The organism is Streptomyces sp. NPDC003635, assembly GCF_053587635.1.
Map to the genome: position 1 here is coordinate 111,742 of NZ_JBSFOK010000004.1, position 55,202 is coordinate 166,943.

54 protein-coding genes (2 of these 54 only partly in view) are annotated in these 55,202 nt (G+C 71.0%); 27 read left to right on the forward strand and 27 right to left on the reverse strand.

Features of this window, described 5'->3' with window-relative positions; all coding sequences use genetic code 11:
• Positions 1-757, forward strand: the end of a protein-coding gene (locus ACWDRW_RS05800) for a glycosyltransferase (protein WP_451720671.1). 1,568 nt of this gene lie to the left of the window's left edge; 757 of the gene's 2,325 nt are visible here — the last part of the coding sequence; its start codon lies beyond the left edge, outside the window; it ends in the stop codon at positions 755-757.
• A gap of 51 nt (positions 758-808) precedes the next feature.
• Here the strand turns inward: ACWDRW_RS05800 and ACWDRW_RS05805 are convergent, their stop codons facing one another.
• The 3 genes from ACWDRW_RS05805 to ACWDRW_RS05815 all read right to left on the reverse strand — a co-directional run bounded on the left by ACWDRW_RS05805 (position 809) and on the right by ACWDRW_RS05815 (position 4,256).
• Positions 809-1,795, reverse strand: a complete 987-nt coding sequence (locus ACWDRW_RS05805) for a hypothetical protein (RefSeq protein WP_451720674.1) — start codon at positions 1,793-1,795, stop codon at positions 809-811.
• 140 nt (positions 1,796-1,935) lie between these two features.
• Positions 1,936-3,270 (reverse strand): alpha-2,8-polysialyltransferase family protein, encoded by a 1,335-nt coding sequence (locus tag ACWDRW_RS05810; protein ID WP_451720677.1) that lies wholly within the window; start codon positions 3,268-3,270, stop codon positions 1,936-1,938.
• Entirely contained in the window at positions 3,270-4,256 is a 987-nt protein-coding gene (locus ACWDRW_RS05815) for a glycosyltransferase family 2 protein (RefSeq protein WP_451720680.1), read from the reverse strand. Before ACWDRW_RS05815 ends, ACWDRW_RS05810 begins: the two co-directional genes overlap by 1 nt.
• A gap of 198 nt (positions 4,257-4,454) precedes the next feature.
• Here ACWDRW_RS05815 and ACWDRW_RS05820 point away from each other — a divergent pair, with 198 nt between their 5' ends.
• The 4 genes from ACWDRW_RS05820 to ACWDRW_RS05835 are packed head-to-tail and all read left to right on the forward strand — an operon-like array spanning position 4,455 to position 9,128.
• Entirely contained in the window at positions 4,455-5,789 is a 1,335-nt protein-coding gene (locus tag ACWDRW_RS05820) for a DUF6716 putative glycosyltransferase (protein WP_451720683.1), read from the forward strand.
• 35 nt (positions 5,790-5,824) lie between these two features.
• The gene (locus ACWDRW_RS05825) at positions 5,825-7,054 is read left to right on the forward strand and encodes a cytidylyltransferase domain-containing protein (protein ID WP_451720686.1); all 1,230 of its coding nucleotides are present in this window, start codon (positions 5,825-5,827) and stop codon (positions 7,052-7,054) included.
• Between the two features lie 14 nt (positions 7,055-7,068).
• A complete protein-coding gene (locus ACWDRW_RS05830) occupies positions 7,069-8,010 on the forward strand; it encodes an N-acetylneuraminate synthase family protein (RefSeq protein WP_451720689.1) in 942 nt (313 codons plus the stop codon).
• A gap of 47 nt (positions 8,011-8,057) precedes the next feature.
• Complete coding sequence (locus ACWDRW_RS05835; RefSeq protein WP_451720692.1) at positions 8,058-9,128, forward strand: hypothetical protein; 1,071 nt, start codon at positions 8,058-8,060, stop codon at positions 9,126-9,128.
• Here ACWDRW_RS05835 and ACWDRW_RS05840 read toward each other — a convergent pair.
• Complete coding sequence (locus ACWDRW_RS05840) at positions 9,125-9,793, reverse strand: class I SAM-dependent methyltransferase (RefSeq protein ID WP_451720694.1); 669 nt, start codon at positions 9,791-9,793, stop codon at positions 9,125-9,127. The genes ACWDRW_RS05835 and ACWDRW_RS05840 overlap by 4 nt on opposite strands.
• Positions 9,794-9,893: 100 nt before the next feature.
• On the opposite strand from ACWDRW_RS05840, the gene ACWDRW_RS05845 reads away from it, so the two are divergent.
• From ACWDRW_RS05845 to ACWDRW_RS05885, 9 genes are all read left to right on the forward strand, one after another.
• Positions 9,894-11,441: a PH domain-containing protein gene (locus ACWDRW_RS05845; RefSeq protein WP_451720696.1), complete on the forward strand. Its 1,548-nt coding sequence runs from the start codon at positions 9,894-9,896 to the stop codon at positions 11,439-11,441.
• A gap of 218 nt (positions 11,442-11,659) precedes the next feature.
• Positions 11,660-12,883: a M20 family metallopeptidase gene (locus tag ACWDRW_RS05850; protein ID WP_451720938.1), complete on the forward strand. Its 1,224-nt coding sequence runs from the start codon at positions 11,660-11,662 to the stop codon at positions 12,881-12,883.
• Between the two features lie 258 nt (positions 12,884-13,141).
• Positions 13,142-14,191, forward strand: a complete 1,050-nt coding sequence (locus ACWDRW_RS05855; RefSeq protein WP_451720698.1) for a BMP family lipoprotein — start codon at positions 13,142-13,144, stop codon at positions 14,189-14,191.
• Between the two features lie 265 nt (positions 14,192-14,456).
• On the forward strand, positions 14,457-15,506 hold the full coding sequence (locus ACWDRW_RS05860) for a BMP family lipoprotein (protein ID WP_451720700.1): 1,050 nt from the start codon (positions 14,457-14,459) through the stop codon (positions 15,504-15,506).
• Positions 15,507-15,714: 208 nt separating this feature from the next.
• Positions 15,715-17,283, forward strand: coding sequence for an ABC transporter ATP-binding protein (locus ACWDRW_RS05865; protein WP_451720702.1), 1,569 nt, complete (start codon positions 15,715-15,717; stop codon positions 17,281-17,283).
• A complete protein-coding gene (locus tag ACWDRW_RS05870; RefSeq protein ID WP_451720704.1) occupies positions 17,283-18,404 on the forward strand; it encodes an ABC transporter permease in 1,122 nt (373 codons plus the stop codon). The genes ACWDRW_RS05865 and ACWDRW_RS05870 overlap by 1 nt, the downstream gene beginning before the upstream one ends.
• On the forward strand, positions 18,401-19,678 hold the full coding sequence (locus ACWDRW_RS05875) for an ABC transporter permease (RefSeq protein ID WP_451720706.1): 1,278 nt from the start codon (positions 18,401-18,403) through the stop codon (positions 19,676-19,678). The genes ACWDRW_RS05870 and ACWDRW_RS05875 overlap by 4 nt, the downstream gene beginning before the upstream one ends.
• Positions 19,675-20,070, forward strand: a complete 396-nt coding sequence (locus ACWDRW_RS05880) for a cytidine deaminase (protein ID WP_451720708.1) — start codon at positions 19,675-19,677, stop codon at positions 20,068-20,070. The genes ACWDRW_RS05875 and ACWDRW_RS05880 overlap by 4 nt, the downstream gene beginning before the upstream one ends.
• A 70-nt stretch (positions 20,071-20,140) precedes the next feature.
• Positions 20,141-21,433 carry a thymidine phosphorylase gene (locus ACWDRW_RS05885; RefSeq protein ID WP_451720710.1) on the forward strand — a complete coding sequence of 431 codons (1,293 nt, stop codon included), beginning with the start codon at positions 20,141-20,143 and terminating at the stop codon, positions 21,431-21,433.
• Between the two features lie 79 nt (positions 21,434-21,512).
• Here ACWDRW_RS05885 and ACWDRW_RS05890 read toward each other — a convergent pair whose 3' ends face one another.
• Complete coding sequence (locus ACWDRW_RS05890) at positions 21,513-22,433, reverse strand: AEC family transporter (RefSeq protein ID WP_451720712.1); 921 nt, start codon at positions 22,431-22,433, stop codon at positions 21,513-21,515.
• Positions 22,434-22,554: 121 nt separating this feature from the next.
• On the opposite strand from ACWDRW_RS05890, the gene ACWDRW_RS05895 reads away from it, so the two are divergent.
• Complete coding sequence (locus ACWDRW_RS05895) at positions 22,555-22,944, forward strand: STAS domain-containing protein (protein ID WP_451720714.1); 390 nt, start codon at positions 22,555-22,557, stop codon at positions 22,942-22,944.
• Here ACWDRW_RS05895 and ACWDRW_RS05900 read toward each other — a convergent pair.
• The gene (locus ACWDRW_RS05900; protein WP_451720716.1) at positions 22,828-23,841 is read right to left on the reverse strand and encodes a sigma-70 family RNA polymerase sigma factor; all 1,014 of its coding nucleotides are present in this window, start codon (positions 23,839-23,841) and stop codon (positions 22,828-22,830) included. The genes ACWDRW_RS05895 and ACWDRW_RS05900 overlap by 117 nt on opposite strands.
• 112 nt (positions 23,842-23,953) lie before the next feature.
• Positions 23,954-25,231, reverse strand: a complete 1,278-nt coding sequence (locus ACWDRW_RS05905; RefSeq protein ID WP_451720718.1) for an MFS transporter — start codon at positions 25,229-25,231, stop codon at positions 23,954-23,956.
• A 62-nt stretch (positions 25,232-25,293) separates the two neighbouring features.
• On the opposite strand from ACWDRW_RS05905, the gene ACWDRW_RS05910 reads away from it, so the two are divergent.
• Positions 25,294-26,247: a LysR substrate-binding domain-containing protein gene (locus tag ACWDRW_RS05910; protein ID WP_451720720.1), complete on the forward strand. Its 954-nt coding sequence runs from the start codon at positions 25,294-25,296 to the stop codon at positions 26,245-26,247.
• A gap of 7 nt (positions 26,248-26,254) precedes the next feature.
• Here the strand turns inward: ACWDRW_RS05910 and ACWDRW_RS05915 are convergent, their stop codons facing one another.
• Positions 26,255-27,010, reverse strand: coding sequence for an alpha/beta hydrolase (locus ACWDRW_RS05915; RefSeq protein WP_451720722.1), 756 nt, complete (start codon positions 27,008-27,010; stop codon positions 26,255-26,257).
• A gap of 113 nt (positions 27,011-27,123) precedes the next feature.
• Here ACWDRW_RS05915 and ACWDRW_RS05920 point away from each other — a divergent pair, with 113 nt between their 5' ends.
• Together ACWDRW_RS05920 and ACWDRW_RS05925 are read left to right on the forward strand one after the other, a co-directional pair.
• On the forward strand, positions 27,124-28,281 hold the full coding sequence (locus tag ACWDRW_RS05920; RefSeq protein WP_451720724.1) for an adenosine deaminase: 1,158 nt from the start codon (positions 27,124-27,126) through the stop codon (positions 28,279-28,281).
• Between the two features lie 138 nt (positions 28,282-28,419).
• Positions 28,420-28,782, forward strand: coding sequence for an ATP-binding protein (locus tag ACWDRW_RS05925; RefSeq protein ID WP_451720726.1), 363 nt, complete (start codon positions 28,420-28,422; stop codon positions 28,780-28,782).
• Positions 28,783-28,855: 73 nt separating this feature from the next.
• On the opposite strand, the gene ACWDRW_RS05930 is transcribed toward ACWDRW_RS05925, so the two are convergent.
• From ACWDRW_RS05930 to afsQ1, 5 genes are all read right to left on the reverse strand, one after another.
• The gene (locus ACWDRW_RS05930; RefSeq protein WP_451720728.1) at positions 28,856-29,056 is read right to left on the reverse strand and encodes a PspC domain-containing protein; all 201 of its coding nucleotides are present in this window, start codon (positions 29,054-29,056) and stop codon (positions 28,856-28,858) included.
• Positions 29,057-29,156: 100 nt separating this feature from the next.
• Positions 29,157-29,702, reverse strand: coding sequence for a VanZ family protein (locus ACWDRW_RS05935; protein ID WP_451720730.1), 546 nt, complete (start codon positions 29,700-29,702; stop codon positions 29,157-29,159).
• A 120-nt stretch (positions 29,703-29,822) separates the two neighbouring features.
• Positions 29,823-30,425 carry a hypothetical protein gene (locus ACWDRW_RS05940; protein ID WP_451720732.1) on the reverse strand — a complete coding sequence of 201 codons (603 nt, stop codon included), beginning with the start codon at positions 30,423-30,425 and terminating at the stop codon, positions 29,823-29,825.
• The gene (locus ACWDRW_RS05945) at positions 30,425-32,011 is read right to left on the reverse strand and encodes an ATP-binding protein (protein ID WP_451720734.1); all 1,587 of its coding nucleotides are present in this window, start codon (positions 32,009-32,011) and stop codon (positions 30,425-30,427) included. Before ACWDRW_RS05945 ends, ACWDRW_RS05940 begins: the two co-directional genes overlap by 1 nt.
• Complete coding sequence (gene afsQ1, locus ACWDRW_RS05950) at positions 32,008-32,685, reverse strand: two-component system response regulator AfsQ1 (protein WP_037886857.1); 678 nt, start codon at positions 32,683-32,685, stop codon at positions 32,008-32,010. Before afsQ1 ends, ACWDRW_RS05945 begins: the two co-directional genes overlap by 4 nt.
• A gap of 231 nt (positions 32,686-32,916) precedes the next feature.
• Here afsQ1 and ACWDRW_RS05955 point away from each other — a divergent pair, with 231 nt between their 5' ends.
• Positions 32,917-33,660: a SigE family RNA polymerase sigma factor gene (locus tag ACWDRW_RS05955; RefSeq protein ID WP_451720736.1), complete on the forward strand. Its 744-nt coding sequence runs from the start codon at positions 32,917-32,919 to the stop codon at positions 33,658-33,660.
• Between the two features lie 162 nt (positions 33,661-33,822).
• On the opposite strand, the gene ACWDRW_RS05960 is transcribed toward ACWDRW_RS05955, so the two are convergent.
• Complete coding sequence (locus ACWDRW_RS05960; protein WP_451720738.1) at positions 33,823-34,458, reverse strand: uridine kinase family protein; 636 nt, start codon at positions 34,456-34,458, stop codon at positions 33,823-33,825.
• A gap of 128 nt (positions 34,459-34,586) precedes the next feature.
• Between ACWDRW_RS05960 and ACWDRW_RS05965 the strand changes: the two genes are divergently transcribed.
• Positions 34,587-34,997: a hypothetical protein gene (locus ACWDRW_RS05965; protein WP_451720740.1), complete on the forward strand. Its 411-nt coding sequence runs from the start codon at positions 34,587-34,589 to the stop codon at positions 34,995-34,997.
• A gap of 87 nt (positions 34,998-35,084) precedes the next feature.
• On the opposite strand, the gene ACWDRW_RS05970 is transcribed toward ACWDRW_RS05965, so the two are convergent.
• The 3 genes from ACWDRW_RS05970 to deoC are packed head-to-tail and all read right to left on the reverse strand — an operon-like array spanning position 35,085 to position 38,458.
• The gene (locus ACWDRW_RS05970; RefSeq protein WP_451720742.1) at positions 35,085-35,996 is read right to left on the reverse strand and encodes an aldehyde dehydrogenase family protein; all 912 of its coding nucleotides are present in this window, start codon (positions 35,994-35,996) and stop codon (positions 35,085-35,087) included.
• On the reverse strand, positions 35,997-37,460 hold the full coding sequence (locus tag ACWDRW_RS05975) for an aldehyde dehydrogenase family protein (protein WP_451720744.1): 1,464 nt from the start codon (positions 37,458-37,460) through the stop codon (positions 35,997-35,999).
• 5 nt (positions 37,461-37,465) lie between these two features.
• On the reverse strand, positions 37,466-38,458 hold the full coding sequence (gene deoC, locus ACWDRW_RS05980; protein ID WP_451720940.1) for a deoxyribose-phosphate aldolase: 993 nt from the start codon (positions 38,456-38,458) through the stop codon (positions 37,466-37,468).
• An 81-nt stretch (positions 38,459-38,539) separates the two neighbouring features.
• Here deoC and ACWDRW_RS05985 point away from each other — a divergent pair, with 81 nt between their 5' ends.
• Both ACWDRW_RS05985 and ACWDRW_RS05990 read left to right on the forward strand, forming a co-directional pair.
• The gene (locus ACWDRW_RS05985; protein WP_451720746.1) at positions 38,540-39,241 is read left to right on the forward strand and encodes a PH domain-containing protein; all 702 of its coding nucleotides are present in this window, start codon (positions 38,540-38,542) and stop codon (positions 39,239-39,241) included.
• Positions 39,242-39,571: 330 nt separating this feature from the next.
• On the forward strand, positions 39,572-41,026 hold the full coding sequence (locus tag ACWDRW_RS05990) for a hypothetical protein (protein WP_451720748.1): 1,455 nt from the start codon (positions 39,572-39,574) through the stop codon (positions 41,024-41,026).
• 432 nt (positions 41,027-41,458) lie between these two features.
• On the opposite strand, the gene ACWDRW_RS05995 is transcribed toward ACWDRW_RS05990, so the two are convergent.
• From ACWDRW_RS05995 to ACWDRW_RS06015, 5 genes are all read right to left on the reverse strand, one after another.
• On the reverse strand, positions 41,459-42,640 hold the full coding sequence (locus ACWDRW_RS05995) for a hypothetical protein (RefSeq protein ID WP_451720750.1): 1,182 nt from the start codon (positions 42,638-42,640) through the stop codon (positions 41,459-41,461).
• A 158-nt stretch (positions 42,641-42,798) separates the two neighbouring features.
• Positions 42,799-44,430 (reverse strand): phospho-sugar mutase, encoded by a 1,632-nt coding sequence (locus ACWDRW_RS06000; RefSeq protein WP_451720752.1) that lies wholly within the window; start codon positions 44,428-44,430, stop codon positions 42,799-42,801.
• A 115-nt stretch (positions 44,431-44,545) separates the two neighbouring features.
• On the reverse strand, positions 44,546-45,370 hold the full coding sequence (locus tag ACWDRW_RS06005; protein WP_451720754.1) for a purine-nucleoside phosphorylase: 825 nt from the start codon (positions 45,368-45,370) through the stop codon (positions 44,546-44,548).
• Positions 45,371-45,473: 103 nt separating this feature from the next.
• Positions 45,474-45,752 (reverse strand): type II toxin-antitoxin system RelE family toxin, encoded by a 279-nt coding sequence (locus tag ACWDRW_RS06010; RefSeq protein WP_451720756.1) that lies wholly within the window; start codon positions 45,750-45,752, stop codon positions 45,474-45,476.
• Between the two features lie 50 nt (positions 45,753-45,802).
• Positions 45,803-46,240, reverse strand: coding sequence for a gamma-glutamylcyclotransferase (locus ACWDRW_RS06015; protein ID WP_451720758.1), 438 nt, complete (start codon positions 46,238-46,240; stop codon positions 45,803-45,805).
• A gap of 97 nt (positions 46,241-46,337) precedes the next feature.
• On the opposite strand from ACWDRW_RS06015, the gene ACWDRW_RS06020 reads away from it, so the two are divergent.
• Both ACWDRW_RS06020 and ACWDRW_RS06025 read left to right on the forward strand, forming a co-directional pair.
• Complete coding sequence (locus ACWDRW_RS06020; RefSeq protein ID WP_451720760.1) at positions 46,338-47,786, forward strand: NAD(P)H-quinone dehydrogenase; 1,449 nt, start codon at positions 46,338-46,340, stop codon at positions 47,784-47,786.
• A gap of 166 nt (positions 47,787-47,952) precedes the next feature.
• Entirely contained in the window at positions 47,953-48,888 is a 936-nt protein-coding gene (locus ACWDRW_RS06025) for a DeoR/GlpR family DNA-binding transcription regulator (RefSeq protein ID WP_451720762.1), read from the forward strand.
• A 105-nt stretch (positions 48,889-48,993) separates the two neighbouring features.
• Here ACWDRW_RS06025 and ACWDRW_RS06030 read toward each other — a convergent pair whose 3' ends face one another.
• On the reverse strand, positions 48,994-49,542 hold the full coding sequence (locus ACWDRW_RS06030; RefSeq protein ID WP_451720942.1) for a TetR/AcrR family transcriptional regulator: 549 nt from the start codon (positions 49,540-49,542) through the stop codon (positions 48,994-48,996).
• Positions 49,543-49,755: 213 nt separating this feature from the next.
• Here ACWDRW_RS06030 and ACWDRW_RS06035 point away from each other — a divergent pair, with 213 nt between their 5' ends.
• Positions 49,756-50,742: a LuxR C-terminal-related transcriptional regulator gene (locus ACWDRW_RS06035; RefSeq protein WP_451720764.1), complete on the forward strand. Its 987-nt coding sequence runs from the start codon at positions 49,756-49,758 to the stop codon at positions 50,740-50,742.
• A 117-nt stretch (positions 50,743-50,859) separates the two neighbouring features.
• The gene (locus ACWDRW_RS06040; RefSeq protein WP_451720766.1) at positions 50,860-51,558 is read left to right on the forward strand and encodes a hypothetical protein; all 699 of its coding nucleotides are present in this window, start codon (positions 50,860-50,862) and stop codon (positions 51,556-51,558) included.
• Positions 51,559-51,649: 91 nt separating this feature from the next.
• Here ACWDRW_RS06040 and ACWDRW_RS06045 read toward each other — a convergent pair whose 3' ends face one another.
• Positions 51,650-53,422, reverse strand: a complete 1,773-nt coding sequence (locus ACWDRW_RS06045; protein ID WP_451720768.1) for an acetyl/propionyl/methylcrotonyl-CoA carboxylase subunit alpha — start codon at positions 53,420-53,422, stop codon at positions 51,650-51,652.
• 392 nt (positions 53,423-53,814) lie between these two features.
• Between ACWDRW_RS06045 and ACWDRW_RS06050 the strand changes: the two genes are divergently transcribed.
• Positions 53,815-54,288: a hypothetical protein gene (locus ACWDRW_RS06050; RefSeq protein WP_451720770.1), complete on the forward strand. Its 474-nt coding sequence runs from the start codon at positions 53,815-53,817 to the stop codon at positions 54,286-54,288.
• Here ACWDRW_RS06050 and ACWDRW_RS06055 read toward each other — a convergent pair.
• The 3 genes from ACWDRW_RS06055 to ACWDRW_RS06065 all read right to left on the reverse strand — a co-directional run.
• Complete coding sequence (locus tag ACWDRW_RS06055; RefSeq protein WP_451720772.1) at positions 54,257-54,877, reverse strand: Maf family protein; 621 nt, start codon at positions 54,875-54,877, stop codon at positions 54,257-54,259. The genes ACWDRW_RS06050 and ACWDRW_RS06055 overlap by 32 nt on opposite strands.
• A gap of 4 nt (positions 54,878-54,881) precedes the next feature.
• Positions 54,882-55,010: a morphogenic membrane protein MmpB gene (gene mmpB / locus ACWDRW_RS06060; protein ID WP_451720774.1), complete on the reverse strand. Its 129-nt coding sequence runs from the start codon at positions 55,008-55,010 to the stop codon at positions 54,882-54,884.
• Between the two features lie 129 nt (positions 55,011-55,139).
• Positions 55,140-55,202, reverse strand: the 3' portion of a protein-coding gene (locus tag ACWDRW_RS06065; RefSeq protein ID WP_451720776.1) for an acyl-CoA carboxylase epsilon subunit. 147 nt of this gene lie beyond the right edge of the window; only the last 63 of its 210 coding nucleotides appear in the window; its start codon lies beyond the right edge, outside the window; the stop codon is at positions 55,140-55,142.

Sequence of the window (55,202 nt, forward strand, 5' to 3'; positions counted from 1 at the left end):
CGGCCAGTCCTACCGCGCGAGCCGGTTCCGTGAGTCGCTGCGGCTCCTGGTGGAGAAGTCCGCGTTCTTCGGCCTGCGCAACCACGGCTCGATCGAGAAGGTGCGCGCCATGATCCCGGCGCACCTGCACGACAAGGTCCGCTTCCAGCCCTGCCCCACGACGGTCACCCGGCAGCTGGTGCCGGGCTGGCAGGACCCGGCGCACCGCGAGGACACCATCCTCGTCAACGCCGCCTACGACCGCGCGGGCCTGCGCTTCGGCCACGACTACGGCTACTTCCTGGCCCAGATGGCCCGGGCCGTCCGGGACCTGGGCGAGCTGGCCGAGGTCAAGTGCGTGGCGCACTCGCTCGACGACGAGAAGATCGCCTTCGATCTCCGCCGCGAGCACGGCATCTCGATGCCGGTCATCCCGATGTACGACTTCGAGAACGACGAGATCCGCGATCTGTACGCGCGCACCAAGCTGGTCATCGGCATGCGCGGCCACGCGGGCATGATCCCGTTCGGCTGCGGCACTCCGATCATCAGCCTGATCTCGCACCCGAAGATGGCGTACTTCCTGCGCGACATCGAGCGGCCCGAGTGGGGAGTCTCGGTCCACGACCGCCACCTGGCCGCCCGCCTGGTGGAGCGCTCGAAGGACCTGCTCCGCGACCACGCGGCGACCGTCGCGGACGTCCACGGCCGCCAGCAGGAGCTGTGGAAGGTCACCGAGGCGAACGCCGCCGACCTCAGGGTCATCCTGGGCGGCTGAGCGAACGTGTGGGGCCCCTCACCGTCACCGGTGCGGGGCCCCACACGCCTTTCAGCGGCCCGCGAGCCTCTTGGCCAGCTTGCCGAACAGCGACGGCGAGGAGCCGCCCCCGTCCTTCTCGTACGCCGACCTGAGCTGCTTGAAGTGGTCGGCGCGGGTCCGGCTCAGGTACTCGTCATCGGTGAGCCTCTTCGCGATGGACCAGGCCTGCTTGTGCCGCCCGTCGTAGTGGGCGACGTACGCCTTCGCCAGCTCCAGCACCGACTTGAAGGGGATCCCGCCGGTGTGGTCGCGGTCGATCCGCTCCTGCACGGCGGAGATCAGCTTCAGCTTCTCGTCGACTGTGAAGGCGTCCTCGGAGATCGTCTTCAGCACGTGCTCGGGGATCGGCCTGGTCACCTCGAAGGCGAGCGTGGAGCGGATCGGCGGGCCGGCTGTCTCGATGTACGGCAGCAGCGCGCCCGTGCTGTAGTGCAGCCACGGCAGCCGGGGGCCGGCGAAGTCCTGGTGCAGGACGACCGATCCGGGCCGCAGCCGGGTCAGGAAGCGCTCGGACACGCACTTGAAGACCCGGGCCGTCTTGGCGATGTCGATGTGCAGGAACTCGATCGGCGTGGTGTCGTGCGGATCCGAGGTCTGCCAGATGTCCCCGGCGTGGATCTCCAGGAAGCCCAGGAAGGGGTCGAGCCGCTCACGGAAGTCGTCCAGGAACGAGGTGTCGCCGTCCGAGGGCTTGGCGCCGGCGGTGAAGAACTTCTCGGAGGCGAAGGTGCCCTTGCCGACGTGGAAGAAGTCGTACGCGTGCAGCCGTCCGGTCTTCTTGTCGAACACGGGGCTGTCGCGCAGCCCGAGCGCGAGCGCGTACGTCGATCCGCCGCCGCCCGAACCCAGTTCGACCAGCCGGTCCTCGCCCGTGAGGCGATGGCGGCCGAGAAGGTAGAGGAAGCGCAGTTCCCAGGAGCTCACCTGGGAGTAGGGGAGATCGTCCGGCAGCTTTACGCCGTCGAGCATGGGGTACAGCCGGCCGAGGTTCGTCATGAGTGCCTCACGGGGTGGGATGGGGCGGCGTTCCGGAATCCTAGAGATTCGAACGCCGCCCACACCATGGATTCATCGGTTTAATCCGACGGTGTGCCACCGTTTCCTCGGCTGTTCCCGGCAGTTCACCGGGTATTGGCTCAGCGGCGGACCGCCTTCTTCAGCGCCCTGGCCCGCCGCACCACCCGGCGCGCGGCGGAGTTGCGCGGCAGGAACGAAAGCCGCTCCGGGATCCCGCCGGGCAGGCCCAGCGAGGTGAGCCGCTTGCGCTTGAAGTAGCGCTGGGTGCGCGGCTTGTAGTGCTCGGAGAGATAGCGCTCGGCGGCGGGACGCAGGCTCGGGTAGATCTGCGGCTGCATGGTGAACCCTATGGCGGCGACCAGCGCGCCCAGGGTCTCGGCCGGGACGGTCTCCTCGCCGTCGCGCCTCTCCAGGTCCGGCAGCACCGCGTCCGCCAGCACCGCGGGGATGCGGTTGCTGTTCTGATACGGGGTGAGCCCGTCCAGGAGCGGCTCGGTGCCGATGCGGGCCACCGGCAGGTCGTAGAAGGCGGCGGCGGTGAACAGCGCGGTGGAGAAGCAGCCGACGACCAGACCCGGGCGGGACTTCTCGAACAGCACCTCGGCGAGCACGGGCGTGTCCAGCACGGTGAGGTCGACGCCGAGCTTCTCGGCCTCGGCCTCCAGGGCGCGGCTGTAGCGGGCCGGCGCCGTCGGGTGGGGCTTGAACACGATCGTGCGGTGCCCGCGTCCCACCGCCCCGCGCAGCATCCGTACGTGCAGCTCCTCCTCCGCCTGCGGGGTGAGGATGTTCAGCGCGGACAGGTACTGGCCGAGCAGCACCGCGGAGTTCTCCGGCAGCACCGGCAGGTCCTCGATCACTCCGGCGAGTTCGCCCATGACCTTGCGGAAGGCCTCGGTCGGCAGCACCTCGGCGGGCACGTCGAACTCGGTGAGCAGCGTCGGGGTCAGGCCCGGCACGAGGTCCAGGTGGAGCAGCCGCCGCACGCGGGTGCCGACCAGCGGGTCGAGCTTGTTGCGCGTGGGGCCGTAGCTCATCAGGCCGTCGGCGTAGACGTGGACGGGGGCGCCGGTGAACATCTGCGCGAGGGCGAGCGCCGGATTGACCTGGATGGACTCCAGGACCAGCTCCACCCTGTCGTCGCCGAGGCCCCACAGCAGTCGCACGTACCGCTCGAACAGCGGAAGGTCGTCCATCCGCGGCGACCAGGCGCCGGGGTGGAAGGGACGGATGGCCTCGTTGAAGGAGACCACCCCGTCGAAGTGGTCGCGCAGCGGTTCGAAGCCCGGCATCTCGTCCACGGCCATCGTAGTCTCGGGGCAGGCGGAGTTGTTGAACACCAGCAGCAGCCGCCGGTCCGCCTGCTCGAAGACCTCCGAGTCCAGCGCGGCGGCCAGGGTGGCGGCGCCGTACAGCGTCGAGACGCAGAAGATCTGGGTGGTCTTTACGGACATCACGCGGCCGCCTTCTGGGTGGTGGCCCGGCGCCGCAGCCGGCGCAGCTTGCTCGCCCGGCGCAGGTCCATGGTTTCGAGCACGTCGCCGAGCGCGTCCTGCGGCATCCGCCGTATGGCCGCCGCGCTCATCGCCCGCAGCTGCTTGGCGACGGAGGGTTCCCACTTGGACTCGTCCGAGAGGTGGTGCGCGATGATCGCGCAGTACGTGCGCACCGCCTTGGGCAGCAGTCGCTCCGCGTCCCGGTCAGCCGCGGTCTCCTCGATGACCTGATCGAAGGCGCGGATGAAGTCCAGTTGACGGACGTCACCGATCTGGGTGAGGGAACCGGCGACGCCCCGGCGGTAGAAGACACCGAGCAGGCTCACCACGGCGAAGGACTCCGCCTCGCGGTGCAGCTTCCAGATCCAGGGCCGGTCCTCGGCCGTGCGCAGTCCGTCGGTGAAGTGCAGCAGGCCCTTGTCCAGCAGCCGGCGGTGATAGGCGCCGGCCCAGGCGTAGGCGTAGTCCACGGTGGTCGTGCGGTCGGCGGGCAGGATCGCCGCGCGCGGGTCGAGGACCTCGCCGCGGCGGCCGTGCGGGACCCGGTGCACGGACCGGGCGCGGGCGTTGGCCTGGACGTGGTCGGTGCGCACGAAGTCGCAGCCCAGCTCCTCGATGGCGGCGACCAGTTCGCCGAAGTAGCCGGGCGCGAGCCAGTCGTCGCCGTCGAGGAAGGTGAGGTACTCCCCGGTTGCCGCGTCCAGGCCGGTGTTGCGGGCGGTGGCGAGTCCTCCGTTCACCTCGTGGCGGATGTAACGCACTTGTGCGACATCCGAGAGTTGCTCGGCCGCCCGTTCGAGAATGGCGGGAGTTTCATCCTTCGAATGGTCGTCCACCAGGATGAACTCGAAGTCGCTCCGGGCGTTCGCCCGAAGGCTTCTGAGGGTGTCCGGGGCGTATTGCTGCACGTTGTAGAACGGCACGATCACGGAAAGCTTTGGCACCTGCAAAAGATTAGTTGGATGCCTGGCAACAGATCTTGCCGGTGTACGTACTTCGGGTGAACTCGGTGTGTCGGAATGGTGCATCCCATGTACTTCCCGGGCTCTGACGAGCCAGTTCGGCTCTCGGTGGTGTGTTGTTAACTCTTCGTTGATTCGCGGTTGGGCTATACCTAGGAAATGGTTCCTAGCGTCTTCCACGTGCCAGCAAGTACAACGAAGCCGCCGCGCATCGCCGTCCTCGCGGACTCCGACACCCGATGGAAATGGGGTGCGCTCACGGCGGGCCGCATCGCCCCGGGCCCGTCCATGGAAGCCGGAGCCGAAGGGGGCACGCAAGTCGCCCCCGCCCTGAGCGGATTCCTGCTGCGCGGCCGGGCCACACCCACGGCCCGCCAGCTCGCGGAAGTCGGCGTGCGGGCCGACTCGTTGCGGGAGGTGACGGCGGTGGAATTCCTGCGCACGATGGCCGATGAGGAGTACGACGTCGTCGTACTGTCGCTCGTCGGCGGTGGCGTGCAGGCGATGCTGCACGGCCTCAAGCGGGTCTGGGAGGGACGCGAGAAGCGTCCCGTCGTCGTCACCGGCTACGTCGGCGTCGTCTACGAGAAGCTCGCCGACGGCCTGCTGCTGCGGCACGGCGCCGACCTCGTCCTCGCCAACTCCCGCCAGGACGCCGAGCGTTTTCGCGCGGTGTACGACGGGGTCGGCGCCGACGCGTCCTCGGTGACGGAAGTGGCCCTGCCGTTCCTCGGCGGAGCGCCCTACGAGGGGGAGCACGACCCGTACCGGGTCGTCTTCGCCGCGCAGCCCTCCGTCCCCGACAGCCGCAAGGACCGTACGTACCTGCTGAACCGCCTGGTCCAGCACGCGCGGCTGCACCCCGAGCGCGAGGTGCTGCTCAAGCTGCGCTCCAAGCCGGGCGAACACACCACGCACATCGAGGAGTTGCCCTACCAGAAGCTGGCGCAGAAGCTGGACCTGCCATCCAACTTCCAGCTGGTGTACGGCCACATGGGCGAGGTGCTGGACCGTACCGACCTGCTGGTCACGGTCAGTTCGACGGCCGCGCTGGAGTCACTCCACCGGCGGATCCCCACCGTCGTGCTCACCGACCTCGGGGTGCGCGAGACGCTCGGCAACCACCACTTCGTCGGCTCCGGCTGCCTCGCCTCCTGGGATCAGCTGGACGAGGGACACCGTCCGGCCCCCGACGAGGAGTGGGTGGCCCGGCAGGGCGTGGCGACCGAAGGGGCGTTCGACGCGGCCCGCGAGCGGATCGCGAAGCTGCTCGCCCAGCCGGGCGGACTGGCCCCGCTGACGCCGTACTACACGCCCGCCACGGCCCCGGGTTACCTCCCGGGCATCCTCGCCCGCCACCACCTCGGCCCCGACGGCAGTCCGCTGCCCGGCGCTCCGGCGCACGATCGTGAGCCGGGCCCGGTTCGGCAGATCGTGCGCCGGGCCGCCCGTGGCGCGTATCGCCACGGCGTCCAGCGCGTTGCACCTGTCATCCGGCGGATGGGGGAGCTGTGAGCCGCCCTACCGACTTCCTGCAAGGAGTTCAGCCCATGTCCAACCCGGAAGCGGGCCCAGGCGCCGAGGTGCGCCGCGTGCTCGCGGTGATCCCCGCTCGCGGTGGCTCCAAGGGCGTCCCCGCCAAGAACCTCGCTCCCGTCGGCGGGGTGCCGCTGGTCGCCCGGGCCGTGCGGGAGTGCCTGGCCACCCGGCTCGTCACCGACGTCGTGGTCTCCACCGACGACCAGGCCATCGCCGCCGCCGCCCGTTCCGCCGGTGCCGAGGTCGTGCTGCGGCCCGCCGCCATCGCCGGGGACACCGCCACCTCCGAGGCGGCCGTGCTGCACGCCATGGACGCCCACGAGGCGCTGCACGGCTCGCCGGTCGACGTGGTGCTGCTCGTGCAGTGCACCAGCCCCTTCGTGATCCGCGAGGACATCGACGGGGTCGCCGCGGCGGTGGTGGAGAACGGCGCCGACACCGCGGTCACCGTGGCCCCCTTCCACGGCTTCGTCTGGCGCGACGCCGAGGAGCCGGCCGCGGGCGGCATCGGCGTCAACCACGACAAGTCCTACCGCCCCCGTCGCCAGGACCGCCCCCAGGACTACCTGGAGACCGGCGCCGCCTACGCGATGGACGCCCCCGGCTTCCGCGAGCACAACCACCGCTTCTTCGGCCGTACGGAACTCGTCCGCACCGACCCCGCCCGGGTCCTGGAGATCGACGACCCGCACGACCTCGCGCGCGCCCGCGCGCTCGCCCCCCTGTTCGACGCGGACCGCCCCGGTTCGCTCCCGACCGGCGCCGACATCGACGCGGTCGTCCTGGACTTCGACGGCACCCAGACCGATGACCGGGTGCTGATCGACTCCGACGGAAAGGAGTTCGTCTCCGTGCACCGCGGAGACGGCCTCGGCATCGCGGCCCTGCGCAAGAGCGGCCTGAAGATGCTGATCCTCTCCACGGAACAGAACCCTGTGGTCGCCGCCCGGGCCCGGAAGCTGCAGATTCCGGTCCTGCACGGCATCGACCGCAAGGACCTCGCACTGAAGCAGTGGTGCGAGGAGCAGGGCATCGCGCCTGAGCGCGTGCTCTACGTCGGCAACGACGTCAACGACCTCCCGTGCTTCGCCGTCGTCGGCTGGCCCGTGGCGGTCGCGAGCGCCCACGACGTCGTGCGCGGCGCCGCACGCGCGGTCACCACCGTTCCGGGTGGCGACGGCGCGATCCGAGAGATCGCCAGCTGGATCCTCGGCCCCTCTCTCGATTCCCTCACCAAGTAAGGACCCCTCCTGCCATGAGCACCAACTCCCGTCTCCGTAGCTTCGGTTCGTCGCGCCTGGCCGGACCCGGCCAGCCCGTGTACATCTGCGGCGAGATCGGCATCAACCACAACGGCGAGCTGGAGAACGCCTTCAAGCTGATCGACGTGGCGGCCGAGGCCGGCTGCGACGCGGTCAAGTTCCAGAAGCGCACCCCGGAGATCTGCACCCCGCGCGACCAGTGGGACATCGAGCGCGACACCCCCTGGGGCCGCATGACCTACATCGACTACCGCCACCGCGTGGAGTTCGGTGAGGACGAGTACCGCCAGATCGACGAGTACTGCAAGAGCCGGAACATCGACTGGTTCGCCTCCCCGTGGGACACCGAGGCGGTCGCCTTCCTGGAGAAGTTCGACGTCCCGGCCCACAAGGTGGCCTCCGCCTCCCTGACCGACGACGAGCTGCTGCGCGCCCTGCGCGCGACCGGCCGCACGGTCATCCTGTCCTCCGGCATGTCGACCCCGAAGCAGATCCGCCACGCGGTCGAGGTCCTGGGCAGCGACAACATCCTGCTCTGCCACGCCACGTCGACGTACCCGGCCAAGGCCGAGGAGCTCAACCTCCGCGTGATCAACACCCTCCAGGACGAGTACCCGAACGTCCCGATCGGCTACTCCGGCCACGAGACGGGCCTGCAGACCACCCTCGCCGCGGTCGCGCTGGGCGCCACCTTCGTCGAGCGTCACATCACCCTCGACCGCGCCATGTGGGGCTCGGACCAGGCCGCCTCGGTGGAGCCGCAGGGCCTCACCCGCCTCGTCCGCGACATCCGCACCATCGAGGCCTCCCTCGGTGACGGCGTCAAGAAGGTCTACGACTCCGAGCTCGGCCCGATGAAGAAGCTGCGCCGCGTGCAGGGCGTCGTCGCCGAGGCGGAGATCGCCGCTGCGGCAGGCGAGCCGCTGACGGTCTGAGTCACCCCCTCCACAGAAATCGCCTACGACGGGACGGTCGTCCGTAGATGAGCCCCCGCGCCGGTTACGCCGGCCCCCGCACTCTCGCGTTCGTCGAGAGTCCGGTACAGCTGCTGAATGTGCTGGAGTGGGCGCATGCCCAGGAGCAGGCGCTCGGCGCGGGGCTCACGCTCGTGGTCCTGTCCCCGATCGACCCGATGACCCGGGGCCAGTTGCGCCGTATGGCGGAGCTGGCCCGGGAAGCGGGGCACGAGGTGCGCTGGGAGGAGGCGCGGGGCGGCGCGGCGGCGCCGTTCCAGACGATCGGGGGCCTCGCGGGCACGCTCCGCAAGGCCTCACGCGTGGTCCTGGGAGACCCCTTCTCCCGCTACGTCCAGCTGTTGCTGACGATCACCCGGGCCCGGGACCTGGTCGTGGTCGACGACGGTACGGCGACGATGGAGTTCGTCGCCCAGCTCGCCCGCGGCGAACGCCTGGTGCGCTGGCACCGCAAGGGCGGCCGCCCGGGCCCCCGGGACCTCATCCTCGCCCCGGCGTCCACGGCGGCCCGCCGCCGGCTGACGCCGGGGGAGAACCGCAGGGTCGAGATCTTCTCCTCCATGCCGATGCAGGAGACCCTGCCGGGCCTGAAGGTGTCCGCGAACGACTTCGCGTGGACCCGCTCCCGCTTCGGCCCGCCCCGCATCAGCAAGGGCGCCGACATGGTGGGCACCTCCCTGGTGGAGACCGGCGTCGTCGACGGCGAGCGCTACCAGGAGGCCGTCCGCACCCTGGCCAAGGCGCACGGCGCGACCCGCTACTTCGCCCACCGCCGGGAGAGCACGGAGAAGCTGCACCGGCTCGCGGTGGAGACCGGGCTGGAAATAGTGCGTCCGGACCTTCCCCTGGAGCTGATCGCGCGCCGCGGCCCGATCGGCAGAACGATCCTGAGCTTCCCCTCCACGGTCGTCCACACCCTCCCGCTCGCCCTGGCCGGCACGGACGTCCGGGTGGCGGTCTGCGACATCGACCCCACCTGGCTCACCGACCACGCCTCACCGCGGGCGCAGGGCTTCCTGTCCGGAGTGACGGGCTCGGCGCGGGACGTGCACCGGCTGGCGGCGGTGACGGCGGTCTAGCCGGGCTTGCGGGCCAGCACGTACGCCCGGGTGTACTTCTCGTCCTCCACGGGCTCCCGCACCACCCGGGCCTGGAGCTGAAGGCCCGCCTCGCGCAGGTGGGCCAGCACCGTCTCGGGGGTGCGCAGGTAGTAGTGCAGCGAGATGTCCTGGCCGAACCGTTCCGTCAGGTGGATGAGCTCGTCACCGCCGTCCGTGAACTGGAACGACAGCATCACATGGCCCCCGGGCGCCAGGACCCGGCAGAACTCCTCGAACGCCGCCGTCAGCTCCTCCGTCGGGACGTGGATGATCGAGTACAGGGCGATGACCCCGCCCAGCGTCTCGTCCGCCAGGTCCAGAGCCGTCATCGTGCCGACGTGGAACCGCAGCCGCGGATGCGCGTCACGGGCCATCGCCACCATGCGCGGCGAGACGTCCACCCCGAAGACCGGGACCCCGAGCGCGTCCAGCCGGGCGGTGACGTACCCGGGACCGCTGCCGAGGTCGGCGACGGGTCTGGTGCCGTGCGCCCGGACCTGCTCGGCGAAGGCGGTGAGCAGGGCCCGCTCCAACGGGCGGTCACCGAGGCCGTCGGGGTGGCGGTCGGTGTACGCGGCGGCTATCGCGTCGTACGACGTCCTGGTGGCCCGGAGGAAGTCCGTGTCAGTCGTGGGTTCCGTCACACGGCCGGAGCCTACCGACGCGAAGGACGGGCGTCGGCAACTTCACCGGCCCGAAAACTGCCGGACGCCGGACAAGCCTCTGCGTCCTGAGCACGTCAGGATGGCGGGCGTGGAAGAAGTCATCCTTCGGTCCCGGTGGCGGCGCGCGCAGTGGGTCGTCGTAGCGATCACGGCGCCCGGCGCCGCTCTCGCCGCCGTGGGCCTCGTCCTGGGCGGTCCGGCCCCGCTGGCCGTCGTGGGCGCCCTGTGCCTCGCGGCCGCAGGCGCCGCGCTGCGCTCCGCGGCCGCCGAGGTCCGCGCCGACGCCCACGGCATCCGTACGCGGACGCTCACGGGCCGCCGGAGCGTGCCGTGGCGGGACGTCGCCGACCTCTGCGTACAGCTGCGGACCCTGCCGCGCGGCGGTGAGTCGCGGCGCGTGATCCTCGTCCCGCGCGCGGGAGGCAGGCGGCTGCTGCCCTTCCCGGCGGCCTGGGACGCGTACGCCCAGGACTTCGCCACCGACCTCGACGCGCTGCGCGCCCTGCACCGCCGGCACGGCAGCCCCGACTCCGAGCGGCTCGCCGTCGTCAGTCACCGCACCGCCGGTGGCCGCCGGGTCTGGCCCCTGGCCGCCTGCGTCCTGCTGCTCGCGGGCGCGGGCCTCGCCGCCGCGCTGGTACCGAGCGCCGACGCGGAGCGCCGGGACTGGGAGGCGGCCCGGCCGTGCGCGGCGACGACCCCCGCCGAGGACATGCGCGGGTGTCTGACGACCTTCCCGGCGGTGATCGAGCGGACCGACGACGACGAGGGCCGGGGAGGCGGCCTGCTGTACTTCACCGAGGACCGACCCCTCGACCGGCTCGCCGTCTCGCGGGAGGCCGCGCAGGAGTTCGAGCCCGGCGACGAGGTCGAGCTGACCGTATGGCGCCGCCAGGTGATGGAGGTCGCCGGAAGTGACCACGTCTGGCGCGAGCACGTCGCGCCACCCGGCGACGTGGCCGTCGTCGCGGCCGGGCTCGCCCTCGCCGCCGGTTACCCCGCCGCCCAACTGCTGATGCGCCGGCGCGGACGTGGCCTCGCCGACGACGAGGTCCTGCCCTCGGCGCTGCCCTTCGCCGCCGTCCTCGTCGGCACCGGGGCGTGGCTGCTGCCCCTGGCCCACCGCCACCCCACGGCCCTCCTCGCGTCGCCCACGGCGATCGCCTGGGCGCTCGCGGGCACCGCCGCCACGCTCGCCCTGGCCGCCTGGGCCTGGCGCGCCACGCGGATCCGCCCCCGGCGGGACACCACCGCCCCCGAGGAGGAGCGGGAGGAAACGGGGGAGGTCTTCCTGCGCGCCCGCTTCCTGGAGTCCACCGACTACAACCCGAACGGCTTCGGCACCCACATCGCCCTCGGCGGCGCCGAGCCGCCCGCGGTGACGCCGGGCCCGGGCCGGTTCGCGGCACGGCCCATCCCGGTACGGCGGCTGACCGTCAAGGAGGTGCGCCGGGTCCGCGGCGCCGACGGCGACGTCGTGCCCCGGAGCTGGCACATCGCCGACCTCGACGACGCCGGCACCCCCGTCCGCCTGGCCGCCGCCCCGGCCGATCTGGCCCGCATCCTGCGCGCCCTGGACGCCGGACGAACGCTCGAGGACGCCTCGACGCCGGGTTCCGAAAGGTGAACAGAACCGACGCGGCTGTCCGGGGCATGGTATGGGTTGGTAAGAGAGCGGATGGGTGCTCATGATCGACTTGCTCGAAAAGTGAGGGAGCATACCCATCCCAGACCGCACCTATGCGTCCGGGGGTCAGTTTTTCTTCCCCTAACGGGCTGAACTTTTGTTGATCGAGGGTCAGTTGGCCACCCGGGCGTCCTACCCTTCAGAGGGTGAAACACATGATGTCCGTACAGTCCGAGGCCGATCTCCAGGGGGAAGCCGGGGAAGCGCTGCTCCCGGGCACGCTGCCCGAGTCGCTGCGCGTCGAACTCGTCGCGTTCCGCCGCGACTTGCACATGCACCCCGAGCTGGGCAACCAGGAGTTCCGCACGACCGCCGCGATCAAGGAACGGCTGGAGCGGGCCGGTCTTCAGCCGCGCGTGCTCGCCGTCGGGACCGGGCTCGTCTGTGACATCGGCAACTGGGACGACGGGCTGCCCGCGCTCGCCCTGCGGGCCGACATCGACGCGCTGCCCATCCCGGACGCCAAGGCGGACTGCCCGTACCGCTCGACCGTGCCCGACCGGGCGCACGCCTGCGGTCACGACGTGCACACCACCGTCGTCCTCGGCGCCGGTCTCGTCCTCGCCGACCTGCACCGCAAGGGCCTGCTGCCGCGCCCGGTGCGGCTGATCTTCCAGCCCGCCGAGGAGGTGCTGCCGGGCGGCGCCGCCGACGCCATCGAGTGCGGGGTGCTGGAGGGCGTCGGCCGGATCGTCGCCGTGCACTGCGACCCCCGGGTCGACGCCGGGCGGATCGGCATCCGCGACGGCGCCATCACCTCCGCCTGCGACCGCCTGGAGATCGCGCTGGACGGCCCCGGCGGCCACACCGCGCGCCCCCACCTGACCACCGACCTCGTCACCGCCGTCGCCCGGGTCGTCACCGACGTCCCCGCGCTGGTCGCCCGCCGCGTCGACACCCGCGCGGGACTCGCCGTGACCTGGGGCCGTATCGAGTCCGGCCACGCCCCGAACGTCATTCCGCAGCACGCCGAGCTCTCCGGGACCGTGCGCTGCCTGGACATCGACGCCTGGCGCCAGGCGCCCGACATCCTGGTCGCCGCGATCGACGAGGTCGCCAACCTGCACCGGGCCAAGTCCGAGATCAACTACGTCCGAGGCGTCCCGCCGGTGGTCAACGACTCCGGTGTCGCCGAACTCCTCCGTGACGCCATGATCGCCCGCCGCGGCGTCGATTCCGTCGAGGGCACCGAGCAGAGCCTGGGCGGAGAGGACTTCTCCTGGTACCTGGAGCACGTCCCGGGCGCGATGGCCCGCCTGGGCGTCCGGTCGCCGGGCGAGCGCACGGTCCGGGACCTGCACCAGGGCGACTTCGACGTGGACGAGCACGCGATCACGGTCGGCGTGGAGCTGTTCACGGCGGCGGCGCTGATCGACCTGTAGGGAGCAGCTCCGGTTGCGGCCGGAGCGGCCCCGGGGGAGTCTGGCCGCAGGCGCTGACGCGTGCGCGCCGACACGAACAGGAACCCCGGGATGTCCGGGAACGCACACTTTCGATCCGGTGGTTCACGGGGACGTAACCGGCCATCGGCACGAATGGATAACGGCCACGCGATACCCCGTTCCCAGGAGTGTCTACGCGCGTTAATGTGCGCCGAACTCAGCACCCACTGCGGGGCTTGGAGAATGGGGAGCTTTACGATGCGTCGGACATCCAGACTGACTCGTATCGCGGTGGGGGTCGCGTCGATCGCGCTCGCCGCCACGGCGTGCGGTGGTACCAGCAGCGACAGCGACAGCGGCAGCGAGACCAAGGACGAGCTCGGCCTCGCCATCGCCTACGACATCGGCGGCAAGGGCGACCAGTCCTTCAACGACGCCGCGTACGCCGGCCTCGAGAAGGCTCAGAAGGAGTTCGGCTACAAGACGGCCGACATCGAGCCCACCGAGGGCGAGACCGACGCCGACAAGGAGCAGCGTCTGGCCTCCCTCGCCAAGCAGGGCTACAACCCGGTGATCGGCGTCGGCTTCGCCTACGGCCCCGCCATGGAGGCCGTGGCCAGCAAGTACCCGGACACCACCTTCGGCATCGTCGACTCGGTGGTCGAGGGCGACAACGTCGCCTCCCTGGTCTTCGCCGAGGAGCAGGCCTCGTACCTGGCCGGCGTCGCCGCGGCCAAGGCCACCAAGACCAACACCGTGGGCTTCGTGGGCGGTGTGGACATCCCGCTGATCCACAAGTTCGAGGCCGGCTACAAGCAGGGCGTCACGGACACCAACCCGAAGGTCAAGGTCGTCTCGCAGTACCTGACCCAGACCGCGGAGGAGGGCGGCTTCTCCAGCCCCGACAAGGGCAAGGCCGCCGCCGAGGGCCAGATCGAGAAGAACGCGGACGTCGTCTATCAGGCGGCCGGTCTGTCCGGTCAGGGCGTGATCGAGGCCGCCGCCAAGGCGAAGGTCTGGGCGATCGGCGTCGACTCCGACCAGTACCAGCAGGAAGCGCTGTCGGCGTACAAGGACTACATCCTCACCTCCGCGCTCAAGGACGTCGGCGGCGCGGTGTACGCCCTCGCCAAGTCCGTCCACGACGACAAGCCGCTGACCGGCGTGCAGACCTTCGACCTGAAGGTGGACGGCGTCGGCCTGTCGGAGAGCAACCCGAAGATGGCCGAGATCCCGGGCCTGACGGACGCGGTGGCCAAGGCGAAGGAAGAGATCATCGCCGGCGACATCAAGGTCAACACGGAGTGATCACCCGTTGGGACCGGTGAAGCGGGCGGGCGCCTCAGGGCCCCGCCCGCTTCCGTTTGCCCGCGCGATGTCACCCACCGCCACCCTCCGTTTGCGGTCGGCAAGGCCTTGGGTCGGCCGTCGAGTGGAGTTGAACACGGCCGGATAACAAGGTGGACAGAAGGGGTTTTCAGGCAGGTCTACGCGCGTTAATCTGCGGCGAAGCCAGCGCCGAAGCTGTGAAGCACTACCGTCCGGCGCTTGTACCGAACTAGGAGCACTTCACATGCGCCGGATTTCCCGGATCACGGTCGCAGGCGCAGCGACCGCCTCTCTGGCCCTCGCCCTCTCCGCCTGTGGTGGCACCTCGACCTCGTCCGGCTCGTCCGACGACAAGGGGGACAAGGGCCTGGCCATCGCGTACGACGTCGGCGGCAAGGGCGACCAGTCCTTCAACGACGCCGCGTTCGCGGGCCTGGAGCAGGCGCAGAAGGAGTTCGGCTACGAGACGCAGGACGTGGAGCCCACCGAGGGCGAGACGGACGCGGACAAGCAGCAGCGCCTGGAGTCGCTCGCCAAGCAGGGCTACAACCCGGTCGTGGGTGTCGGCTACGCGTACGCCGCCGCCGTGAAGGGCGCCGCTGAGAAGTTCCCGGACACCACCTTCGGCATCGTGGACGACTCCACGGTCGAGGCGAAGAACGTCGCCGACCTGGTCTTCTCCGAGGAGGAGGCGTCCTACCTGGCCGGTGTCGCCGCCGCCAAGAGCACCAAGACCAACACCGTGGGCTTCGTGGGCGGTGTGGACATCCCGCTGATCCACAAGTTCCAGGCCGGCTTCGAGCAGGGCGTCAAGGACACCAACCCCAAGGCGAAGGTCATCTCCCAGTACCTCACGCAGACCGCGGAGGAGGGTGGCTTCTCCAGCCCCGACAAGGGCAAGAGCGCCGCCGAGGGCCAGATCGAGAAGAAGGCGGACGTCGTCTACGCGGCCGCCGGTCTCTCCGGCCAGGGCGTGATCGAGGCCGCCGCCGCCAACAAGGTGTGGGCGATCGGCGTCGACTCCGACCAGTACAACCAGGAAGCCCTCGCCAAGTACAAGGACTCGATCCTCACCTCGGCGATGAAGGATGTCGCCAAGGCGGTGTACAACCTGGCGAAGTCGGTCGAGGACGGAAAGCCCGAGACCGGTATCGTTCGTGGCGATCTGAAGACCGGCGAGGTGAGCCTGTCGAACTCCAACCCGAAGTTCGCGGACGACGCCGAGCTCCAGGAAGCCATCGAGACGGCCAAGGAGAAGATCATCAACGGCGAGATCAAGGTCAAGAGCAGCTGAACAGCAACACCCTGAGCAGCGTGTAACCGCGGGGTCGCGGTCGCTTGACGGGGTACGGGGAGGCATCTCCTCGTGCCCCGTTGTCAGCGATCCGTCACCCCTTTGTATGCCGTAGGGGCGCTACGCGCGTAGACGACCCCCGTCCCCAGGAGAGTGCGCCATCAACGCGTCCAGCAGCCCTCCGGCCGGCGCGGCGGTCAACGGTCAGGTGACCGCCGTCGAGCTCGCCGGGATCACTAAGCGATTCCCGGGCGTCGTGGCCAACCACGACATCCACCTCACGGTCCGCAAGGGCACCGTCCACGCCCTCGTCGGCGAGAACGGCGCCGGCAAGTCGACCCTGATGAAGATCCTCTACGGCATGCAGAAGCCGGACGAGGGCACCATCGCGATCGACGGCCAGCAGGTCTCCTTCTCGTCCCCGGCCGACGCCATCGCCCGCGGCATCGGCATGGTCCACCAGCACTTCATGCTCGCCGACAACCTCACGGTCCTGGAGAACGTGGTCCTCGGCAGCGAGAAGCTCTACGGCATCGGCGCCAAGGCCCGCCGCAAGATCAAGGAGCTCTCCGACCGCTACGGCCTCGGCGTCGAGCCCGACCGCCTCATGGAGGAGCTCGGTGTCGCCGCCCGCCAGCGTGTGGAGATCCTCAAGGTCCTCTACCGCGGCGCCACCACCCTGATCCTCGACGAGCCCACGGCCGTCCTCGTGCCGCAGGAGGTCGACGCGCTCTTCGACAACCTGCGCGAGCTGAAGTCCGAGGGCCTGTCGGTCATCTTCATCTCCCACAAGCTGGGCGAGGTGCTCTCCGTCGCCGACGAGATCACCGTCATCCGCCGCGGCACCACCGTCGGCACCGCCGTCCCCGCCGAGACGACCCCCCGTCAGCTCGCCGAGATGATGGTCGGCAGCGAGCTGCCCACCCCGGAGACCGCCGAGTCCACGGTCACCGACCGGCCGGTCATCACCGTCGACAAGCTGCGCCTGGAGGCGCCCGGCGGCAAGGCCCTGCTGGACGACATCAGCTTCACCATCCACGCGGGCGAGGTCCTGGGCATCGCCGGTGTCGAGGGCAACGGCCAGACCGAGCTGGTGGACGCCCTCATCGGCCTGAAGGGCGCCGACTCCGGCACCATCGCGCTGGCCGAGGAGGAGATCACCTCCTGGTCCACCCGCAAGCGCCGCGAGCAGGGCATCGGCTACATCCCCGAGGACCGTCACCGGCACGGTCTGCTCCTGGAGGCCCCCCTCTGGGAGAACCGCATCCTCGGCCATGTCACCGAGAAGCCCCTCGCCAAGGGCGTCTGGCTGGACCCGAAGGCGGCCCAGGAGGACACCCGGCGGATCGTGACGGAGTACGACGTCCGTACCCCCGGCATCGACGTCACCGCCGCCTCGCTGTCCGGCGGCAACCAGCAGAAGCTGATCGTCGGCCGCGAGATGAGCCACAAGCCGCGCTTCCTGATCGCCGCCCATCCCACCCGTGGTGTGGACGTCGGCGCGCAGGCCGCGATCTGGGACCACATCCGGGAGGCCCGCCGCGAGGGCCTCGCCGTGCTGCTGATCTCCGCCGACCTGGACGAGCTCATCGGCCTGTCCGACACGCTCCGGGTGATCTACAACGGCAAGCTGGTCGCGGACGCCGACCCGGCCACCGTCACCCCGGAGGAGCTGGGCTCGGCGATGACCGGTGCCGTGACCGGTCACCTGGAGCACGAAGAGACCCCCGAAGACACCCCTGAGTCTTCTGAGCCCGGCGAAGACGAGGCCCGCTGATGAAGAAGTTCGACAAGGAGCGCGTGCTCCTCGCGGTGGCCGGACCGGTCATCGCGCTCGCCGTGGCCTTCGCGCTGAGCTCGATCGTGCTCATCGCCTCGGGCAAGAACCCGGTCGAGCCGTACACCCTGATGTTCGAGCAGGCCACCTACTCCGACATCCAGGTCCTGATCATCAACCAGGCCTCGATGTACTACATCGCGGCCCTCGCGGTGGCCATCGGCTTCCGGATGAACCTGTTCAACATCGGCGTCGACGGCCAGTACCAGCTCGCCGCCATGATGACCGCGATCGTCGGCGCGCACGCCAACCTCCCGGCCGCCCTCCAGGTCCCGCTGCTGCTCCTGACGGCCCTGTGCACCGGTGCCTTCTGGTCCGGTATCGCAGGTGTCCTGAAGGTCACCCGGGGCGTCAGCGAGGTCGTCGCGACGATCATGCTGAACGCGATCGCGACCTCCGTCATCGCCTACCTGTGGCTGCCCGACGTCTTCGGTGTGAAGGTCGGCAACAACAACACCACCGGTGAGATGCACGAGTCCGGCTGGATCCCCGGTATCGACATGGGCGACGCCGGCGAGATCTACGGCCTGGTCATCCTCGCCGTGCTGCTCGGCATCGGCTACTGGATCGTCCTCAACCGCACCCGCTTCGGCTTCGACCTGCGCGCTTCCGGCGCCTCGGAGTCGGCCGCCGCGGCCAGCGGTGTCGACCCCAAGCGCATGGTGCTCACCGCCATGCTGATCTCCGGTGCGATCGCGGGCCTCGCCGGTCTGCCGATCCTGCTCGGCGACACCCACACCTACAGCCTGAACTTCCCCACCGGTATCGGCTTCCTCGGCATCGGCATCGCCCTGCTCGGCCGCAACAACCCGGTCGGCATCGCCTTCGCGGCCCTGCTGTGGGCCTGGCTCGACAAGGCCTCGCCCGAGCTGGACTTCCACGACTACGACAAGGAGATCGCGGTCATCATGCAGGGCCTGATCGTGCTCTCGGTCGTCGTCTCCTACGAGGCCGTCCGTGAGTGGGGCCTGCGCCGCCAGCAGCGCCGGGTCGGCGCGGAGCTGGCAGCCGGGCACGTCCTCGGCGCCGACAACAACACGAAGGAGGTGGCCGGCCGATGACCAGCCCGCAGACCTCGGCGGTCGACGTCAACCAGCCCACGCTGCAGCCCGCGGCCCCCACCGGCCGCCGTATCACGTGGCCCGTGCTGCTCCTGGTCATCGCCGGAGCCCTGGCGCTGACCTCGATCGTCCGCATCATCACCGGCGCCGACGGCATCACCAACGTCAGCCAGATGTCCACCGCGCTCCAGCTCGCCGTGCCGATCGGCCTCGCCGGTCTCGGCGGTCTGTGGGCCGAGCGGGCGGGCGTCGTGAACATCGGCCTCGAGGGCATGATGATTCTCGGCACCTGGTTCGGTGCCTGGGCCGGCTTCCAGTGGGGCCCGTGGACCGGTGTCCTCGTCGGCATCATCGGCGGCTGCATCGGCGGCATCCTGCACGCCATCGCGACCGTCACCTTCAACGTCAACCACATCGTCTCCGGTGTGGCGATCAACATCCTGGCCCTCGGCATCACCCGCTACCTCGCGCCGCTCGCCTTCGAGGGCGAGCCGGGCGGCTCCGCCAAGCAGTCCCCGGCGGTCGACTCACTCGGCCACTTCACCGTGCCGGGGCTGTCCGACTGGCTGCGGGACCTCAACAACCATGGCTGGTTCTTCATCTCGGACATCGCCGGTCTGCTCGGCGGCCTGGTCACCAACGTCTCCTGGCTGACCCTGATCGCGATCGCGCTGATCCCCGCCACCTGGTGGATCCTGTGGCGTACGGCCTTCGGTCTGCGGCTGCGCTCCTGCGGTGAGAACCCGGTCGCGGCCGAGTCCCTCGGTGTGAACGTCTACAAGTACAAGTACCTGGCGGTCATCATCTCCGGCGGTCTGGCCGGACTCGGTGGCGTCTTCCTCTCCATCGTCGCCAACCCCTTCTACCTGGAGGGCCAGGTCAGCGGCCGCGGTTACATCGGTCTCGCCGCGATGATCTTCGGTAACTGGATGCCGGGCGGTCTCGCCCTCGGCGCCGGTCTGTTCGGCTACACCGACAGCCTCAACCTGCGCGGCGGCTCGGAGAACGTCCACGCCCTGCTGCTGCTCGGCGCGCTGCTGCTGATCATCGGCGCGGTCTGGCTGGTGATCCGGAAGAAGTACGCCCCCTCGATGATCACCGCGGTCATCGGCGCCCTGGTGTTCGCCTGGTACGCGGGCACCAACGAGGTCCCGAACCAGGTCGTCTCCGCCACGCCGTACGTCATCACGCTGATCGTCCTCGCCCTGTCGGCCCAGCGCCTCAGGATGCCGAAGGCGGACGGTCTGCCGTACCGGAAGGGCCAGGGCAAGTGACGCGCGAGGTCGACTGGGACGCCCTGCGGGAGCAGGCGCGCGAGGCCATGCGCCACGCGTACGCCCCCTACTCGGGCTTCCCGGTCGGCGTCGCGGCCCTGGTCGACGACGGCCGCACGGTCTCCGGCTGCAATGTCGAGAACGCCTCCTACGGCCTCGGCCTGTGCGCCGAGTGCGGTCTGGTCTCGGAGCTCCAGCGCACCGGGGGCGGCCGGCTCACGCACTTCACCTGCGTGGACGGCCGCGGCGAGATCCTCGTGCCGTGCGGGCGCTGCCGACAGTTGCTGTACGAGTTCGGCGGCCCCGATCTCCTCCTAGAGACCCCGGCGGGGATCGTCCCGCTGTCGGAGATGCTGCCGCAGGCCTTCGGGCCGGGCCATCTTCGCAAGTAACTCCCGTGCGGCCCCTCTGAACCGCTTCAGAGGGGCCGCGCACTTTCTTGAGAACGTCGGAAGGAAAGTCATGGCTGGTTTGTCGACGGATGCCATCTCCGTCATCCGCACCAAGCGGGACCGCGGTGAGCTCAACGACGAGCAGATCGACTGGGTCATCGACGCGTACACCCGCGGGGAGGTGGCCGACTACCAGATGGCCGCCCTCAACATGGCGATCCTGCTCAACGGCATGAACCGGCGTGAGATCGCCCGCTGGACGGCCGCGATGATCGCGAGCGGCGAGCGCATGGACTTCTCCTCGCTCTCCCGTCCGACGGCGGACAAGCACTCCACGGGTGGCGTCGGCGACAAGATCACGCTGCCGCTGGCGCCGTTGGTGGCGGCCTGCGGTGCGGCGGTCCCGCAGTTGTCGGGCCGGGGCCTCGGCCACACGGGCGGCACGCTGGACAAGCTGGAGTCGATCCCGGGCTGGCGCGCGCTCCTGTCGAACGAGGAGATGCTGTCCGTGCTCGACGGTGTGGGCGCGGTGATCTGCGCGGCGGGCGACGGTCTCGCTCCGGCAGACAAGAAGCTCTACGCGCTCCGCGATGTCACCGGCACGGTCGAGGCGATCCCGCTGATCGCGTCGTCGATCATGTCGAAGAAGATCGCGGAGGGGACCGGTTCGCTGGTCCTGGACGTGAAGGTGGGCACGGGCGCCTTCATGAAGACCATCGAGGACGCGCGTGAGCTGGCCTCAACGATGGTGGGCCTCGGCACGGACCACGGTGTGAAGACGGTGGCGCTCCTGACGGACATGTCCACCCCCCTCGGCCTCACCGCGGGCAACGCGCTCGAGGTCCGCGAGTCGGTGGAGGTCCTGGCGGGCGGCGGCCCGGCGGACGTGGTGGAGCTGACCGTCGCGCTGGCGCGGGAGATGCTCGAAGCCGCCGGAGTGAAGGACGCCGACCCGGCGAAGGCCCTGGCCGACGGCTCGGCGATGGACGTCTGGCGCCGGATGATCGCGGCCCAGGGCGGCGACCCGGACGCCGAACTGCCGGTGGCCAGGGAGCAGCACGTCATCAAGGCCCCGTCCGCGGGCGTCCTGACCCGCCTGGACGCGTACGACATCGGCGTGGCCGCCTGGCGCCTCGGCGCGGGCCGGGCCCGCAAGGAGGACCCGGTGCAGGCCGGCGCGGGCGTGGAGATGCACGCCAAGCCCGGCGACACGGTGACCGAGGGCCAGCCGCTGCTGACCCTCCACACGGACACCCCCGAGCGCTTCGAGTACGCCCTCCGGTCGATCGAGGGCTCCTTCGACATCGCGGCGGCGGGTACCGACTTCACGGCGTCCCCGGTGGTGCTGGAACGCATCGCCTGACGAACTGCCGGACAGGGGCCGGACCTTCGGGTCCGGCCCCTGTCGCGTGCTCGGGTGCCCCTGTGCCTGATCCACGCCCTCAGCCGAGGAGGGCGGCGATGACCACCAGCACCGGCACCGAGATCACCGTCGACAGCAGGATCGCGTCGCGGGCCAGGCGTTCGGCCACTCCGTAGGTCGACGCGTACGTATAGAGGTTCTGGGCGGCCGGCAGTGCCGCCGTCACCACCACGTCCAGCAGCGGAGCGCCCCGTAGGCCGAAGACTCCCGCGGCCAGGGCCCAGGCCACCGCGGGCTGGCCCACCGACTTCAGGGCGACCGACAGCAGGACCGGGTTACGGTCCGGGCCCCGGCCGGGCATCGTGCTGCCGCACAGGGAGATGCCGAAGGCCAGGAGGACCGCCGGTACCGACATGCCGCCGATGAGGGCGAGGGGATCCATGACGGGGGCGGGGATCTCGATGTTCGTCGCCGAGACCGCCACCCCGGCCAGGGAGCCCACCGCTATCGGGTTGCGCACCGGAGTCAGGACGCGGCGCCACAGCGGGCCCTTGTCACCCGCTCCCGAAAGGTCCAGGACCGTCACCGCGGCCGGGGCCACCAGGACCAGTTGGAACAGCAGTACCGGCGCGACCAGGGACGCGTCGCCCAGGACGTACACCGCGATCGGGATGCCGAGGTTGCCCGAGTTGACGTAGCTGGAGCACAGGGCGCCGATCGTCGTGTAGCCCACGCTCCAGCGCCGTACGACCGCCACCGCCACGAAGACGCCCGCCATGACCGCCGTGCTCAGCGCCGTGACCAGGAGGCGGCTGGAGAAGACCACCGAGAGGTCGGTGTCGGCGAGGGTGGTGAAGAGGAGGGCGGGGGAGGCCACGTGGAAGGCCAGCTTGGTGAGGACCTCCCGGCCGTGCTCGCCGAGGTGGCCCCGGCGGCCCATGCCGTACCCCACCACGATCACCACCGCGATGACCGCGAAGCCCGTCAGCACTCCCTGCACAGCACCTCCCCGGCGGCGGCACCACCGTCGGGTCCTGCGGGAGGCACTGATTCATGCGACATACACCCAACCCTCGGGGGAGGGCGGGAGGCAGGTCAATGTGATCCTTGCCGGGCCTGCGATGAGTTCCGCGCGCCCGCCCGGTCTACCGGTCGTGGACGCCATGACACCCGCTGTACTCGTGCTGGCAGGACCCGTCACCAAGGACGAGGTGACCGGCCTGTGCGACGACGTGCGAGCGCTGCTGGAGGGGGCGCCCGGCGTCGGCGTCGTGGTGTGCGATGTCGGGGGGCTCGGGCCGCCGGGGCTCGGCGTCGTCGACCTGCTGGCCCGGCTCCAGCTCGCCGCGCGACGCTCCGGCGGCCGGATCCGCCTGCGCGACCCCGATCCGGCCCTACACGCCCTTCTCGATCTGGTCGGCCTCCGCTTCGAGGTGGAGGGGGACCCCGAACAGCGGGAACCAGCGCTTGGTGTCGAGGAAGCAGTGGAACCCGGTGATCCGGCCGTCTGAGATCTCCAGCACCTGCACCGCCCACGCGGTGTAGCCGCCGGTCTCCTCGTCCGGCTTGTAGTGGGCGAAGCCGGGCAGGCCGTTGGCCTGGACGGGCACCAGACGGGAGTCGGCGCAGGACGCGCCGAGCGTGGTCATGAAGCCGGTGATGTCCGCCGGGCCGGTCAGCCACAGGTCGAACGGCGGCATCGTCATGATGGCGTCCTCGTGCAGCAGCGCCGTCAGGGCGGTCATGTCGTAGCCCTCGAAGGCCGCGACATAGCGCTCCAGGAGCTTTTGCTGCTCCTTGTCCAGCGGGTCCGACACGGCCGCGTCGGCGCCCTGCTGGTCCCGCTCGGCGAGGGTCGCGCGGGCCCGCTGGAGGGCGCTGTTCACCGAGGCGACCGAGGTGCCGAGCAGCTCGGCGACCTCGCTGGCCTTCCAGGCCAGCACCTCGCGCAGGATGAGCACCGCGCGCTGCTTGGGCGGCAGTTGCTGGAGCGCGGCCATGAAGGCGAGCCGCACGGACTCCTTGGCCACGGCCGCCTCCGCCGGGTCCTCGACCGTCGGCAGCACGCGGGCGTCGGGCATGGGCTCCAGCCAGGTGTGGTCGGGGCGGGGCGAGAGGGCGGCCTGGGCGAGCGGCGTCGCCTCGGTGAGGTCCATCGGCCGGGCGCGCTTGTTGCCCGCGCTGAGCATGTCCAGGCAGACGTTGGTCGCGATGCGGTACAGCCACGACCGGACGCTGGAACGCCCCTCGAACTTGTCGTAGCTGCGCCAGGCCCGGACGAGGGTGTCCTGCACCGCGTCCTCGGCCTCGAAGGAGGAGCCGAGCATGCGGTAGCAGTACCCGGTCAGTTCCACCCGGTGCCGCTCCAGCGTGGCGTCGAGGTCCGTCGTAGTCGCCGTGTTGCTCATCGTCCACCCACCCCTGTGGCCGTTCCCTGTGAAGTACGCCTCATTGCGTCCAGCACTTCGGAAGCTACCGCAGCCCACTGACAATGGCGTGCGGAGTGGAGGAACGTGCAGGTCAGTGGGCTGTTGCGGGAACCCGCCGAGCGGCGGAGCGGGCCGCCCGGGTGCCGAGGAGCGTGATCGCCACGACGCCCAGCACCGCCAGCAGACCGACCCCGACCGTGCCGGCCCAGCCGCCCGTGTGGAAGGCCGTCGCCCCCACCGTGCTGCCAACGCTCGAACCGACGTAGTACGAGGACTGGTAGAGCGCCGCCGCCTGCGCGCGCCCGTGCGTCGCCGTCTTGCCGACCGCCGCCGACGCCACCGCGTGCCCCGCGAAGAAGCCGCCGGTGATCAGCACCAGGCCCAGCAGGACCAGGGGCAGCGAGTCGGCCAGGGACAGCAGCAGGCCGGCGGCCGTCGTGCCGCCCGCCGCGTACAGCGCGCCGCGCCGGCCGAGGCGGCCCACCAGCCGGCCCGCTGTCGACGCCGAGACCGTGCCCACCAGGTACACCAGGAAGATCGAGCCCACGATGCCCTGCCCGAGACCGAACGGCGCCTCCGTCAGGCGGTATCCGATCACCGTGTACACCCCGCCGAACACCGTCATGAACAGCGCGCCGATCCCGTACAGGCGACGCAGCAGCGGGTCCGAGAGGTGGTCCTTCACGGTGCGCGCGAGGACTCGCGGGCGCAGCGAGCCCGCCACGAAGTGCTTCGGCGCGGGCAGCAGCAGCCGGAAGGCCACCGCGCACGCCACCGCGAGCGCGCCGACCACGCCGAGGGCCACGCGCCAGCCCCACTCCTGCGCGACCCAGCCGGTGACGACCCGGCCGCTCATCCCGCCCACGCTGTTGCCCGCGACGAACAGACCGATCGCCGTGACCAGCGCCCTCGGGCGGACCTCCTCGGCCAGATACGCCGTCGCCGACGCCGGGAGTCCGGCCAGCGCCGCGCCCTGCACCGCCCGCAGCGCGACCAGCGCGGTGAGGTTCGGCGCGAAGGGCACCAGCAGTCCGACGCTCACGGCGACCGCCAGCGACGCCGTCATGACCGTACGCCGTCCGAAACGCTCGGACAGCGCGCTCATCGGGAGCACGAACAGCGCCAGACCGCCCGTCGCCGCCGCCACCGTCCAGCTCGCCTCGCTCGCCGCCACCCCGAACTCGCCGGAGATCAGCGGCAGCAGGGCCTGGGTGGAGTACAGCAGCGCGAAGGTCGCGACACCGGCGAGGAACAGGGCGAAGCTCATCCGGCGGTAGCCGGGGCCGCCCGGAGTCATACGGGAGTCGGGGGCAGGGACGTTCGAGACGGCGCCCACGGTGGTGGACGCCCCGGTACTGGCGGGAGACATGCTTCGACGGTATGGACCTCTTACTCATCCGTCCAATGCATGGAATCGTCATAATCGTTCCCATGGAGCATCAGCAGAGGTCACAGGGGCGACCGTCATCATCCAGTGACACAGAAGACATGGCGATGTTGCTCGCCCCGCGCCTCGCCCACTTCGCCGGGGTCGCCCGCACCGAGCACGTCACCCGTGCCGCGCAGGAGACGGGGGTCCCCCAGTCGACGCTCTCGCGGGCCATGGTCCGCCTCGAACAGGACCTGGGCGTCGACCTGTTCGCCCGCCGGGGCCGTACGGTCTCGCTCACCCCTGCCGGGCGTACCTTCCTCGCCTCCGTCGAACGGGCGCTCGCCGAGATCGAGCGCGCCGCCGAGGAGGTCCGGGCGGACGCCGACCTCGCCACCGGCAAGGTCGCCTTCGGCTTTCTGCACACCATGGGCTGGGAAACGGTCCCCGGCCTGATCAGAGCCTTCCGCGCGGACCATCCGCGGGTCCGTTTCAGCCTCGTGCAGAACTACGGCGAGGCGATGATCGAGCGGCTGCGGGCGGGCGAGCTGGACCTGTGCCTGACGTCCCCGGTCCCGGACGCGCCCGACCTGGTGGGCCGCCGCCTCGACGAGCAGAAGCTGCGTCTCGTCGTCCCCGCCGACCACCGCCTCTCGTCCCGGCGCCGCATCCGCCTGGCCGAGGCCGCGGAGGAGGCCTTCGTCACCCTGGAACCCGGCTACGGGCTGCGCCGCATCACCGACGACCTCTGCCGCGAGGCCGGGTTCAAGCCGCGTGTGGCCTTCGAGGGGGAGGAGGCGGAGACGCTGAGGGGCCTGGTGGCGGCGGGCCTGGGAGTCGCCCTGCTGCCACCGCCCGCGGTGCCCCGCCCGGGAGTGGTGGAGCTGACGGTGACGGCGCCGAGGGCGGTACGGGAGATCGGCGTGGCGTGGTTGGCAGGGCATCCCGACACGCCCCCGGTGGCAGCCTTCAAGAAGTTCCTGCTGTCGAAGAAGGGCAACCTGCTTCCCGACTGACCGCGTTCTACCGCCTGCGTCCGAAGCCGGCGGCGAGCGGCATACGCAACCCCAGGGGCGGCGGCGCGGCGAAGGCGTCCTCGACCGGGCGGGAGAAGGCCCGCCCGAACAGCGTTCCCATCACGAAGTCCTCCGCCAGCGCCAGCACTTCGTCCCGGTGCTGATGCAACCCGTGCCCGTCGGAGTGCACTTCGAAGCGGCACACCTCGCGGTTCGCCTTCTTGGCCCGGGCCGCGAGCCGGAAGGACAGCTCGGGATCGGTCCGCTGGTCGTTCGTGCCGTGCACGAGCAGCACCCGCCGCCCGGCGAGCTGCTTGACCGGTTCGGGCGGGGCCGCGACATCGTCCTCCGGCAGCCAGGGGGCTATCGCGAGAACGGAGTTGACCGCCTCGTGGCCCGCCGCCCGCAGCGCGGCCCGGCCGCCCATGTCGAACCCCGCGAGGCACACCGGAACGTCCCCGTAGCGCCGTACGGCTTCCTCCACCGCCCAGTTCGCGTCCCGCGCCAGGTTCGCCTCGGTGCCGTTCCAGCCGCGCCAGCGGTAGTGCACGGCGTGCGCGGCCAGGCCCTCGCCGCGCGCCGCGCGGGCCAGCCTGCGGCCGAGCGCGCGGACCGAGGCGGCCGCCAACATCGGGGAGGGACGGCGATGTGACGTCTCGTCACCTCCGGGGAGCAGCAACACCACCCCGCTGACCGTCGTCGGCTCCGGACCGAGCGGTCTTCCCAGCCGGGCCGTGCGGACCGGCGTCGCTTGCTGTGCCATGACAGAACAGTGTCAGAAGCCCGGGTGTACGCCACCCGTCCGCAGGGTCACCGTTACGTATCGGCGCGATTCGACAACGCGCGATCTACGCGCGTAGGAGTTAGAGTGCGAAAATGACGAGCCAGACCATCGCGAACACCCCGACGCCGGACCAGATCCGCCGGGCGCCCAAGGTTCTGCTGCACGACCACCTCGACGGCGGCCTGCGCCCCGGGACCATCGTCGAACTCGCCCGCGACAGCGGGTACTCCCAGCTCCCCGAGACCGACCCCGACAGGCTCGGCGTCTGGTTCCACGAGGCCGCCGACTCCGGCTCGCTCGAGCGGTACCTGGAGACCTTCTCGCACACCGTCGGCGTGATGCAGACCCGCGAGGCCCTGGTCCGGGTCGCCCGCGAGTGCGCCGAGGACCTCGCCGAGGACGGTGTCGTCTACGCCGAGGTGCGCTACGCCCCCGAACAGCACCTCGAAGGCGGGCTCAGCCTCGAAGAGGTCGTCGAGGCCGTCAACGAGGGCTTCCGGGAGGGGGAGCGGCTCGCCCGCGCGGCCGGCCGCCGGATCCGCGTCGGCGCCCTGCTCACCGCCATGCGGCACGCGGCCCGCGCCCTGGAGATCGCCGAACTGGCCAACCGGTACCGCGACTCTGGCGTGGTGGGCTTCGACATCGCCGGCGCCGAGGCCGGTTACCCGCCCACCCGGCACCTCGACGCCTTCGAGTACCTCAAGCGCGAGAACAACCACTTCACCATCCACGCCGGAGAGGCCTTCGGGCTGCCGTCCATCTGGCAGGCCCTCCAGTGGTGCGGCGCCGACCGGCTCGGGCACGGCGTGCGCATCATCGACGACATCGAGGTCAAGGACGACGGCACCGTCCACCTCGGCCGGCTCGCCTCCTACGTGCGCGACAAGCGCATCCCGCTGGAGCTGTGCCCCAGCTCCAACCTCCAGACCGGCGCCGCCGCCTCCTACGCCGAGCACCCGATCGGGTTGCTGCGCCGGCTGCACTTCCGGGCGACCGTGAACACCGACAACCGGCTGATGTCCCACACCAGCATGACCCAGGAATTCGAGCACCTTGTCGACGCATTCGGTTACACGCTCGACGACCTGCAGTGGTTCTCCGTCAATGCGATGAAATCAGCGTTCATTCCTTTCGATGAACGACTCGCCATGATCAATGACGTCGTCAAGCCCGGTTACGCCGAGCTGAAATCCGAGTGGCTGTTCCAGCAAACCGCCTCCACCAGCGGTTCTGCGGCCGAAGAAGGCTGATCCCGGGATTACGGGGACCTGGAATGCGGGCGGGTGTTCACAATCCGTCCGCATTTCGATGTTTGCGACGGGTGCCTCGTCATGTTTACGGTCGTGGACCGCTCACATCCCCGTCATCCCATTTCGAGGACGCATTCAATGAAGCAGTCTGCTGCCAAGACCCTCGGTGTCGCCGCCCTCGGTGCCGCCTTCGCCGCCGCCGGTGCCGGCGCCGCGAACGCCGCCCCGGCCGTGCCGGACGCCGGCTCGGCGCTCGACACGGTGACCCGGACGCTGCCCGCGGAGAACGTCACCAAGACGCTCCCGGGCGCCGGTGAGGCGCTGGCCCAGGGGCAGAAGGCGGTCGGGGCGAGCGCGGCCGCCGCCACGCCGGTCGCCCAGAAGATCCTCGCCGACGGCCCGACCGCTCCGGTCGCGGGGCTCCTCGGCGGCCTGCCCGTCGGCAAGGTGCTGCCCGGCGGCGGCAGCGGCACCGGGGTGAACGGCCTGCCGCTCGGCTGAGCCCTCCCGAACGCGCCGATGGGGCGCACCCCTTGGACACGGGGTGCGCCCCATCGGCTTGTGCCGGTGGCCGTCACCAGGCGGTGCGGGCCTTGTTCTCGGAGGGCAGGAAGATCCACAGCGCGATGTAGAGCAGGAACTGCGGGCCCGGCAGCAGACAGGACAGCAGGAAGATCACGCGCATCGTGGTGGCGGAGGTGCCGAAGCGGTTGGCCAGGGCGGCGCAGACTCCGCCGATCATGCGGCCGTTGGTGGGGCGGGCGAGGCGGGACATCTGCGGCTCCTTCGGTGAGCGTCGACGGTCGGAGGCGGCTCCTGTCCGGCTGCCTCATCTGCCTTCCACGCTACGGAGACGAAGGGGGCAAAGCGTCGCTCTACGGTGCGATCCCGACCCTGGGAATCGTCGGGGTCCGACCCTGAGGAGCCTCCTCCTTCAGGGCCGTCGTGCGGTGCGCGCGCTCGGTCCTGCGGCGGAGCGCGTGGCGTGCCACCGGCACGACCGCGGTGTGGGCGAGCGCGACGCCGGCGGTGTTGAGGAGTACGGAGTCGATGTCGACGACCTGACCCGGTACGCCGGTCTGGAGCAGCTCTATGCCCAGGGAGATCCAGGCGCCGGCGACGATCGTGCGCAGCAGTGACGCTATGGGCGACACGGCGATCCTGCCGTGGACCGCCGGGAGCAGTACGCCCAGGGGGGCGAGCAGAGCGAGTGCCTCGGCGAGGCGCCGTACGCCCTGCTGCCACCCCAGTGCGAAGTCGGCCTCGATGCCGGCGAACGGGCGCAGGTTCGGTGGGACCACCCAGGGCACGTCCAGGGGCCGCAGCGTGAACCAGGCGACGAATGCTAGGTGGGCGGCGAGGAGGACGCCGCCTATTACCCGGACGCGGATTGCGGTTCCGCCGGAGCCTTGACGCTGCACGAAGCACTAGACGCGTTCATCGGTGCGATTGGTTCCGGGGGGTCGTGTTGCGTTGTGATCCGGCCGCGGGCCCGGTGGAGGCCGAGCGCGCGGTTCCCCGCATCCCTGACGGGGCGCTCCTCACCCCTCCGTCACATCCGTCGACGGGGGCTTCTCCGTCGACGGTCTCGCTCTCACCTCGTCCGTGCACTCGTAGCGTCGCAGGTCGTCCTCCGTCGGGCCGCCCAGGATGACCGAGCCGTCGCCCTCCGCCGCCGTGGAGTCGGAGAAGGTGCAGATGATCTGGGCCAGGGCCGTGGGGGCCAGGGCCTCGGGTCGGGTCGACAGGCGGAGTGTGTCGTCCGGGTCGCCCTGACGAGGGCCCGTCACCGACAGGTCGCCGCGTACGTTCGTCGTGTAGCCCGCGTCCAGTTCGGGCTCCGACGGGGTCGCCTCCAGTTCGTTGAGGAGGCCCTGGGCCACCAGGACGCGCCGTTGGGAGTCCGGGGCGCCCTCCGGGACGCGTACCGTGCGGTCCACGGCCACCAGGGACGAGTGGCACAGCAGGAAGACCTGGGCGGGCACCCCGCGCGATGCCTGGGTCGACACGTTCGGCTCGGCCAGCGAGCACTGGACCCGCGACGGCGCGGCGCCGAAGTCGGTCGGGACCTCGGTGGCCCGGATGCCGCATCCGGCGAGGACCCCGGCGAGCAGCGGGAGCGCCAGCAGTCGGCGTACGGTCATCAGGCCTCGCCCTTCCCGTCCGGGCCCTTGTTCTCCTCGGCCTCCTCAGTGAGCGCCGAGGCGTCCTTGGGCAGGCGCAGGGTGAACACCGCGCCGCCCTCGGGGGAGTTGGCGGCGGTGATCTCGCCGCCGTGGATGTGGGCGTTCTCCAGGGCGATGGACAGGCCCAGACCGCTGCCCTCGGAGCGGGGGCGGGACGCGCTCGCCTTGTAGAAGCGATCGAAGACATGCGGCAGGACGTCCTGGGGGATGCCGGGGCCGTGGTCCCGTACCGCGATCACGACCTCGGCGCCCTTCCCGTCCTCGGCGTCCGACTCGCGCACCGAGACGCGCACCGGCGATCCCCCGTGCTTGAGCGCGTTGCCGATGAGGTTGGCGAGGATGACGTCCAGCCGGCGCGGGTCCAGGCGGGCGTGGACTCCGCGCCCGGCGTCCAGGTCGACCGCGTCCAGCCAGGCCCGGGCGTCGATGCAGGCGGTGATCTGGTCGGCGACGTCCACGTCGTCCAGCACCAGACGGGCGGTGCCCGCGTCGAAGCGGGTGACCTCCATCAGGTTCTCGACCAGGTCGTTCAGGCGCCGGGTCTCGCTCACCACCAGCCGGACGGCGGGCTCGATCATCGGGTCCATGGACCCGGTCTCCGCCTCCAGCTCCTCCTCCAGCACCTCGGTGACGGCGGTGATCGCGGTCAGCGGGGTACGCAGCTCATGGCTCATGTCGGCGACGAACCGCCGCGAGGCCTCGTCCCGCGCGGCCATGTCCGCGACCCGCTTCTCCAACGCCTCCGCCGCGTTGTTGAACGTCCGGGACAGATCGGCCAGTTCATCGGTCCCGGACACCCTCAGCCGGGTGTCCAGCTTGCCCTCGCCGAGCCGCCGGGCGGCGACGCCGAGCCGGTGCACGGGCTTCAGTACGGTCGTCGCGGCGGCCTGCGCGAGCAGCGCGGAGCCGATCAACGCGAGGCCCGTGGCGATCCCCAGCGACCAGGCGAGCGAGTTGAGGTCCTTGGCCTCCGGCTCGAGGGACTTGAGCATGTACCCGGTCGGACCGCCGCCGATCACCTTGGTCCCGGCGACCAGATACGGGGTGTCGTCCTCGACTATGCGCTGCCAGTAGAGGTGGTACGCGTACTTGTTGGTGGAGTTGATCTCCTGCTCCTCGTTCACCGCCTCGCGCAGTGACTCGGGCACGTCCTCCAGCGTGAAGCCGCTCAGTCCGCCGGAGGTGCCGAACACCGTCCGGCCGTCGGGGTTCCGGGCGACGAGCAGCACGCTGAACCGCTGGCTGCTGCCCGCCATCTGGCCCGCGGTGCGCTGGAGTTCGTCCTGCGTCGGCCGCTCGGGCAGCACACCGGCGCGGCTCTGCATCTCCTGCTGGAAATCACGCAGCACCGCGTCCTGGGCGCGGGTGAGCACCGCCTCGCGGTTGAGCCAGTAGGCGATCCCGGACGCGGACACGGCGGCGGTCAGCGCCACCAGGCCGAAGACGACCACGAGACGCAGCCGCAGGCTGGTGAAGCGCAGCCGCGACCAGACTCCCTTGCGATCCGCGAACCAGCCGCGGAACCCCCCTTGCGCCTGTGTCACTGAGGCGCGTCCAGCCGGTAACCGACCCCGCGGACCGTACGGATCAGGGTCGGGGACGACGGCACGTCCTCGACCTTGGCGCGCAGCCGCTGCACACAGGCGTCGACCAGACGCGAGTCGCCCAGGTAGTCGTGCTCCCACACCAGCCGCAGCAACTGCTGCCGGGACAGCGCCTGTCCGGGCCGCCGGCTCAGCTCCAGCAGCAGCCGCAGCTCGGTCGGCGTGAGCTGGAGGTCCTCGCCGTTCTTCGTCACCGTCATCGCGGCACGGTCGATGACGAGGCTGCCGAAGGTCGCCGCGTCGTTGGACTCCCGCTCCCCGCGGCGCAGCACGGCCCGGATCCGGGCGTCGAGCACCCGCCCCTGGACCGGCTTGACGACGTAGTCGTCGGCGCCGGACTCCAGGCCGACCACCACGTCGATGTCGTCGCTGCGCGCGGTGAGCAGGATGATCGGCAGCTGGTCGGTGCGCCGGATACGACGGCACACCTCGAAGCCGTCGATGCCGGGCAGCATCACATCCAGCACGATCAGGTCCGGCCGCTGCTCGCGCAGCAGCTTCAGGCCGTCCTCACCGGTGGCAGCCGTGGCAACCCGGTGACCCTGGCGCGTGAGGGAAAGCTCCAGGGCCGTGCGGATGGCGTCGTCGTCCTCGATCAGCAACAGGGAAGGCACGGGCTCATTCTGGCCCATGGTGGGGGAGGGTTTCGACACCTGTACGGGTACGTGCACGTACCGCTCCGCTCCGTGTTCGCGCTGTGCTTGCCGTACGGCCGGCCCCTGTGACAGGTCTGTGACAGTCGGCGGACACGGCCATGAAGTGGCCCCGGCAAGCTTTTCGGCACAGGCAAGGAAGCACCGCCTGAAGCAGGCCGAACACCGGAAGTCCACGACGGGGGGCGCGAGATGAACACGCTGCACAGCATGAGCACCAGCGCAGTGGTCACGCGTCTGCACGACGTGAACGGGGGCCGGGGTTCGGAGAAGTCCGGTGCCGTGAGCGGGCGGGGGTGCGCTCGCGGCACCGGGCGTCAGCACACCGCGTATATCACGGTGGTTGACGGTTTCACGGGGGAAGCACACGGGGGAAGCGCGTACAGGGAGGACTCGGGGGAGCGTCGTTCGCTGTCGGAGGCGGAGTTCACCGCCTACGTCCAGGAGCGCCGCGCCTCCCTGTACGCCACCGCGTACCACCTGACCGGTGACCGCTTCGAGGCCGAGGACCTGCTGCAGAGCGCGCTGTTCTCGACGTACAAGGCCTGGGACCGGATCAGTGACAAGGCCGCCGTCGGGGGTTACCTGCGGCGGACGATGACCAATCTGCACATCAGCGCGTGGCGCCGCCGCAAGCTGAACGAGTACCCGACCGAGGAGCTGCCGGAGACGGCCGGCGACACGGACGCGATGCGCGGCACCGAGCTGCGCGCGGTCCTGTGGCAGGCGCTGGCCCGGCTGCCCGAACTCCAGCGGACGATGCTGGTCCTTCGCTACTACGAGGGCCGCACCGACCCGGAGATCGCGGACATCCTCGACATCAGTGTCGGCACGGTGAAGTCGAGCATCTGGCGGTCGCTCCGCCGGCTGCGCGAGGACGAGGTCCTCAGCTTCGGCCGTGACGAGGAGGACGCCTTCGGCGAGCTGGTGGCCTGAAGGTATGGGGGGATGCAGGTAACGGGGGAGCGGTAACCGGGGGGCTCACGGGGGTTGGCTCAACGGGGGAACACGGGGGACAAGCACGGGGGAGCACCAAAGGGAGCGGGACTGGAGGGCCGGGGGGTCCGTCCAGTCCCGCTCTTCTTCCGTGTCCGGGTGTTACGCGGGTGTCCTCGCCGGTACGTGGCGGCCCGCGGCGGCGTCGGCCAGGCGGCCCATCGCCTCGTCGCGGTCACAGGCGTACGCGCCCAGCGCCGTCTGGCGGGCCACGATCGACCGCTCGGTCCGCATCAGCCGCCAGCCGCGGCGCAGCAGGAAGGGCACGGACTTGCGGCCCTCCTTCAGATCGCGCAGGAAACGGCGGCGGAACGTCTTCACCGGGCCGCGGCTCAGGCACAGCGCGTCGGCCAGCAGGCCCAGTTCGCGGCAGCGCGTGACGATCTCCGCCGCGAAGATGCCCTCCGCGATGAACAGCGGGGTGCGGCCGATGTCGACGGTGTCCTCGCCCGTCCGGGCGCTGAGGGAGAGGTCGTAGACCGGGACGCCCGTACGGCCCGTGCGGCACAGGCTCTCGATCGCCGCCACCGCCTTGTCGGCGTCCCAGGACTCGGGGTGGTCCCAGTCGATGTCGGAGCTCCCGAGGACCAGCGGCAGCGTCGGGTCGTCGCCCTCCTTGTAGAAGTCGTCGAGCCGCAGCACCGGAAGGCCGGAGCGGGCCGCGAGAAGGGACTTGCCGGAGCCGGAAGGGCCGCAGAGCAGCACGACTCGCGTCGGTATGGGCGGGAGGGAACTCACGGAACACCAATATGACGCATTCACCCGCTGTTCATCGAGTCCGCGGGTCGGCTTTGAAGCGCGCGTCACACCTCAACTACCCTTCGTGTCGACCTGATTACCCCATGCAGCAGAAGGTGGCAGAGCCGATGGCCGGACAAGCGTCCTTCCCCCACCCCACCGCCCAGCGCGCGCTGGCCGTCCTCGCGACCGCCGGCGCCGCCCTCGGTGCCGCCGCGCCGCTGGCCTCCGCTATCGACGGCGAGCCGGTCCTCGACCACGTGGTCCGCACCCGCCCCACCTCCGTGGGCAAGGTCGACCCGCAGGCCGGTCTCCGGGCGGTCACCGGCACGGTCGGCTATGTCACCGGACCGGTGGCGGGTCTGAAGCCCAACCCGCTGGCGGGCACGGGAGTCGACCCGCTCGACAACGGCGTCGGCACCCAGCTCGCCGACTTCCAGCCGCTGACCTCGCAGATGCTCACGGCCCCGGTGGCGCAGGCCCGGTCGATCGGCTCGATCCCGGTCCTGGGCCAGGCGACGGGCCTGCTGGGCGGCTGACGGCACGGACACCGACAGCGGAGAGCCGCGCTTCCCCCGGACGGAGGGGAGGCGCGGCTCTCCGGTCTTTCGGGACCCCTCAGTACGTCAGTACGACGAGCCCGACGCGCCCAGCGAACCCGTGGGGTGCCAGACCGTCTTGGTCTCCAGGAACGCCGTCATACGGTCGATGCCCGGAGTCGCCGCGTAATCCACAGCCTGTGGACGAAGGACGCGCTTGAGGTTGTCCGCCGCGGCGATCTCCAGCTCCTTCACCAGGCCGTCGTCGTCGGCGGCGCCCGCGAGGTCGATGGCGTTGACGTCCTGGTGCGCGGCCAGGGGCGGCGCGATCTCCGCCGTACGACCGGACAGGACGTTCACGACGCCGCCGGGCAGGTCGGAGGTGGCCAGCACCTCGCCCAGGGAGAGGGCCGGGAGCGGGGACTTCTCGCTCGCGATCACGATCGCCGTGTTGCCGGTCGCGATCACCGGGGCGATCACCGAGACCAGTCCCAGGAAGGACGACTCCTGGGGGGCCAGGACGACGACCACGCCCGTCGGTTCGGGGGAGGAGAGGTTGAAGTACGGGCCGGCGACCGGGTTTCCGCCGCCCACGACCTGGGCGATCTTGTCGGTCCAGCCCGCGTACCAGACCCAGCGGTCGATCGCCGCGTCCACCTGGGCGGCGGCCTTCGACCTCGACAGGCCCTCGGCGTCGGCCACCTCACGCGTGAACTGCTCGCGACGGCCCTCCAGCATCTCGGCGACGCGGTAGAGGATCTGACCGCGGTTGTACGCCGTCGCGCCGGACCAGGGCCCGACCGCCTTGCGCGCCGCGACCACCGCGTCACGGGCGTCCTTGCGGGACGAAAGAGGCGCGTTGGCCAGCCAGTTGCCCTTGGAGTCGGTCACTTCGTACACCCGGCCGCTCTCGGAGCGAGGGAACTTGCCCCCGACGTACAGCTTGTAGGTCTTGAAGACGCTCAGACGCTGCTGCTCGGACTTGTCAACCTTGCTCATTTATCGCTCGCCCTCCGGGCTCGACGGGGCGAGGTACGCCTCCAGGCCGTGACGGCCGCCCTCGCGGCCGAAGCCCGACTCCTTGTAACCGCCGAACGGCGAGGTGGGGTCGAACTTGTTGAACGTGTTGGACCAGATCACGCCCGCGCGGAGCTTGTTCGCGACGGCGAGGATCCGCGACCCCTTCTCCGTCCAGATGCCCGCGGACAGGCCGTACTGGCTGTTGTTGGCCTTGGCGACGGCCTCGTCCGGGGTGCGGAAGGTGAGCACCGACAGCACCGGGCCGAAGATCTCGTCGCGGGCGATGCGGTGCGCCTGGGTGACGTTCGTGAACAGCGTCGGGGCGAACCAGTAGCCGCTCTCCGGGAGGTCGCAGGCCGGCGACCAGCGCTCCGCGCCCTCCGCCTCGCCCTGCTCGACGAGCGAGGTGATCCGGGTCAGCTGCTCCTCGGAGTTGATCGCGCCGATGTCCGTGTTCTTGTCCAGCGGGTCGCCGAGCCGCAGCGTGGAGAGCCGGCGCTTGAGGGAGTCCAGCAGCTCGTCCTGGATCGACTCCTGGACCAGCAGCCGGCTGCCCGCGCAGCAGACCTGGCCCTGGTTGAAGAAGATGCCGTTGACGATGCCCTCGACGGCCTGGTCGATCGGGGCGTCGTCGAAGACGATGTTGGCGCCCTTGCCGCCCAGTTCGAGGGTGAGCTTCTTGCGGGTGCCGGCGACCGTCCTCGCGATCTCCTTGCCGACCGCGGTGGAGCCGGTGAAGGCCACCTTGTCCACGTCCGGGTGGGCCACCAGGGCCGCGCCCGTGTCGCCGTAGCCCGGAAGGATGTTGACGACGCCCTTGGGCAGGCCCGCCTGGCGGCAGATGTCCGCGAAGAACAGCGCGGACAGGGGGGTGGTCTCGGCGGGCTTGAGGACGACCGTGTTGCCGGTCGCCAGCGCCGGGGCGATCTTCCACGCCAGCATCAGCAGCGGGAAGTTCCAGGGGATGACCTGGCCCGCGACACCGAGCGGCCGGGGGTTCGCGCCGAAGCCCGCGTGGTCGAGCTTGTCGGCCCAGCCCGCGTAGTAGAAGAAGTGCGCGGCGACCAGGGGCAGGTCGGCGTCGCGGGTCTCCTTGATCGGCTTTCCGTTGTCCAGGGTCTCCAGTACGGCGAGCTCGCGGCTGCGCTCCTGGATGATCCGGGCGATGCGGAACAGGTACTTGGCGCGCTCGGAGCCGGGCAGCGCCGACCACTTCTCGAACGCCCTGCGGGCGGCCTTGACGGCCCGGTCGACGTCCGCCTCGCCCGCCTGGGCGATCTCGGAGAGGACCTCCTCGGTGGACGGGGAGACGGTCTTGAAGACCTTGCCGTCCGCCGCCTCCACGAACTCGCCGTCGATGAACAGGCCGTAGGAGGGCGCGATGTCGACGACCGAGCGGGACTCGGGTGCCGGGGCGTACTCGAATGCGGATGCGGATGTCATGGTGATCAGTCCACCGTCACGTAGTCGGGGCCGGAGTAGCGGCCGGTGGCCAGCTTCTGACGCTGCATCAGCAGGTCGTTCAGGAGGGAGGAGGCGCCGAAGCGGAACCAGTGGTTGTCCAGCCAGTCGGCGCCGGCCGTCTCGTTCACCAGGACCAGGAACTTGATCGCGTCCTTGGTCGTACGGATGCCGCCGGCGGGCTTCACGCCGACCTGTACCCCGGTCTGGGCGCGGAAGTCGCGCACGGCCTCCAGCATGAGGAGGGTGTTGGCGGGCGTGGCGTTCACCGCCACCTTGCCGGTCGAGGTCTTGATGAAGTCGGCCCCGGCCAGCATGCCGAGCCAGCTCGCCCGGCGGATGTTGTCGTACGTCGACAGCTCGCCCGTCTCGAAGATGACCTTCAGCCGGGCGGCGGCCCCGCAGGCCTCCTTCACGGCGACGATCTCGTCGTACACCTTCAGGTAGTTCCCCGCGAGGAAGGCCCCGCGGTCGATGACCATGTCGATCTCGTCGGCACCCGCGGCGACGGCGTCGCGGACGTCGGCCAGCTTCACCCCGAGGGCCGCGCGCCCGGCCGGGAAGGCGGTCGCGACGGAGGCGACCTTCACGCCGGAGCCGGCGACGGCCTCCTTGGCGACGGCCACCATGTCGGGGTAGACGCAGACCGCGGCCGTGGTGGGCGTGGTGCGGTCGGTCGGGTCGGGGTTGACCGCCTTGGCGCCGAGCGCCCGGACCTTGCCCGGGGTGTCCGCGCCTTCCAGTGTCGTCAGGTCGACCATCGAGATCGCGAGGTCGATGGCGTAGGCCTTGGCGGTCGTCTTGATGGAACGGGTACCGAGGGACGCGGCGCGCGCCTCCAGGCCGACCGCGTCGACGCCGGGCAGCCCGTGGAGGAAGCGGCGCAGCGTGCTGTCGGACGCGGTGACGCCCGAGAGGGTCTTTGCGCTGGGGGTACCTCCCACGCGTTCGGCAGTGGGGGAGGGTGCATTGGTGGGCATGGTCACCAGACGAGCATATCTACGCGCGTAGCGGCTGTACACCCCCGGAGGTGGATGAGCTCGTCATGCACAATCGGGGCCATGACGAGCCCGAACCCTTCCTCCGTGCCGGTCCCTCCCTCCCGGGACCGGGTGTATCGCTCGCCCATGGGCATCGTGGGCGGGGTCCTGTTGCTGGTGATCATGTTGTGGCTCGGGATCGACGCGCTGGTGCAGGGGGACGGGAGCACGCCCTGGCTGGCGCTAGCCTCGTTGATTCTGGCGGTGCCGGGGGTGGCCGCGTTCACGGTGCGGCCGGCTGTCTTCGCCAATGCGGAACGGTTGCGGATCCGGAATCCGTTCCGGGTGGTCGTGCTGCCGTGGGGGCAGGTGGCGTCGCTTCGGTCCGGGTACTCGAACGAGGTCGTCGCCAAGGGTGGGACGAAGTACCAGCTGTGGGCGATTCCGGTGTCGCTGCGGGCGCGGAAGAAGGCGGCCCGGCAGCAGGCACGGGCGGAGGCCGAGCGGAGCGGGCAGCGGGGTGGGCGCGGCCGTGGCGGGGGGCTGGGGTTCGGGTTCGGTGGCTCCGGGCTCGGTGGACCCGGGCTCGGAGGCGGGAGTGAGGTCGAGGGGCCGGCTCGGGCCGAGACCGACAAGGTGATGGATGACCTTCGGGAGCTGTGGGGGGCGGGGGAGGAGTCCCCGGCCGCGCAGGGTGAGGTGACCGTGCGGTGGGCCTATGAGGTGCTTGGGCCGGTGGTGGCCGGGGCGGTTCTGTTGGTGATCTTGTTGGTGGTGGGCTGAGCGGCGGTTGGTTGCCGACGGTTCGTCGCCGGGTGCGGGTTCGGTGGGGGCTGGTCGCGCAGTTCCCCGCGCCCCTGAAGGCGTCTGCGGCGGCCTTCGTTCGTGCTGGTCCCCGGGCCCCGGGAGGCGTCGGCGGCGGTCTTCGATTGTTGGTGTGGGCTTTGCTGATGTCGCAACCAAGTCCGGGCTTTGGGTGTCTTGCTTGCGATGAGTACTGATGTTCGGCCGGTTCTGCCTCGGCCTTTGAGTGAGTCCGTTGTGCCCGATGGGTGTCTGAGCTGGGACGGGGCGCGGGTCCCGTCCTGGGTCGGTGCCCTGCCGCCTCGGTGGGTGCCCAGGGGTGGGCTGTACGACGAGCTTGTGGCGCTCGGGGTGGTGGGCAGCGCGCTCGCCTTCGGGTTTGCCGGGGTCGAGCCCTACCTCGCCGCCCTCGTGCCGCTCCAGGCGCTGTGGGTCGTGCTGCGGCCCGAGCTTGTGCGGGCTTCCGCGCCTGGGCTCGTCGCTGCCGTTGCCCTGGAACGGAGCGAGTGGCCGGCGCTCGCGGGGGCCGGGATCGTCGCCGGGGTCGCGCTGGGGTTGGCCGAAGTGCGGCTGCGGGCCCGGAAGCGGCAGCGCAAGGCCGTACTGGACGCCGCCGCGGGTGTCACGGCCGCCGTGCCCGGCGCCGAACTGCCCTTGCGGCGGGGACTGTGGCTCGGGGCGGTCGGGCTGGCCCTGATCGTCGGTGGCTGTGTGCTCGGCCGCACGTCCGGAGTCTCCGGCGCCGTCGGGTTCCTGCTGATCGGTTTCGGGGTCACCGCGCTCGTGTCCGCCCTGCTCGGGCGGTACCGGGCCGCCCGGTTGCACGCGGCGGCCGTACCGGTGCTGCGGGTGCTCGTGCGGGACGACTCGGGGGCCCGGACCGAGGTGTTCGCCGCCGATGACGTCGACGCCCTGCGGCCGCTGTTCCGTGTGTCCCTGATGCCCTTGGACACCGGCGCCGAGGAGGACGCGGGCGACGAGGGCGACAGCGACGACGATGACCACGATGACGACGAGCTCCTTGAACTGCTCGACGACGACCGGCCCGGGCCCCTGAGAGAAGCCGTGCTCTACGGGGTGCCCTGTGACGGTGCCGAAGTCGTGATCGTCAGTGCTGACGAGGATCCCGACCATCCGCCGGTCGTGGAGCGGTCCTCCGGGCCCGTGCGGCCCGTGGCCGGTGTGCGCGAGGAGCCGCGGGTCGCCGTGGTGGCCCTGGCGCCGCAGGCCGTGCTGCGGTGGCGAGCGGGGTGGCTGGACCTGCTGGCCGCCCTGTTGCTGGCGCAGTGGGGCGTCTGGCTGGGGTGGCGGGCGTTCACCGAAGCCGACTTCCCGCTCTGGGAGCTGCTCCTGGTCGTGGCGGTGGGCCTGATGGGCGCGGCTCGGGTGCCCGTGAAGGCGGGGTGGCGGATCACCGCCGACCGGGACGGGCTGTGGATCAACGGGCTGTTCAAGACGACCCGCGTTCCCTGGGACGACTTCCGCTCGGCCCGCTACCAGGCGTTGGAGCTGAAGCTGCGGTGGCGCGGCGGCGGCTCCTGGGCCGTGTCCGCGCCCCGCTGGAAATGGCTGGAGCGGCGGCGCGAGCTGACCCATCCGTACGCGCGGCTGGCCGCCGAACTCACCGCCCTGGCCGCCGATCCCGCGCTGCGGCCGACGGGGGACAGCGACGAGCGTGAGCGCGGGCCGGCGCTGTGGCCGTGGGCCCTGCTGCTCGCTCTCGGCTGGGTCGGCGCCCTTGTCGCGGCCAGGGCTGGGCTGTAGGCGCGAGGGTTCTTCCATGGCGGGGCTCTGGCGTTGCGTGGGCCACACCAGGGCCATGTACGCGCCGCAGTACGCCGAACCCGCCACGGCCGCCACCAGCGTGAGGGCTCGGTAGCGGCGGGAGGCGCGGCTCAGGTGCAGGGCGACGCAGCGCCCTGGCCGCCGATCCCGCGCTGCGGCCGACGGGGGACAGCGACGAGCGTGAGCGCGGGCCGGCGCTGTGGCCGTGGGCCCTGCTGCTCGCTCTCGGCTGGGTCGGCGCCCTTGTCGCGGCCAGGGCTGGGCTGTAGGCGCGAGGGTTCCTCCAGGGCGGGGCTGTGGGCGTGCGCGTTCGTCCACAGCGGGGCTCTGGGCGCGAGGGTCAGTCATGGGCGCGGCTCCGGTATCGCGAGGGTTCCTCCAGGGCGGGGCTCTGGCGTTGCGGCTTCGGGGCTACGGGGCCGTGGGCCACACCAGGGCCATGTACGCGCCGCAGTACGCCGAACCCGCCACGGCCGCCGTCAGCGTGAGGGCTCGGTAGCGGCGGGAGGCGCGGCTCAGGTGCAGGGCGAGGGGGAGCAGCAGGGGGAAGCCGGGCAGGAGGAAGCGGGCCCGCGGGAAGTAGACGCCGTCACTGGCCAGGACGATCGTCAGCAGGAAGCCCGTGAGGAGCAGCAGCGGCAGCGGCTGGCGGTCCGCCACGGACAGCGCGAACAGCACCACCGACGCCAGCAGCGTGGCCGTCACCAGCACCAGGAACAGGTGGGGTGTGGCGTCGTGGAACAGGTACTCGCGCATCCGGCGCAGTGTCCCGGCGCCGCCGTCCAGTTCGTTGCGCCACAGCCGCTGTACGGCGAAGTAGCCGTCCCAGCGGCCCGTGCGCAGGCCGACCCAGCCGACGTATCCGCACCAGCCGAGCGGTGCCAGGAGGGCGGCGGCGAGGGCGCGGCGCGGGAAGGGGCGGCGGCGCAGGGCCAGTAGTGCCGGGACGGTGACGGCCGCCGCCACCGCGATGCCGGTCGGGCGGGTGAGGCCCGCGAGGGTCGCGCAGGTCGCCGCCGACAGCCAGCGGCCGGTGAGCACGGCGTACAGGGCCCACGCGGCGCAGGCCGTGAACAGGGACTCGGTGTAGCCCATCCACTGCACCAGGCCGACCGGGTACGCGGCCCACAGGACGGTCAGCAGGACGCCCACGCGTCGGCCGTACAGGTGCTCGCCGACGGCGAAGATGCCCCAGGCGGCCAGGAGCGAGGCGACGACGGCGAGGCACAGGCCGGTACTGGCCGGGGTGCCGGGGGTGACGGCCGCCACCGTCCTCACCAGGAGCGGGTAGAGCGGGAAGAACGCCAGGTTGTTGGCGTTGTAGGCGGTTCCGAGCTCGTGGGCGTAGCCGTTCTCGGCGATGCCGAGGTACCAGTCGGCGTCCCACCGCGTCGCGAGGATCGGCCGGACGCCCCGCCGCTGCCGGTGCGCCCAGAGGGTCAGGACCAGCAGGCTCGTGGCGCGTACGGCGACGTACGCGAGGAGCGCGGGTGCCGCGCGGCGCGGGGACGGGAACGGTACGGGTCGCCAGCGCCGAGGGGTGGCCGGGGCAGTGGTCGCCCGGGGTGTCGGCCGGAAGGCGGTCGAGGACACGGCGGCGGCTCCAGGGCTGACGTGGCGGGCGCTTGCCGGTCCACGGTTGCCCGGGTGGCGCGGCGGGGCGTGGAGCGCGCGTCAACCGTCGTGCCGAAACCACCCGATGGGGTGCCTCCGGGTGGGGCACCCCATCGGGTGGTGTCAGGTCCTACGGCTCAGATGCCGGCCGCGGTCGAGAGGTCCCGCTTGATGGCCTCGAGGAGGTCCGTGGCCTTGGCGCGGGCCGCCGGGAGCGCGGAGTGGTCGGCGACCGGGACGACGACCTCCAGGTAGCACTTGAGCTTCGGCTCGGTGCCGCTGGGGCGGACGATGACGCGGGCGCCGTCGAGGGTGTAGCGCAGGCCGTCGGTGGGCGGGAGCTTCTCGGTGCCCCGGGTCAGATCCTCGGCGCGGGTGATGGCGAGGCCGGCCAGCTCGGTCGGCGGCTGTTCACGCAGTCGGCGCATCGCGTCGGCGATCACGGACAGGTCCTGGACCCGGACCGAGAGCTGGTCGGTGGCGTGCAGACCGTGCTCGATGGCGAGGTCGTCCAGCAGGTCGAGGAGCGTACGCCCGTCGGCCCTGAGCACGGAGGCCAGCTCGGTGATCAGCAGGGCGGCGGTGATGCCGTCCTTGTCGCGGACGCCGTCGGGGTCGACGCAGTAGCCGAGGGCCTCCTCGTAGCCGTACCGCAGGCCCTCGACGCGGGCGATCCACTTGAAGCCGGTGAGGGTCTCCTCGTACGGCAGGTTCGCCTTCTCGGCGATCCGGCCGAGCAGGGAGGAGGAGACGATCGACTCGGCGAAGGTGCCCCGGGCCCCGCGCCGCACGAGGTGGGCGGCGAGCAGGGCGCCGACCTCGTCCCCGCGCAGCATCCGCCACGCGCCGCCGTCCCGCACGGCGACGGCACAGCGGTCGGCGTCGGGGTCGTTGGCGATGACCAGGTCGGGGTCGGTCGCGGCGGCCTTGGCGAAGGCCAGGTCCATCGCGCCGGGCTCTTCCGGGTTGGGGAAGGCGACGGTCGGGAAGTCCGGGTCGGGCTCGGCCTGCTCGGCGACCAGGTCCGGGGCCGGGAAGCCGGCGCGGGCGAAGGCGGCGAGGAGGACGTCCTTGCCGACGCCGTGCATGGCCGTGTAGACGGTCCGCGCGGTGCGCGGCGAGTCGGCGGCGAGGACGGCGTCCGTTCGGGCGAGGTAGGCGTCGAGGACGCTGTCGTCGAGGGTCTCCCAGCCGGTGGTGGGGCGCGGGACCGTGGTGAGGGAGGCGACCGCGGCGATCTCCTCCGCGATCTCGATGTCCGCGGGCGGGACGATCTGGGAGCCGTCGCCGAGGTAGACCTTGTAGCCGTTGTCACGGGGCGGGTTGTGGCTGGCGGTGACCTCGACCCCGGCGACCGCGCCGAGGTGCCTTATGGCGAAGGCGAGGACGGGAGTGGGGAGGGGGCGGGGGAGTACGGCCGCGCGGAGACCGGCGCCGATCATGACGGCGGCGGTGTCGCGGGCGAAGTCCTCCGACTTGTGGCGGGCGTCGTAGCCGATGACGACGAGGCCGCCGTCCTGGCCCTGCTTCTTCAGGTAGGCGGCCAGGCCGGCCGCGGCGCGGATGACGACCGTGCGGTTCATGCGCATGGGGCCGGCGCCGATCTCGCCCCGCAGGCCCGCGGTGCCGAACTGGAGGGTGCCGCTGAAGCGTGCGGCGAGCTCGGCGTGGTCCTCGGCGTCGATCAGCTCGGCGAGTTCGGCACGGGTGTCCGTGTCGGGGTCCTCGGCCAGCCATGCCTTGGCCCGGGCGATGAGTTCGTCATGCACGGTCGGTCAACCTCTCGGTTCTGTACGGGTGGGGTGTCATACCACGCGGGAGGGGCTGAATGTCGCGCGCCGGCGTTTTCAGCCCGTCCGGCGTCCGGGGGAGGCTCCGGGCGGACTACAGGCGGCCCAGGACCTGCGTCAGCAGGGCGCCCATGCGGGCGGCGCTGTCGCGGCCCGCCTGGAGGACCTCCTCGTGGTTCAACGGCTCGCCGGTCATGCCCGCCGCCAGGTTCGTCACCAGCGAGATGCCCAGCACCTCCGCACCCGCCTCGCGCGCCGCGATGGCCTCGAGCACCGTCGACATGCCCACCAGGTCCGCACCGATCACCCGCGCCATGCGGATCTCGGCCGGGGTCTCGTAGTGCGGGCCGGGGAACTGGGCGTAGACACCCTCTTCCAGCGTCGCGTCGATCTCCTTGCACAGCGCCCGCAGCCGCGGCGAGTAAAGGTCCGTCAGGTCGACGAAGTTCGCGCCGACGATCGGCGACGTCGCCGTCAGGTTGATGTGGTCGCTGATCAGCACCGGCTGCCCGGGGCGCATGCCCTCGCGCAGACCGCCGCAGCCGTTCGTCAGCACGACCGTCTTGCAGCCACCCGCGACCGCCGTACGGACGCCGTGCGCGACGGCGGCCACACCGCGGCCCTCGTAGTAGTGCGTACGGCCGAGGAAGACCAGCGCCCGCTTGTCGCCGATCTTGTACGAGCGGACCTTGCCGCCGTGGCCCGCGACGGCCGGCGGCGGGAACCCGGGCAGCTCGGTGACCTGGAACTCTGCGTCGGGGTCGCCGAGGGCGTCCACGGCCGGCGCCCAGCCGGAGCCCATCACGAGGGCGACGTCGTGGGTCTCGGCCCCCGTCAGTTCGCGCAGGCGAGCGGCGGCGGCGTCGGCGGCGGCGTACGGGTCGCCCTGGATGTCGTCCGGAAGAAGAGATGCGTTCACGCCGACGAGGGTAGCCGGTCAATGCCTACGCGCGTAGATGACAGAGCCCACGGGATGGGGATCGTTGTCTTGTTGTTTCCGACGAAGGCTTGGCGGGACGCGGTCATTCCTCGGTGACGAGGACGTCCTTTTCGTCGAAGACCTCGACGATGAAGATCAGCAGTCGACCCCGGCTGACGGTGTACTCCACGAGGACGTTCCGGGTCAGACGGATCGTGCGGTCGTCCCCGGTGGAGCTCAGGGGCCGCGAGACCGAGAGGAACGGGTCGCGGGCGAGCAGTGCGATGCCCTTGTCGAAGGCGATGCGCTGCCTGTCGTCGAGCCGGTCACGAGCCTCGGCGGCCTGCACCGTGTAATAGACGTCATACGTGGTCGGGGTCATGTGATCTCCCGGTGGTGCGTCGATCCTCCAAGTCCAGGAGCCCGGCTCCGTCAGCAAGGCCGCTTCCGCAGCTCCATCACGTAGTCGTGGGGTGCCCCGGCCGACTCCGCCGCGTCGGCGATCTCGCCCAGGTAGCGCGCCGACGGGAGACCGCCCTCGTAGCCGTTCAGGACGTAGGCCCAGGCTCCCTCCTCGCCGTCCAGGGTGAGGACCCGGACCCGGGTCCGGCGGTAGACGCCGAGGCCCACGCCCTCCCAGCGGTCCAGGGATTCCTCGTCCATCGGGGCGATGTCGTACAGCGCGACGAAGACCTGGGACGCGGGATCCTCGACGAGCGTCGCCAGCGCACCCTCCCAGCCCATCTGCTCGCCCCCGAACGTCAGCCGCCATCCGTTCAGCCAGCCGGTGGCGCGCAGCGGCGAATGCGGGGCGCGGCGGGTCATCAGCCGCGCGTCGAGGTTGCCGGCGTACGCGGCGTAGAGCGACATGGGGAGAGGGTACGGCAGCCCGCAACGCCAGTCCCTCCCGTAACAGTGGGGTCTCGGGCGGGGCCCTGGGCCGTAGCACCGCGATACGTGCGGGACAATGGAGTACGTGACTCGGATCGTGATCATCGGTGGCGGACCCGGCGGATACGAAGCGGCGCTGGTCGCCGCTCAGCTCGGCGCGGAGGTGACCGTCGTCGACTGCGACGGTCTGGGCGGAGCGTCGGTGCTCACCGACTGCGTGCCGTCGAAGACCCTGATCGCCACGGCCGAGGTGATGACCACCTTCGACTCCTCCTACGAGGAGCTCGGCATCATCGTGGCCGACGACACCCCCCACATCGACACCCCCGCCCGGGTCGTCGGCGTGGACCTCGGCAAGGTCAACCGACGCGTGAAACGGCTCGCGCTCGCCCAGTCGCACGACATCACCGCCGCCGTCACCCGCGCCGGCGCCCGTGTGATGCGCGGCCGCGGCCGGCTCGACGGCATGCAGGCCCTCGACGGCTCCCGCAAGGTCGTCGTCACCGCGGCCGACGGCACCGAGGAGACCCTCGTCGCCGACGCCGTGCTCATCGCCACCGGCGGTCACCCCCGCGAGCTGCCCGACGCCCAGCCCGACGGCGAGCGCATCCTCAACTGGACCCAGGTCTACGACCTCGACGAGCTCCCCGAGGAGCTCATCGTGGTCGGTTCGGGTGTGACGGGTGCCGAGTTCGCCGGTGCCTACCAGGCGCTCGGCTCCAAGGTCACCCTCGTGTCGTCGCGCGATCGCGTGCTGCCGGGTGAGGACCCGGACGCCGCCGCCGTCCTGGAGGACGTCTTCCGGCGCCGCGGCATGAACGTCATGGCCCGCTCCCGCGCCTCCGCCGCCAAACGCGTCGGCGACCGCGTCGAGGTCACCCTCGCCGACGGCCGCGTCATCACCGGCTCGCACTGCCTCATGGCCGTCGGCGCCATCCCGAACAGCGCCGGGCTCGGCCTGGAGGAGGCGGGCGTCCGGCTGCGCGACTCCGGGCACATCTGGACCGACAAGGTCTCGCGCACCACGGCCCCCGGCGTGTACGCCGCAGGCGATGTCACCGGCGTCTTCGCGCTGGCCTCCGTCGCGGCGATGCAGGGGCGTATCGCCATGTACCACTTCCTCGGTGACGCGGTCGCCCCGCTGAACCTGAAGACCGTCTCCTCCAACGTCTTCACCGATCCCGAGATCGCCACCGTCGGCTACACCCAGGCCGACATCGACGCCGGCAAGATCGAGGCCCGGGTCGTCAAGCTGCCGCTGCTGCGCAACCCGCGCGCCAAGATGCAGGGCATCCGCGACGGCTTCGTCAAGATCTTCTGCCGCCCGGGCACCGGCATCGTGGTCGGCGGTGTGGTCGTGTCCCCTCGCGCCTCGGAACTGATCCACCCCATCTCGATCGCCGTCGACAACAATCTGACGGTCGAACAGATCGCGAACGCGTTCACCGTGTACCCCTCCCTTTCGGGGTCGATCGCCGAGGTGGCCCGGCAGCTGCACACCCGCAAGAGCGGCGGCGAACTCTGACGGCTTGAACCGACTCCCCGCTGGTCACGGGGAGTTGTCGAGCATGCGTACGGCATAGGCGCCGGGGCTGGGCCTTATACCACTACCCGTCCTGCAGTGCGAACAACTTCTGCTATTCGGCGCAAACTGCTGAAAGCAGACGGTCGTTGGGGTTACTGTCAGTTTCGTGTTCGCTGCAGAACGTCGCCAATTGATCCTCGAAATGGTGCGAGCGAACGGGGCCGTGTCGCTCCGTGAACTCGCCCGCGTCGTCCAGACCTCCGAAGTGACCGTACGGCGGGACGTGCGCGCGCTGGAGGCAGAAGGACTCCTCGACCGCCGACATGGCGGTGCGGTATTGCCGGGCGGGTTCACGCGGGAGTCCGGCTTTCCGCAGAAGTCACATCTCGCGACCGCCGAGAAGACGGCCATCGCCGATCTCGCCGCGAACTTCGTCGAAGAGGGCGAGGCCATCGTGGTCGGGGCCGGTACGACCACGCAGGAGCTGGCCCGCCGACTGGCCCGGGTGCCCGGGCTGACCGTCGTCACCAACTCCCTGCTGGTGGCCCAGGCGCTGGCCCACGCGAACCGGGTGGAGGTCGTGATGACCGGCGGCACCCTGCGCGGTTCCAACTACGCCCTCGTCGGCTCCGGAGCCGAGCAGTCCCTCCAGGGGCTGCGGGTCTCCCGGGCCTTCCTCTCCGGGAGCGGCCTCACCGCCGAGCGCGGGCTCTCCACCTCCAACATGCTCTCGGCGTCGGTGGATCGCGCGCTGGTGCAGGCGGCCGCGGAGGTCGTCGTCCTCGCCGACCACACCAAGCTCGGTACGGACACGATGTTCCAGACCGTGCCCACCGACGTGATCACGCGGTTGGTGACCGATGAGCCGCCGGCTCATGACGACCGCGCCCAGACCGAACTGCAGGCCCTGGCCGATCAGGGGGTGCAGATCGCCGTCGCCGGGGCGAACGGGAACCCGGGGGGTGACGAAGTCCCGGCGCGGAGGGCGCGTTCCGTGCCGGGCCCCAGGCGGGCGGCTCCGACCGGTCTTCGGTCCGCCGTGATGGGGGAGCCGGTGCCGGGGACTGAGCGGTCGCGGGTCGCTGATCTTCGACGGCGTTGAGGTCGCCTGCTCGCCGCAGGGGTCCGCGCTCCGCGCGCGGGTGCCTGTCGTCGGTGGCTGGTCGCGCCCGCGCGGCGGAGCCGCGGCTCGATACAGCCCCGCGCCCTAGGCGGGTTTCAGGCCCCTCAGTGTCAGCATCAGCAATCTGTCCGCAACCGCCGGATCCCCCGGTGTCTCCTCCGCCGCCAGTGCGATGGCGTGGGTCAGTTGGAGCAGGTCGCCGATGGCCACGTCCTCTCGGATCCTGCCCTCCTGCTGGGCTCGGCTCAGTAGCCTGCCGCCCGCTTCCCTGATGGGGTCGCTGCAGCGGGAGAGGGCCGAGGTGTCGTTCGTGGTGACCGACATCAGGGCCCGGGAGATGCCGCGGTACTCACCCGCGTGCTGGACCATCTCCCTCAGCCAGGTCACCAGGGCCGAGCACGGCTCCGGGGCCCGGCTCAGTTCCCGGGCCCGGGACAGCAGATCGCTCACCGCGTCCTCGAAGACCGCGCTCAGCAGGGCGTGCCGGTTGGGGAAGTGGCGGTAGAGGGTGCCGATGCCCACACCCGCGCGCCGGGCCACGTCCTCCAGGGACGCGTCCGTGCCGTGCTCGGCGAAGGCGGTACGGGCCTCGGTGAGGAGGCGCTCGTAGTTGCGCCGGGCATCGGCGCGCATGGCGCGCGGGGCGACCCCTGGTGCCGCCGCGCCCCCGCTCTCCGCCGTCCCCTGTGAGCTCGCGCCCACCATGGCTCCCACCTGCTCTCCTCCGCGCCAAGGTCTCCCCTCAGGATGCCATCGCGGACGCGCGAGCGGGCTTCCCCGACGGTGCGCAGGCCCTAACGTCTTTCGCAGGACGTCTCGGGCGGGAGCAGCGCCGGGGGAGTGCACATGGAGATCAGTGGCGCGGACACGCGGCGCGTGCTGACAGTCGTACGAGAGCTCGAAGAGGTGGACTCCGTCGCGGAGTTGCAGGCCCGGGTGCTGCCCGAGCTGTTACGGCTGGTGCCTGCCGACGCGGCCCAGTGCTATCGGCTGACGCTGGACGGGGGCGGGGCCTGGGCGTTGTCGCTGCCCCGGGAGTCCTTCCACGAGGATCCGATGGTCATCTACGACCACCCGCTCGACCATCCGCTGACCGACATCATCCTGGAGAGCGGCGGTCCGGAGGCCTGGCGGGTCAGCGATGTCGCCGGGGACCGGCAGTGGCGGCGTACGCACTGCTACAACCTGGACTTCCGGCCCTTCGGGCTGCACCGGCATCTGATCGCCTCGGCCGGTTCCGAGGTGGGGGCGATCCAGGGGTACGCGCTGGTTCGCTCCGGGGCGGACTTCAGCGAGCGGGACCGGGACCTGCTGGGGTTCGCGCAGCTGCAACTCCTCGCCGTCGAACGGACGCTGCGGGAGCGCGAGCGGCTGCGGCTGCTGTCCGCCGTCGCCCTGGAACTGGTCGGCGGACACGGCCGGGGGGTCGCCGCGCTCGACGAGGCCGGGCGGCCGTACGCCCTCAACGCCGTGGCCGGCGGTCTGCTGCCCGCCGTACGGGACCATCCGCGGCTGGGTGTCGAGGACTTCACGACCCGGGACGTCGAGGTGCGCCAGGTGCCCCCCGGCGCGCCCGGGCTGCCGGTGCTGCTGTTGCTGCGGGACCTTGCCCGGGCGCGCACCACAGCCCGGCTGTTCGGGGTCACCGAGCAGGAGCTGCGCACCCTGCGGCATCTGGACGGCGGTTGTACGGCGACGGAGGCGGCCCGGCGCATGGGGCTGTCCACGGCGACCGTGCGGGGCTACATCGCCTCCCTGCACCGGAAGCTGGAGGCGGGGCACACGGCGGCGCTGCTGCGGCGGGGACGGGATCTGGGGATGCTGGGCGACTGATCATGTGCTGATACGACATGTCGCGACACGTCAGAATTGACGGATGGTCATCGGCCGGGCCCGCTCGCTTCACTGGCGGAGGGCGCCCCGCGGGTGGGCGGCCGCCAAGGGGGACTCATGACCGCGACTCCGTCACGCGCGCCGACCTCGGCCGCCGAGCCGGGTGCGCCGGCCGGTACCGGGCGGATCCTGCTGGGTGTCACCACAGCTCTGGGGCCGTTCCTGCTGGCTCTGGGCGTCGGGATCGTGCCGTACACGACCGGTGGCTCGGAGGAGGAGATCGTCCGGGACATCGCCGCGGACCGGACGCTCACCGAAGTGAGCCTGTGGGTCTGGCTGTTCGGGGGGACCAGCGTCGTCATCGGCACGCTGGTGGTGGGGCTGCTGGCGATGCGGTACGCGCCGAAGCTGGGGCTGTGGGGGCTGGTCCTGCTCGGCACCGGGCTGCTGGCCATCTCCTCGACACCGGAGCTGGACGCGGTCACCCTGGGCGGACTCGAGGAGGGCGTCGGCCTGGACGCCCTCGCCAAGGCCGGGGAGGGCACGTACGCGCTGCCGGTGGTCGCGGCGCCGACCCTCTACTTCGTCGTCGCCCATGTCCTCGGCGCGATCCTGCTGGGCGTCGCCCTGCTGCGCGGACGGGTGATCGCGCCCTGGGCGGCCTGGCTGCTGATCCTGTCCATGCCGCTCAACGTCGTCGGCTACGCGGGCGGCATCATGCCGCTGGCCGTCCTGTCGTTCGTGATGATGGGCGTCGCCTTCGCCCTCGCCGGACTCGTCGTCGTCCGGCACGGCACGGGCTGGGACCGGCACTAGGAGCCGCCGTCACGGGGGACGGGGAAAGACGAGGCGCCCGGCGGACTGTCTGCTCCAGTCCGCCGGGCGCCTCGGGTGTCCTACGACTGCCTCAGTCCTTGATCTCGCAGATCGCGGCGCCGGAGGTGATGGACGCGCCGACCTCCGCGGACAGGCCCTTGATGGTGCCGGAGCGGTGGGCGTTGAGGGGCTGCTCCATCTTCATGGCCTCCAGGACGACGACCAGGTCGCCTTCCTTGACTTCCTGGCCTTCCTCGACGGCGACCTTGACGATGGTGCCCTGCATCGGGGAGGCGAGGGTGTCACCGGAGGCGACGGGGCCGGACTTCTTGGCCGCGCGGCGCTTGGGCTTGGCGCCCGCCGCGAGACCGGTGCGGGCCAGCGACATCCCCAGCGAGGAGGGCAGGGAGACCTCCAGGCGCTTGCCGCCGACCTCGACGACGACCGTCTCGCGGCCGGACTCCTCGTCCGTGTCCGTGTCGGCGGGGGCGGCGAAGGGCTTGATCTCGTTGACGAACTCGGTCTCGATCCAGCGGGTGTGCACCGTGAACGCCTCGCTGGAGCCGGTCAGCTCGGGCGCGAACGCCGGGTCCTTGACCACCGCGCGGTGGAAGGGGATGGCGGTGGCCATGCCCTCGACCTGGAACTCCTCCAGCGCCCGGGCGGCGCGCTCGAGGGCCTCCTTGCGGGTGCGGCCGGTGACGATCAGCTTGGCCAGCAGGGAGTCCCAGGCCGGGCCGATCACGCTGCCGGACTCCACGCCCGCGTCCAGGCGGACACCCGGCCCCGAGGGCGGGGCGAACGTGGTGACCGTGCCGGGGGCGGGCAGGAAGTTGCGGCCCGGGTCCTCGCCGTTGATGCGGAACTCGAAGGAGTGACCGCGCAGGGCCGGGTCGCCGTAGCCGAGTTCCTCGCCGTCGGCGATCCGGAACATCTCGCGGACCAGGTCGATGCCGGCGACCTCCTCGGTCACCGGGTGCTCCACCTGCAGACGGGTGTTGACCTCCAGGAAGGAGATCGTGCCGTCCAGGCCGACGAGGAACTCCACGGTGCCGGCACCGACGTAACCGGCCTCCTTCAAAATCGCCTTGGAGGCCGAGTACAGCTGTTCGAGCTGCGCCTCGGACAGGAACGGGGCCGGGGCTTCCTCGACCAGCTTCTGGTGGCGGCGCTGCAGCGAGCAGTCACGGGTGGACACGACGACCACGTTGCCGTGGGAGTCGGCCAGGCACTGGGTCTCCACGTGCCGCGGCTTGTCCAGGTAGCGCTCCACGAAGCACTCCCCGCGCCCGAACGCGGCGACCGCCTCACGCACCGCGGAGTCGTACAGCTCGGGCACCTCTTCGAGGGTCCGGGCCACCTTCAGACCGCGGCCACCGCCACCGAAGGCGGCCTTGATCGCGATCGGCAGGCCGTGCTCCTCCGCGAACGCCACGACCTCCTGCGCGCCCGAGACCGGGTCCGGGGTGCCCGCGACCAGCGGGGCGCCCGCGCGCTGCGCGATGTGCCGGGCGGCGACCTTGTCACCGAGGTCCCGGATGGCCTGCGGCGGCGGACCGATCCAGATCAGGTCCGCGTCGAGAACGGCCTGGGCGAAATCGGCGTTCTCCGACAGAAAGCCGTAGCCCGGGTGGACGGCGTCGGCGCCGGACTCACGCGCCGCCTTCAAGACCTTGTCGATGTCCAGATAGCTGGTGGCCGGAGTGTCACCGCCCAGGGCGAACGCCTCATCCGCGGCGCGGACATGCAGAGCGTCCCGGTCCGGGTCGGCGTATACGGCCACGCTCGCGATACCGGCGTCCCGGCACGCCCGGGCCACGCGGACAGCGATTTCGCCACGGTTGGCGATGAGCACCTTGCGCACGATTGAGGCTCCCTCCTTGAAACAAGCCGAGTTTAGGGACTGCCGACACGGCACTTCGACCCGTCCCCAATGGTGAGCTTGCCCACACGGAGCGTGATTCGAGGCTCGCTCGACCCGCGAAATCCCTTGTCGCACCGCGGTACGCCGGACTCCTCGGGGCAACCCTAGCCTTCGGGTGTGGTCAAGGTCTCTGTGAAGGCGTGCTGCGGCCCACTCCGATTCTTTGTGGAGTCCCTACGAATGGCCCAACGATTCTTTGCCCCTCCCAGAACCCTTGTCCCGAGGTTTACCCGTTAGTAGCGTTCGCGATGTCTTGAACGTACTTGGAGTAACCGCAGTCCTGCTAGGACGGCGCTAGAGCGCTCGGAAGTGTGGGAAGTGGGTGGGGGCCGGTGGTGCGCAGACCGGTGGCATGGGTGGTGGCGGTCGTGCTCTTCGCCGAGGCGCTCGGCATCGCGGCGGTCCAGTGGTTCATGGGGGTCGTGGTCGACCGTCAGGACATGTCCCTGGCGGGGCTGGACCCCGACGTGATGTCACTGTCCTCGAAGATCGGCGGCCTGCTCTTCGGCGCCTACTTCGCCCTGTGCGGCGTCGTGGCGCTCCTGATGGCCCTGCGCGACCGCCCGGCGGCGGGCTTCGGCCGCGTCCTGCTGATCAGCGCGGCGGTGGTCCACGGTCTGCTGGGCGCCTTCGCCTGGGGGCTGCTGGGCGTGGCGGAGTTCGTGTTCATGGTGGTGATGCTGGGCCTGATAGTGCTGTTGCTGATGACCTACGACAGCACCGCGGAGCCCTCCGACGCCGTGCCCGCGCCCGAGGGAGAGGGGCCGCCGCCGGTCACCGGTCCGCCGGCGCCCACAACTCCGTGATGCCGACGCCCAGTTGCGCCAGCAGTCGGCGGATCAGCGGCAGGCTGATGCCGATGACGTTGCCGTGGTCGCCGTCGATGCCGTCGATGAAGGGGGCCGAGCGGCCGTCGAGGGTGAACGCGCCCGCGACGTAGAGGGGTTCGCCGGAGGCGACGTACGCGGCGACCTCCTCGTCGGTCGGTTCGCCGAAGCGGACGACCGTCGAGGCGGTGGCGGAGGCGTACCGTCCGCCGGCCGTGTCCCAGACGCAGTGGCCCGTCTGCAGGGTGCCGGCCCGGCCGCGCATCGACTTCCAGCGGGCCGTGGCCTCCTCGGCGTCGGCGGGCTTGCCGAGCGCCTGGCCGTCCAGGTCGAGGACCGAGTCGCAGCCGATCACCAGGGCGCCCATGACCTCCGGCTTCGCCGCCACCACGGAGGCCTTCGCCTCGGCCAGGGCGAGCGCCAGCTCGGCGGGGGTGGGCGCGGTGACGGCGTCCTCGTCGACGCCGCTCACGATGACCTCGGGGTCCAGCCCGGCCTGCCGCAACAGGTTCAGTCGGGCGGGGGACTGGGAGGCCAGGACGAGTCGGCGGCGCGGCTGATCGGTCATGGGATCAGCGTAGTCCGGTCACGAGCATCGCGAGCACCATGGCCACGGCCACGAAGACGCCCAGTCTGCGCAGCATGTTCTGCATGTCGCGCAGCTCTTGGGGCGGTTCGTCTTCGGGGTCGGACCACAGCATGTCACCAGCGTGCGGCTGGACCGGGGGAGGGCGCCTGAGTACGCGTACTCAAATGGCGCCCTCGGTTCCGCTACCGTGCGCCCCCGCGCCGGAGCGCACGCCGGTGCAGGCCCGCGCCCCTTACGCGTTCTACCCGGGCCAGTAGGTACGTGCCCACGTCGCCGCACCCGGCTGCGGGAGGCGGCGGGCGGC

What these genes read in the sequence shown, in the direction of transcription:
- ACWDRW_RS05805 (WP_451720674.1), bottom strand. Translation starts at nt 1,795, where the DNA reads ATGACGAACCTCGGCCGGCTGTACCCCATGCTCGACGGCGTAAAGCTG.
- ACWDRW_RS05810 (WP_451720677.1), bottom strand. Translation starts at nt 3,270, where the DNA reads ATGTCCGTAAAGACCACCCAGATCTTCTGCGTCTCGACGCTGTACGGC.
- ACWDRW_RS05825 (WP_451720686.1), top strand. Translation starts at nt 5,825, where the DNA reads ATGTCCAACCCGGAAGCGGGCCCAGGCGCCGAGGTGCGCCGCGTGCTC.
- ACWDRW_RS05830 (WP_451720689.1), top strand. Translation starts at nt 7,069, where the DNA reads ATGAGCACCAACTCCCGTCTCCGTAGCTTCGGTTCGTCGCGCCTGGCC.
- ACWDRW_RS05835 (WP_451720692.1), top strand. Translation starts at nt 8,058, where the DNA reads ATGAGCCCCCGCGCCGGTTACGCCGGCCCCCGCACTCTCGCGTTCGTC.
- ACWDRW_RS05845 (WP_451720696.1), top strand. Translation starts at nt 9,894, where the DNA reads ATGGCGGGCGTGGAAGAAGTCATCCTTCGGTCCCGGTGGCGGCGCGCG.
- ACWDRW_RS05850 (WP_451720938.1), top strand. Translation starts at nt 11,660, where the DNA reads ATGTCCGTACAGTCCGAGGCCGATCTCCAGGGGGAAGCCGGGGAAGCG.
- ACWDRW_RS05855 (WP_451720698.1), top strand. Translation starts at nt 13,142, where the DNA reads ATGCGTCGGACATCCAGACTGACTCGTATCGCGGTGGGGGTCGCGTCG.
- ACWDRW_RS05860 (WP_451720700.1), top strand. Translation starts at nt 14,457, where the DNA reads ATGCGCCGGATTTCCCGGATCACGGTCGCAGGCGCAGCGACCGCCTCT.
- ACWDRW_RS05870 (WP_451720704.1), top strand. Translation starts at nt 17,283, where the DNA reads ATGAAGAAGTTCGACAAGGAGCGCGTGCTCCTCGCGGTGGCCGGACCG.
- ACWDRW_RS05875 (WP_451720706.1), top strand. Translation starts at nt 18,401, where the DNA reads ATGACCAGCCCGCAGACCTCGGCGGTCGACGTCAACCAGCCCACGCTG.
- ACWDRW_RS05885 (WP_451720710.1), top strand. Translation starts at nt 20,141, where the DNA reads ATGGCTGGTTTGTCGACGGATGCCATCTCCGTCATCCGCACCAAGCGG.
- ACWDRW_RS05895 (WP_451720714.1), top strand. Translation starts at nt 22,555, where the DNA reads ATGAGTTCCGCGCGCCCGCCCGGTCTACCGGTCGTGGACGCCATGACA.
- ACWDRW_RS05900 (WP_451720716.1), bottom strand. Translation starts at nt 23,841, where the DNA reads ATGAGCAACACGGCGACTACGACGGACCTCGACGCCACGCTGGAGCGG.
- ACWDRW_RS05905 (WP_451720718.1), bottom strand. Translation starts at nt 25,231, where the DNA reads ATGTCTCCCGCCAGTACCGGGGCGTCCACCACCGTGGGCGCCGTCTCG.
- ACWDRW_RS05910 (WP_451720720.1), top strand. Translation starts at nt 25,294, where the DNA reads ATGGAGCATCAGCAGAGGTCACAGGGGCGACCGTCATCATCCAGTGAC.
- ACWDRW_RS05915 (WP_451720722.1), bottom strand. Translation starts at nt 27,010, where the DNA reads ATGGCACAGCAAGCGACGCCGGTCCGCACGGCCCGGCTGGGAAGACCG.
- ACWDRW_RS05920 (WP_451720724.1), top strand. Translation starts at nt 27,124, where the DNA reads ATGACGAGCCAGACCATCGCGAACACCCCGACGCCGGACCAGATCCGC.
- ACWDRW_RS05925 (WP_451720726.1), top strand. Translation starts at nt 28,420, where the DNA reads ATGAAGCAGTCTGCTGCCAAGACCCTCGGTGTCGCCGCCCTCGGTGCC.
- ACWDRW_RS05930 (WP_451720728.1), bottom strand. Translation starts at nt 29,056, where the DNA reads ATGTCCCGCCTCGCCCGCCCCACCAACGGCCGCATGATCGGCGGAGTC.
- ACWDRW_RS05940 (WP_451720732.1), bottom strand. Translation starts at nt 30,425, where the DNA reads ATGACCGTACGCCGACTGCTGGCGCTCCCGCTGCTCGCCGGGGTCCTC.
- ACWDRW_RS05955 (WP_451720736.1), top strand. Translation starts at nt 32,917, where the DNA reads ATGAACACGCTGCACAGCATGAGCACCAGCGCAGTGGTCACGCGTCTG.
- ACWDRW_RS05965 (WP_451720740.1), top strand. Translation starts at nt 34,587, where the DNA reads ATGGCCGGACAAGCGTCCTTCCCCCACCCCACCGCCCAGCGCGCGCTG.
- ACWDRW_RS05970 (WP_451720742.1), bottom strand. Translation starts at nt 35,996, where the DNA reads ATGAGCAAGGTTGACAAGTCCGAGCAGCAGCGTCTGAGCGTCTTCAAG.
- ACWDRW_RS05975 (WP_451720744.1), bottom strand. Translation starts at nt 37,460, where the DNA reads ATGACATCCGCATCCGCATTCGAGTACGCCCCGGCACCCGAGTCCCGC.
- deoC (WP_451720940.1), bottom strand. Translation starts at nt 38,458, where the DNA reads ATGCCCACCAATGCACCCTCCCCCACTGCCGAACGCGTGGGAGGTACC.
- ACWDRW_RS05985 (WP_451720746.1), top strand. Translation starts at nt 38,540, where the DNA reads ATGACGAGCCCGAACCCTTCCTCCGTGCCGGTCCCTCCCTCCCGGGAC.
- ACWDRW_RS06010 (WP_451720756.1), bottom strand. Translation starts at nt 45,752, where the DNA reads ATGACCCCGACCACGTATGACGTCTATTACACGGTGCAGGCCGCCGAG.
- ACWDRW_RS06015 (WP_451720758.1), bottom strand. Translation starts at nt 46,240, where the DNA reads ATGTCGCTCTACGCCGCGTACGCCGGCAACCTCGACGCGCGGCTGATG.
- ACWDRW_RS06020 (WP_451720760.1), top strand. Translation starts at nt 46,338, where the DNA reads ATGGAGTACGTGACTCGGATCGTGATCATCGGTGGCGGACCCGGCGGA.
- ACWDRW_RS06030 (WP_451720942.1), bottom strand. Translation starts at nt 49,542, where the DNA reads ATGCGCGCCGATGCCCGGCGCAACTACGAGCGCCTCCTCACCGAGGCC.
- ACWDRW_RS06035 (WP_451720764.1), top strand. Translation starts at nt 49,756, where the DNA reads ATGGAGATCAGTGGCGCGGACACGCGGCGCGTGCTGACAGTCGTACGA.
- ACWDRW_RS06040 (WP_451720766.1), top strand. Translation starts at nt 50,860, where the DNA reads ATGACCGCGACTCCGTCACGCGCGCCGACCTCGGCCGCCGAGCCGGGT.
- ACWDRW_RS06055 (WP_451720772.1), bottom strand. Translation starts at nt 54,877, where the DNA reads ATGACCGATCAGCCGCGCCGCCGACTCGTCCTGGCCTCCCAGTCCCCC.
- mmpB (WP_451720774.1), bottom strand. Translation starts at nt 55,010, where the DNA reads ATGCTGTGGTCCGACCCCGAAGACGAACCGCCCCAAGAGCTGCGCGAC.